Origin of the sequence: Pedobacter sp. HDW13, assembly GCF_011303555.1 — a bacterium.
In the GTDB taxonomy this organism is placed as follows: domain Bacteria; phylum Bacteroidota; class Bacteroidia; order Sphingobacteriales; family Sphingobacteriaceae; genus Pedobacter.
In genome coordinates, this window is record NZ_CP049868.1 from 4439416 (window position 1) to 4497086 (window position 57671).

The 57671-nt window shown below is 38.1% G+C and carries 57 protein-coding genes, 3 tRNA genes and 3 pseudogenes (2 of these 63 only partly in view); 38 read left to right on the forward strand and 25 right to left on the reverse strand.

Features of this window, described 5'->3' with window-relative positions; all coding sequences use genetic code 11:
• The 13 genes from G7074_RS18865 to G7074_RS18925 all read left to right on the forward strand — a co-directional run.
• A protein-coding gene (locus tag G7074_RS18865) for an ABC transporter permease (protein WP_124559592.1) crosses the window boundary here: on the forward strand, positions 1-895 show its end. The gene continues 1496 nt to the left of window position 1, outside the view; only the last 895 of its 2391 coding nucleotides appear in the window; the start codon falls outside the window, past its left edge; its stop codon occupies positions 893-895.
• A gap of 69 nt (positions 896-964) precedes the next feature.
• Positions 965-3361 (forward strand): ABC transporter permease, encoded by a 2397-nt coding sequence (locus G7074_RS18870; protein ID WP_124559593.1) that lies wholly within the window; start codon positions 965-967, stop codon positions 3359-3361.
• A gap of 73 nt (positions 3362-3434) precedes the next feature.
• Positions 3435-5855: an FtsX-like permease family protein gene (locus G7074_RS18875; protein ID WP_166210548.1), complete on the forward strand. Its 2421-nt coding sequence runs from the start codon at positions 3435-3437 to the stop codon at positions 5853-5855.
• Positions 5856-5930: 75 nt separating this feature from the next.
• Positions 5931-6614, forward strand: a complete 684-nt coding sequence (locus G7074_RS18880; RefSeq protein WP_124559595.1) for an ABC transporter ATP-binding protein — start codon at positions 5931-5933, stop codon at positions 6612-6614.
• A 53-nt stretch (positions 6615-6667) separates the two neighbouring features.
• Positions 6668-7465, forward strand: coding sequence for a helical backbone metal receptor (locus G7074_RS18885; RefSeq protein ID WP_124559596.1), 798 nt, complete (start codon positions 6668-6670; stop codon positions 7463-7465).
• Between the two features lie 57 nt (positions 7466-7522).
• Positions 7523-7825: a hypothetical protein gene (locus tag G7074_RS18890; protein ID WP_124559597.1), complete on the forward strand. Its 303-nt coding sequence runs from the start codon at positions 7523-7525 to the stop codon at positions 7823-7825.
• Between the two features lie 275 nt (positions 7826-8100).
• Positions 8101-8182: transfer RNA gene (locus G7074_RS18895), tRNA-Leu, on the forward strand.
• A gap of 561 nt (positions 8183-8743) precedes the next feature.
• A tRNA-Leu gene (locus G7074_RS18900) sits at positions 8744-8825 on the forward strand.
• 168 nt (positions 8826-8993) lie between these two features.
• Positions 8994-10343, forward strand: coding sequence for a trigger factor (gene tig / locus G7074_RS18905; RefSeq protein ID WP_124559598.1), 1350 nt, complete (start codon positions 8994-8996; stop codon positions 10341-10343).
• A 53-nt stretch (positions 10344-10396) separates the two neighbouring features.
• A complete protein-coding gene (locus G7074_RS18910) occupies positions 10397-10756 on the forward strand; it encodes a four helix bundle protein (RefSeq protein ID WP_124559599.1) in 360 nt (119 codons plus the stop codon).
• A gap of 54 nt (positions 10757-10810) precedes the next feature.
• Complete coding sequence (gene clpP / locus G7074_RS18915) at positions 10811-11518, forward strand: ATP-dependent Clp endopeptidase proteolytic subunit ClpP (protein WP_124559600.1); 708 nt, start codon at positions 10811-10813, stop codon at positions 11516-11518.
• Positions 11472-12740 carry an ATP-dependent Clp protease ATP-binding subunit ClpX gene (gene clpX / locus G7074_RS18920; RefSeq protein WP_370526539.1) on the forward strand — a complete coding sequence of 423 codons (1269 nt, stop codon included), beginning with the start codon at positions 11472-11474 and terminating at the stop codon, positions 12738-12740. The genes clpP and clpX overlap by 47 nt, the downstream gene beginning before the upstream one ends.
• An 81-nt stretch (positions 12741-12821) precedes the next feature.
• A complete protein-coding gene (locus tag G7074_RS18925) occupies positions 12822-13685 on the forward strand; it encodes an AMP nucleosidase (RefSeq protein ID WP_124559602.1) in 864 nt (287 codons plus the stop codon).
• Between the two features lie 89 nt (positions 13686-13774).
• Here the strand turns inward: G7074_RS18925 and G7074_RS18930 are convergent, their stop codons facing one another.
• From G7074_RS18930 to G7074_RS18975, 10 genes are all read right to left on the reverse strand, one after another.
• Positions 13775-14434, reverse strand: coding sequence for an ATP-binding cassette domain-containing protein (locus tag G7074_RS18930; protein ID WP_124559603.1), 660 nt, complete (start codon positions 14432-14434; stop codon positions 13775-13777).
• A 402-nt stretch (positions 14435-14836) separates the two neighbouring features.
• Positions 14837-15697 carry an RNA polymerase sigma factor RpoD/SigA gene (locus tag G7074_RS18935; RefSeq protein WP_010601359.1) on the reverse strand — a complete coding sequence of 287 codons (861 nt, stop codon included), beginning with the start codon at positions 15695-15697 and terminating at the stop codon, positions 14837-14839.
• Positions 15698-16424: 727 nt separating this feature from the next.
• A complete protein-coding gene (gene sucC, locus G7074_RS18940) occupies positions 16425-17624 on the reverse strand; it encodes an ADP-forming succinate--CoA ligase subunit beta (RefSeq protein WP_124559604.1) in 1200 nt (399 codons plus the stop codon).
• A gap of 261 nt (positions 17625-17885) precedes the next feature.
• Positions 17886-18197 (reverse strand): hypothetical protein, encoded by a 312-nt coding sequence (locus G7074_RS18945; protein WP_124559605.1) that lies wholly within the window; start codon positions 18195-18197, stop codon positions 17886-17888.
• 141 nt (positions 18198-18338) lie between these two features.
• A complete protein-coding gene (locus G7074_RS18950; protein ID WP_166210551.1) occupies positions 18339-18890 on the reverse strand; it encodes a hypothetical protein in 552 nt (183 codons plus the stop codon).
• Between the two features lie 9 nt (positions 18891-18899).
• Positions 18900-19499 (reverse strand): hypothetical protein, encoded by a 600-nt coding sequence (locus tag G7074_RS18955; protein WP_166210554.1) that lies wholly within the window; start codon positions 19497-19499, stop codon positions 18900-18902.
• A gap of 15 nt (positions 19500-19514) precedes the next feature.
• A complete protein-coding gene (locus G7074_RS18960) occupies positions 19515-21083 on the reverse strand; it encodes a DUF4173 domain-containing protein (RefSeq protein WP_124559608.1) in 1569 nt (522 codons plus the stop codon).
• A gap of 12 nt (positions 21084-21095) precedes the next feature.
• Entirely contained in the window at positions 21096-21401 is a 306-nt protein-coding gene (locus G7074_RS18965) for a hypothetical protein (protein ID WP_124559609.1), read from the reverse strand.
• Between the two features lie 55 nt (positions 21402-21456).
• Positions 21457-21753, reverse strand: a complete 297-nt coding sequence (locus G7074_RS18970) for a transcriptional regulator (protein ID WP_124559610.1) — start codon at positions 21751-21753, stop codon at positions 21457-21459.
• A 1-nt stretch (position 21754) separates the two neighbouring features.
• Positions 21755-22390, reverse strand: a complete 636-nt coding sequence (locus G7074_RS18975) for a hypothetical protein (RefSeq protein WP_124559611.1) — start codon at positions 22388-22390, stop codon at positions 21755-21757.
• A gap of 168 nt (positions 22391-22558) precedes the next feature.
• On the opposite strand from G7074_RS18975, the pseudogene G7074_RS18980 reads away from it, so the two are divergent.
• The 9 genes and pseudogenes from G7074_RS18980 (at position 22559) to G7074_RS19010 (ending at position 29125) form a co-directional block, all read left to right on the forward strand.
• Positions 22559-23208: pseudogene (locus tag G7074_RS18980) on the forward strand (ABC transporter ATP-binding protein).
• A gap of 122 nt (positions 23209-23330) precedes the next feature.
• Entirely contained in the window at positions 23331-23810 is a 480-nt protein-coding gene (locus tag G7074_RS18985; protein ID WP_124559613.1) for a hypothetical protein, read from the forward strand.
• A gap of 1 nt (position 23811) precedes the next feature.
• Positions 23812-24420: an HAD family hydrolase gene (locus tag G7074_RS18990; protein WP_124559614.1), complete on the forward strand. Its 609-nt coding sequence runs from the start codon at positions 23812-23814 to the stop codon at positions 24418-24420.
• Between the two features lie 2 nt (positions 24421-24422).
• The gene (locus G7074_RS18995) at positions 24423-25922 is read left to right on the forward strand and encodes a S41 family peptidase (RefSeq protein WP_166210557.1); all 1500 of its coding nucleotides are present in this window, start codon (positions 24423-24425) and stop codon (positions 25920-25922) included.
• Positions 25923-26070: 148 nt separating this feature from the next.
• On the forward strand, positions 26071-26337 hold the full coding sequence (locus G7074_RS19000; RefSeq protein ID WP_124559616.1) for a hypothetical protein: 267 nt from the start codon (positions 26071-26073) through the stop codon (positions 26335-26337).
• A gap of 51 nt (positions 26338-26388) precedes the next feature.
• Complete coding sequence (locus G7074_RS27995; RefSeq protein WP_317125526.1) at positions 26389-26658, forward strand: helix-hairpin-helix domain-containing protein; 270 nt, start codon at positions 26389-26391, stop codon at positions 26656-26658.
• Positions 26571-27302, forward strand: coding sequence for a DNA-processing protein DprA (gene dprA, locus G7074_RS19005; RefSeq protein ID WP_370526653.1), 732 nt, complete (start codon positions 26571-26573; stop codon positions 27300-27302). Before G7074_RS27995 ends, dprA begins: the two co-directional genes overlap by 88 nt.
• 69 nt (positions 27303-27371) lie before the next feature.
• Entirely contained in the window at positions 27372-27482 is a 111-nt protein-coding gene (locus tag G7074_RS28000; RefSeq protein WP_317125529.1) for a hypothetical protein, read from the forward strand.
• A gap of 282 nt (positions 27483-27764) precedes the next feature.
• Positions 27765-29125 (forward strand): annotated as a pseudogene (locus G7074_RS19010) (pyridoxal-phosphate dependent enzyme).
• A gap of 249 nt (positions 29126-29374) precedes the next feature.
• Here the strand turns inward: G7074_RS19010 and murA are convergent.
• From murA to G7074_RS19040, 6 genes are all read right to left on the reverse strand, one after another.
• Complete coding sequence (murA, locus tag G7074_RS19015; protein WP_124559745.1) at positions 29375-30700, reverse strand: UDP-N-acetylglucosamine 1-carboxyvinyltransferase; 1326 nt, start codon at positions 30698-30700, stop codon at positions 29375-29377.
• A gap of 91 nt (positions 30701-30791) precedes the next feature.
• The gene (locus tag G7074_RS19020; RefSeq protein ID WP_124559618.1) at positions 30792-31478 is read right to left on the reverse strand and encodes a DUF4290 domain-containing protein; all 687 of its coding nucleotides are present in this window, start codon (positions 31476-31478) and stop codon (positions 30792-30794) included.
• Positions 31479-31702: 224 nt separating this feature from the next.
• Positions 31703-32200 carry a histidine phosphatase family protein gene (locus G7074_RS19025; RefSeq protein WP_166210560.1) on the reverse strand — a complete coding sequence of 166 codons (498 nt, stop codon included), beginning with the start codon at positions 32198-32200 and terminating at the stop codon, positions 31703-31705.
• Positions 32193-33224, reverse strand: coding sequence for a glycosyltransferase family 9 protein (locus G7074_RS19030; RefSeq protein ID WP_124559620.1), 1032 nt, complete (start codon positions 33222-33224; stop codon positions 32193-32195). Before G7074_RS19030 ends, G7074_RS19025 begins: the two co-directional genes overlap by 8 nt.
• A gap of 113 nt (positions 33225-33337) precedes the next feature.
• Positions 33338-33940, reverse strand: coding sequence for a DUF4254 domain-containing protein (locus G7074_RS19035; RefSeq protein WP_124559621.1), 603 nt, complete (start codon positions 33938-33940; stop codon positions 33338-33340).
• 108 nt (positions 33941-34048) lie between these two features.
• Entirely contained in the window at positions 34049-35725 is a 1677-nt protein-coding gene (locus tag G7074_RS19040) for a DNA polymerase/3'-5' exonuclease PolX (protein WP_166210563.1), read from the reverse strand.
• A 91-nt stretch (positions 35726-35816) separates the two neighbouring features.
• Here G7074_RS19040 and G7074_RS19045 point away from each other — a divergent pair, with 91 nt between their 5' ends.
• Positions 35817-36446: a hypothetical protein gene (locus G7074_RS19045; RefSeq protein ID WP_166210566.1), complete on the forward strand. Its 630-nt coding sequence runs from the start codon at positions 35817-35819 to the stop codon at positions 36444-36446.
• A 156-nt stretch (positions 36447-36602) separates the two neighbouring features.
• Here G7074_RS19045 and sppA read toward each other — a convergent pair whose 3' ends face one another.
• Positions 36603-38369: a signal peptide peptidase SppA gene (gene sppA, locus G7074_RS19050; protein WP_124559624.1), complete on the reverse strand. Its 1767-nt coding sequence runs from the start codon at positions 38367-38369 to the stop codon at positions 36603-36605.
• Positions 38370-38409: 40 nt separating this feature from the next.
• Between sppA and folK the strand changes: the two genes are divergently transcribed.
• Both folK and G7074_RS19060 read left to right on the forward strand, forming a co-directional pair.
• Positions 38410-38916 (forward strand): 2-amino-4-hydroxy-6-hydroxymethyldihydropteridine diphosphokinase, encoded by a 507-nt coding sequence (folK, locus tag G7074_RS19055; protein ID WP_124559625.1) that lies wholly within the window; start codon positions 38410-38412, stop codon positions 38914-38916.
• Positions 38917-38972: 56 nt separating this feature from the next.
• Positions 38973-39263, forward strand: a complete 291-nt coding sequence (locus tag G7074_RS19060; protein ID WP_124559626.1) for an Hpt domain-containing protein — start codon at positions 38973-38975, stop codon at positions 39261-39263.
• A 46-nt stretch (positions 39264-39309) separates the two neighbouring features.
• On the opposite strand, the gene pssA is transcribed toward G7074_RS19060, so the two are convergent.
• Together pssA and rho are read right to left on the reverse strand one after the other, a co-directional pair.
• Complete coding sequence (gene pssA, locus G7074_RS19065) at positions 39310-40002, reverse strand: CDP-diacylglycerol--serine O-phosphatidyltransferase (protein ID WP_124559627.1); 693 nt, start codon at positions 40000-40002, stop codon at positions 39310-39312.
• A gap of 83 nt (positions 40003-40085) precedes the next feature.
• On the reverse strand, positions 40086-41816 hold the full coding sequence (gene rho, locus G7074_RS19070) for a transcription termination factor Rho (protein ID WP_124559628.1): 1731 nt from the start codon (positions 41814-41816) through the stop codon (positions 40086-40088).
• Between the two features lie 424 nt (positions 41817-42240).
• Here rho and pyrF point away from each other — a divergent pair, with 424 nt between their 5' ends.
• The 5 genes and pseudogenes from pyrF (at position 42241) to G7074_RS19090 (ending at position 45160) form a co-directional block, all read left to right on the forward strand.
• Positions 42241-43071 (forward strand): orotidine-5'-phosphate decarboxylase, encoded by an 831-nt coding sequence (gene pyrF, locus G7074_RS19075; RefSeq protein WP_166210569.1) that lies wholly within the window; start codon positions 42241-42243, stop codon positions 43069-43071.
• Between the two features lie 207 nt (positions 43072-43278).
• Positions 43279-44285: pseudogene (locus G7074_RS19080) on the forward strand (DUF2851 family protein).
• A gap of 112 nt (positions 44286-44397) precedes the next feature.
• A complete protein-coding gene (locus G7074_RS27300) occupies positions 44398-44562 on the forward strand; it encodes a hypothetical protein (protein WP_233603855.1) in 165 nt (54 codons plus the stop codon).
• A 32-nt stretch (positions 44563-44594) separates the two neighbouring features.
• A complete protein-coding gene (locus G7074_RS19085; RefSeq protein ID WP_124559630.1) occupies positions 44595-44810 on the forward strand; it encodes a hypothetical protein in 216 nt (71 codons plus the stop codon).
• A 131-nt stretch (positions 44811-44941) separates the two neighbouring features.
• Positions 44942-45160: a PspC family transcriptional regulator gene (locus G7074_RS19090; protein ID WP_124559631.1), complete on the forward strand. Its 219-nt coding sequence runs from the start codon at positions 44942-44944 to the stop codon at positions 45158-45160.
• 99 nt (positions 45161-45259) lie between these two features.
• Here the strand turns inward: G7074_RS19090 and G7074_RS19095 are convergent, their stop codons facing one another.
• Positions 45260-45916: an ankyrin repeat domain-containing protein gene (locus G7074_RS19095; protein WP_166210572.1), complete on the reverse strand. Its 657-nt coding sequence runs from the start codon at positions 45914-45916 to the stop codon at positions 45260-45262.
• A 465-nt stretch (positions 45917-46381) separates the two neighbouring features.
• On the opposite strand from G7074_RS19095, the gene G7074_RS19100 reads away from it, so the two are divergent.
• The 6 genes from G7074_RS19100 to G7074_RS19125 all read left to right on the forward strand — a co-directional run bounded on the left by G7074_RS19100 (position 46382) and on the right by G7074_RS19125 (position 52252).
• Complete coding sequence (locus G7074_RS19100; protein ID WP_166210575.1) at positions 46382-48982, forward strand: DNA translocase FtsK; 2601 nt, start codon at positions 46382-46384, stop codon at positions 48980-48982.
• A gap of 63 nt (positions 48983-49045) precedes the next feature.
• Complete coding sequence (locus G7074_RS19105; RefSeq protein ID WP_166210578.1) at positions 49046-49696, forward strand: outer membrane lipoprotein carrier protein LolA; 651 nt, start codon at positions 49046-49048, stop codon at positions 49694-49696.
• A gap of 305 nt (positions 49697-50001) precedes the next feature.
• A complete protein-coding gene (locus G7074_RS19110; protein ID WP_166210581.1) occupies positions 50002-50274 on the forward strand; it encodes a hypothetical protein in 273 nt (90 codons plus the stop codon).
• Positions 50275-50397: 123 nt separating this feature from the next.
• Positions 50398-51309 (forward strand): alkaline phosphatase family protein, encoded by a 912-nt coding sequence (locus G7074_RS19115; RefSeq protein WP_166210584.1) that lies wholly within the window; start codon positions 50398-50400, stop codon positions 51307-51309.
• 49 nt (positions 51310-51358) lie between these two features.
• Positions 51359-52123, forward strand: a complete 765-nt coding sequence (locus G7074_RS19120; RefSeq protein ID WP_166210587.1) for an MBL fold metallo-hydrolase — start codon at positions 51359-51361, stop codon at positions 52121-52123.
• A gap of 45 nt (positions 52124-52168) precedes the next feature.
• A tRNA-Leu gene (locus tag G7074_RS19125) sits at positions 52169-52252 on the forward strand.
• Between the two features lie 212 nt (positions 52253-52464).
• Here the strand turns inward: G7074_RS19125 and G7074_RS19130 are convergent.
• Positions 52465-52833, reverse strand: coding sequence for a hypothetical protein (locus G7074_RS19130; protein ID WP_166210590.1), 369 nt, complete (start codon positions 52831-52833; stop codon positions 52465-52467).
• A 626-nt stretch (positions 52834-53459) separates the two neighbouring features.
• On the opposite strand from G7074_RS19130, the gene G7074_RS19135 reads away from it, so the two are divergent.
• Together G7074_RS19135 and G7074_RS19140 are read left to right on the forward strand one after the other, a co-directional pair.
• The gene (locus G7074_RS19135) at positions 53460-53909 is read left to right on the forward strand and encodes a hypothetical protein (protein ID WP_166210592.1); all 450 of its coding nucleotides are present in this window, start codon (positions 53460-53462) and stop codon (positions 53907-53909) included.
• A 32-nt stretch (positions 53910-53941) separates the two neighbouring features.
• The gene (locus G7074_RS19140; protein ID WP_166210595.1) at positions 53942-54640 is read left to right on the forward strand and encodes a hypothetical protein; all 699 of its coding nucleotides are present in this window, start codon (positions 53942-53944) and stop codon (positions 54638-54640) included.
• 349 nt (positions 54641-54989) lie between these two features.
• On the opposite strand, the gene G7074_RS19145 is transcribed toward G7074_RS19140, so the two are convergent.
• The 4 genes from G7074_RS19145 to G7074_RS19160 all read right to left on the reverse strand — a co-directional run.
• A complete protein-coding gene (locus G7074_RS19145; protein WP_166210598.1) occupies positions 54990-55283 on the reverse strand; it encodes a hypothetical protein in 294 nt (97 codons plus the stop codon).
• Between the two features lie 557 nt (positions 55284-55840).
• Positions 55841-56713 carry a helix-turn-helix domain-containing protein gene (locus G7074_RS19150; RefSeq protein WP_166210601.1) on the reverse strand — a complete coding sequence of 291 codons (873 nt, stop codon included), beginning with the start codon at positions 56711-56713 and terminating at the stop codon, positions 55841-55843.
• Positions 56714-56962: 249 nt separating this feature from the next.
• Positions 56963-57316, reverse strand: coding sequence for a hypothetical protein (locus G7074_RS19155; RefSeq protein WP_166210604.1), 354 nt, complete (start codon positions 57314-57316; stop codon positions 56963-56965).
• A gap of 72 nt (positions 57317-57388) precedes the next feature.
• A protein-coding gene (locus tag G7074_RS19160) for an AraC family transcriptional regulator (RefSeq protein WP_166210607.1) crosses the window boundary here: on the reverse strand, positions 57389-57671 show its 3' portion. Its footprint extends 575 nt past the window's final position; 283 of the gene's 858 nt are visible here — the last part of the coding sequence; its start codon lies beyond the right edge, outside the window — the gene reads right to left on this strand; it ends in the stop codon at positions 57389-57391.

The following is a 57671-nucleotide window of genomic DNA, read 5'->3' on the forward strand; positions in this document are numbered from 1 at the left end:
TTTTTGCCGTACAGCCCCTTCATCTCAAAATAACAACGGAAATACCTTTTCTTACAATGGAGGTAAAGATGTAGACTTTCAGATAAATACAAAAAATGCCGATGAGGACTACTTAAAAACCTTCGATTTAAAACTTGTTGCCGGTAGAAATCTGGTTAAATCAGATACCGTAAATGAGTATTTGGTAAACGAAACCTTATTAAAAAAACTGAATATAAGAAACCCTAACGAAGCCATCGGGAAAGTAATTTCGATGGGTGGAATGAAAGCTCCGGTTGTGGGTGTGATACAGGATTTTAAAAATAAAAGTTTGCACGAGGCGATCGATCCGATTTTGATAGGCGCACTTAAACCCAGGTTTTTTTATGCTGCCATCAAATTAAATTCAAAAGAAATGATGGGTACAATGAAAACGGTAGAGAAAATATGGCAGAATACCTTTCCCGAATCGGTTTATAACGAATCATTTTTAGATGATGAAATTAATAATTATTACCAGGGAGAAAAGATAATGGGAACCTTGTTTGAAGTTTTTGCAGGCGTAATCATTTTTATCTCTTTTATCGGTTTGTTCGGACTAATTTCATTCGTTGCCACCCAGCGCACAAAAGAGGTAGCCATCAGAAAAGTTTTAGGTGCATCTACAATTGAGCTGGTTAAAATGCTAAATGGTTCGTTCCTGATGATGGTTTTTATTGCCAATGTAGTGGCCTGGCCATTGGCTTATTTATTTGTGTCGAAATGGTTAGCTGGTTTTGCCTACCGGATTAATATCAGTATCTGGCCGTTTGCACTGGCAATGGTTATATCCATGGTAATTACATTAATTACGGTAAGTCTCCGCTCTTATAAAGCTGCAGTTGCCAATACCATTGATGCACTTAAATACGAATAAAGCAATTGGCAGTTTTCAGTTGGCAATTAACAATTAGCCAGTTTAACAATTTATACAGTTAACCCTAATATGTTCAAACTCAATCTCAAAATCGCTTTGCGGAACCTTTGGAAAAACAAGGGCTATGCGCTAATCAATATTCTTGGTTTATCGATCGGGATGGCCAGCTGTATCCTCATTTTTATTTTTATTCGTTTTCAGTTAAGTTTTGATGAGGGGTATAGAAATTCAGATCGTATTTATCGGGTAGTTACCGATTGGAAGTACAATGCTTTCGACGATTTCTCTGCAGGTGTACCCTTACCTTTTACTGCGGCGGCCCGAAATGAAATTGCCGGCATAGAAAAAATAGGCGGCATAGCGCAAATAGATGAAGTTATTCATGTTAAGGACCTTACCGGTAGAGAAATTATTAAAAGTCGTGAGGTGATACATTTTGCCGAACCCGACTTTTTTGCTGTGTTCAATATAAACTGGAAATATAATAAAGCAGCCGAAACGTTAAAAGCCCCTAACAGTGTGGCCTTATCAGAAGCCACAGCCCTTAAATATTTTGGCAGTATAGAAAATGCAATTGGCAAAAGTATTACCCTGGGTACCAAAACACAATTAAAGGTTACAGGAGTATTTCAGGATATGCCTCAAAATAGCAGCTTCCCTTTAAAAATAGTAATCAGTTACCAGAACTTATTTAGTTATTATGGCAACAAGGATTGTTGGGATTGTATAAACTCCAGTTTAAGTAGTTACGTGTTACTTAAAGCAGGGCTTAAAAGCTCAGATCTGGATGGAGCAATGGCAAAATTCAATAAAAAATATTATACAGATAAAAAGATTGAAGGCAATCAGGTAAACAGGCTTCAGGCGTTAAAAGAGATCCATTTTGATGGACGTTACGATAATTTTATAAATACAACAATTGCCAAACAGCAAATTTATGGCCTGGCCATTATTGGTTTGTTTTTAATTTGTACCGCTTGTATCAACTTTATTAATTTAAATACGGCACAGGCAGTTAACCGATCTAAAGAAGTTGGGGTACGTAAAGTAATGGGAGGTAAACGCAAGCAACTTGTTGTACAATTTTTAACAGAAACGGTTGCCTTGGTTTTTATTGCCCTGCTGGTTGCCTGTATGATTAGCGAACTGGCTATACCAGCCATGCAGAATCTCTTCAAAAATCAGATTGTATTCAGTTTGTTTGGCCATCCGGTTATTTTTGTATTCATGACTTTGCTGGTTGTATTTGTTAGCTTGCTGGCAGGTTTCTATCCAGCTTTGGTGATGTCGGGTTTTAATCCGGCATTGGCGATAAAAAATAAAGTTACGCTCAATAACAACGGTTTAAGTTTGCGTAAAATCCTGGTGGTGGTACAGTTTGCAATTACCGTTATACTCATTATCGGTACCATTGTCATAGTAAATCAAATGGATTATCTGCAGCAAAAGCCATTGGGTTTCAATTCTGCGGCGGTAGTGATGGTGGGCATGCCAGGGGATAAGGTAAGTAAAGATAGGCGTGAGGTTTTTAAAGAAAGGGCTCTGAAAATACCCGGAGTGCAGTTGTTAAGTTATTGCCAGTCACCACCCTTATCTCAGGATGTAAATTCGACCAACTTTACTTTTAATGGAGCGATGAATAAAGATTTCGAAGTGAGAACCTGTAAGGCCGACGAAAACTTTTTTAAGCTTTTTGATTTAAAACTTGTTGCCGGTAAAGTTTTTATGCGGAGCGATACCGCCAATGGTTATGTGGTTAACGAAACTTTCCTTAAAAAAGTGGGGATTAGCAGTGCGGAAAATGCCCTCGGTAAAATGATTAATGCCTCAGGAGTTAACATTCCTATTGTGGGTGTTGTAAAAGATTTTAATGATAAATCGTTAAAAGAAAGCATTTCAGGTCTGGCCATTTCGGCTGATAAGAACCAATACTGGCAGGCCGCAATAAAGTTAGATGGAAGGCACCTGCTAACTACCATGAAGCAAATAGAAGCCTTATGGAATAATACTTTTCCAAATAGCATTTACCATTCAGGTTTTGTTGATGATCGGATAAAAAGTTATTATGAAAGCGAGCATGTAATGGGCGTACTGTTCAAAATATTTGCAGGTGTAATCATTTTCATTTCTTTTATCGGGCTGTTCGGCTTAATTTCTTTTGTGGCTATGCAAAGAACCAGAGAAGTTGCCATCCGTAAAGTTTTAGGTGCTTCTACCTTACAGCTGGTTAAAATGTTAAATGGGTCCTTTTTATTGATGGTGTTTATTGCAAACGTTGTAGCTTGGCCAATGGCTTATTTATTTGTGTCGAAATGGCTTTCTGGCTTTGCATATCGGATTGATTTAAGTATTTGGCCCTTTGTACTGGCCATGGTTGTATCCATGCTCATCACTTTAATTACCGTAAGCTTCCGCTCTTATAAAGCGGCCAATGCCAATACAATTGATGCACTTAAATACGAATAAAGCTAGAAGGTAAAGGTCCAAAGCAAAAAGCCAGCGTCTCAATACTTCGTACTTGATACTAGAGATAAAAAAAATGTTCAAACTCAACTTAAAAATCGCATTGCGCAACCTGTTTAAAAACAAGGTGTACGCAGCCATTAACATCGGCGGACTGGCCCTTGGGTTAACTGCGTTCTTATTAATGCTGCTATATATTAACCACGAAGAAAGTTACGATACCTGGTCGGCAGATTTAAAGAATGTTTACCAGATCAGAGAGAAACACAGCTTTTTTACGCCCGATAATCAGGATTACTGGCAGGAAATCAGTAATTCGAGAGTTGCGGCTTTAATAAAACAAAATGTACCGCAGTTTACTACAGTTACCAAAGTAGATCAGGAATGGGGGAATGGTTTTTCAGTTAAAATAGATCATGCCGATCCCATCCTAATAAAGGGGATTAAAGACGCCGATTCTGCCTTTTTTAATGTTTTTCCTTATCATTTTGTTCAGGGTAACGAAAAAACCGCTTTAAAAGAACCCAATACTGTAGTTTTAAAACAGGGTTTGGCCATTAAGCTCTATGGAACTGACCGGGTGCTGGGTAAAGTGTTTAAACTGGTTAGATGGCGGAATGATGAAGGTACACCATTGAAAATAACAGGGGTAATTGCAGATACGAATATGCCAGAAAGTGTAAGCTTTAATGCAATAAGCCATACCGGAGATCAGGACCACGATCCCGATCAGGTAGGTAGCTCACACTACAATCAGGTATATGCAAAATCAGCCAATTATATCGATACCTTATCGGCCAATAAAAGTTTGCAAAAAGTATATGTAGATTTTAAAAAGAAATCATTGGCTGCTGAGAAACGGAATTTTAATGACATTTATAAAAACGGAAGAACACCGGGGCTTAAGGCCATTCCATTAAAAGATGTTCATGCCAATCCACCTTTTGCAATTAACTGGTTAAATAAATTAAAACCTGTAATAGGGATTACTATTTTCTTACTGCTTGTATCCATTATCAATTTCGTTAACCTGGCTACAGCACAATCTGTTCAGAGAGCAAAAGAAGTTGGTGTAAAGAAAGTGCTTGGTGCCTACAAAAAACAATTGATCGTTCAGTTTTTAATCGAATCGGCTTTACAAAGTGTGGTTTCACTTTTTTTAAGTGTTATTTTAATCGAAGTGTTGTTACCGGCATTTAACCACCAGTTTAATGTTGAGTTAACTTTCTGGCACAATCAGCATTTTTTAAGTATTGCATGGCAGCTCATTGTAGTTTTTATTGTCGTAACACTCCTGGCTGGCTTCTATCCGGCGTGGATATTATCCGGTTATCACCCAGTTTCAGTACTTAAAGGCAATTATGAAAATAGCCTGAAAGGAATTGTGCTGCGTAATATTCTGGTAGTTTTTCAGTTCGGAATCTCTGTAACCTTTATTATTGCCATTGGAGTAATGCAAATGCAAACCAGGTACATCAGCAATAAAGATCTGGGATTTGAACGCGATAAATTGATTAATCTTCAAACAGGCTACGATCAGGATTTTGCCAATAAAATAAGGCGTATTCCGGGTGTTCAATACGTTTCTACTACCACCCAGGTAATGGGAAATGCTTTTAACAACAAAAGTGAAATTGTATATAAAGGCCGTGAAATTAATCTGAATGGTGTTACCGTTACCATGGATGCCCTGCAAACACTGGGTGTAAAGTTAATATCCGGACGGTTGTTTGCTAAAGAGTATAAACAAGATACCATTAATTCGGTTGTACTTAACGAAGCTGCAGCTAACCTGCTGGGTAAAAATATGGTTGGCCAAACCTACGGCAAGGTCGATTATGAAGGTAAAACCATTACCTTTCAAATTGTTGGTGTGATTAAAAATTACCACAATGAGGGTTTTGATAAAGCCGTATTACCTACTGTTTATAAAGTAACCAGCTTAGGGGGCACTTCTAATACCAATAACCTGCTGGTTAGGTTCGATACCAAAAACTATAAAGGAATTATCAATAAAATAGAAGCGGAGTGGAAAAAACTTTACCCCGATTTTCCTTTGCAATATCAATCTATGGATGAGGCCTTTTCTGAAATTCTGGAAGAGAATAAGCGGTTTATGAACATGATCGTGCTGTTTAGCGTCGTATCAGTTTCTTTATCGTTACTGGGCTTGTTTGCCTTATCTACCTTTGTTGCAAAACGCCGAACCAAAGAAATTGCTGTTAGGAAAGTTTTGGGCGCATCAAACATCCAGATTGTAAACCTTTTAAATAAATCCTTTCTGATTTTAGTAATAGTAGCTAATTTAATCAGCTGGCCCATAGCCTATATTTTAGTCAAAAAATGGCTTGAAGGTTTTGCCTACCGGATAGATATGCCGGTTTATCCATTTATGTTAGCCACTGTTATTTCAATTATTATAGCCGTTTTAACTGTAAGTATACAGGCAAGAAAGGCCGCTACCGGCGATCCGGTAAATGCACTTAAATATGAATAAGACCTGCGTATAGCGATTGGCGATAAGCGATAAGTTCGCCAAACGCCAAACGCTCTGCGCCCAACGCTAAAAAATATGATACAACTTACCAATATCGAAAAGTATTACGCCAACAAAGGCGTTAAAAATTATGTGTTACGTTTGGTAACCACAACCATTAATCAGGGCGAATTTGTTTCCATTATGGGCCCCTCAGGTGCCGGGAAATCTACCTTGCTCAACATCATCGGCATGTTAGAAGAACCAACCTATGGCACCTATAACTTTTTTGGCGAAGATGTAACCAGTTTAAACGAACGTAAACGCATCGAACTTTACCGCAACCACATCGGCTTTGTATTTCAGGCATACCATTTAATCGATGAAATGACGGTTTACGAAAACATCGAAGCCCCGCTTTTATATAAGAAAGTAGGAAGTGCCGAGCGTGCCAGCAGGATAGCCGATCTGCTTGATCGTTTTAATATTGTGGCTAAAAAGGATTTATTCCCTAACCAGTTATCGGGTGGTCAGCAGCAATTGGTAGGTATTGCCCGGGCATTAGCAGCACAGCCTTCACTTATTCTGGCCGATGAGCCTACGGGAAATCTGCAGTCGGCACAGGCCGAAGAAATTATGAGCTTGTTTAAAAAACTCAATGAAGAAGAGGGGATCACCATTATCCAGGTAACACACTCAGAAAAGAACGCGCAATACGGAAACCGGATATTGCATATTGCCGATGGGGTGGTAAAGGAAGACGTAGCCGTAATTGCTTAATATAATTTCGATCCAATTAATCCTTTTTATCTGTGGTTAACTACCTTTGCGTTATGCAAAAAACGTTTACCGACCAGATGGGGCGGGAAATTACCTTTAATTTTCCGCCGAAACGGATTGTCTCTGTTGTTCCCTCTCAAACCGAACTGTTATTTGAACTGGGGCTGGATACCGAAGTTATCGGTTTAACTAAATTTTGTATTCATCCGATAGAAAAGTTTGCTACGCGCACTAAGGTTGGCGGAACTAAAAAACTAAATATCGATTTAATTAAAGATTTAAAGCCCGATTTAATTATTGGCAATAAAGAAGAAAATACGCAGAGCGATATTAAAGAACTTGCAGGTTATTTTCCGGTGTGGATGAGCGATATTTTTACCCTCGATGATGCTATGAAAACCATTGGCCAGATCGGTGAGCTGGTAGATCGTGAGCCAGAAGCGGGTTATTTAAACCATTTAATTGCTGCCGGTTTTAACGATTTGAAAACACTTGCCTTACAACAGGGTATAGATAAGAAAGTGGCTTACCTCATATGGCGGAAACCTTTTATGGCTGCAGGCAAAAATACTTTTATCGATGATATTTTGTTAAGCAACGGTATGATGAATGTAATCAAGCAGGAACGCTACCCGGAACTAACACTCGAGGAACTGAAAACTTCAAATTGCGAACTGATTCTGCTTTCTTCAGAGCCTTATCCTTTTGCCGAAAAGCACATCGAAGAAATACAAGCTGCGGTACCAAATGCCAGAATTATGCTGGTAGATGGCGAAATGTTTAGCTGGTATGGCAGCAGGCTGGTTAAAGCTGTGCAATACTTTTTTGAGTTTCAAAAGGAATTATATTAAAGGCCTTGCTTTAATTTTCTTAAATTGTAGCATATTTAAATATACATCTTAACTATCATGAAAAAAATATTAATCCTATCCCTGTTTGTTGCAACACTTTCCGGCTGTACAACAATGAATAATGGCAAAAGTGCTGGTACTATAACTGTAAGTGGTAAAATAGAAAAATTGGGCATGTCAACCTTCCAGTACGGTACCCATTTACTAAAAGCTGAAAATAAAACCTATGCATTAAAAAGTGCCAGCATTAACTTCGATAATTACGTGAATAAAGATGTTACTGTAAAAGGGAAAAAAGTAGCTGGTTATCCGGTTGATGGTGGACCGGAGCTGATTGATGTAACCCTCATTAAATTCTAGGATAGAAAATAAGGGATGACCCTGGTTTAATCCAGTAAAGCCTGAATTTGATGCGTGATATGACTCTCATTATGCAAAATGTGAAAATATTTTTTTAGCCAGTTGTGCATCGGAAGTAATTAAGAAGGATGCTATCTGTCAGCAACACAGTGGTTTCTTTTTTAGGATGGAATTTAGTGAACGAAACCTGTGCTTAATTTATGTTTTCGTGTGGCATAATACAGTTTGATTATTCAATCTAATTTCTATCTTTGCAATCCTTAAAACATCCTAATGCGGAAGTGGCGTAATTGGTAGCCGCACCAGACTTAGGATCTGGCGCTTCACGGCGTGGGGGTTCGAGTCCCTTCTTCCGCACAACAATTTAAAAACCGTTTTGGTAACCCTGAACGGTTTTTTTATGGCATACACCCAGGTGTATCGGTTGATGTCTTCGCTACCGTACAGATGTGAAACGCTGGTCGGTGAGGACACCGACCAGTAGATCTTTATTTCGGTCGATGGAGACACCAACCGATAGCATAAATGCTATATTTTCTTTTAACCATTTAAAACTTTTGTGACAATATTTTTTGTGTCTGAAAAAAATGTCACAAAAAAAACGGGCACAACTTTGTGGCGGTTTTTTTCTTTATGTAAAAGTTGCCACAATAATTACAGATCAACACCAATATTGCCGGATGGAGTGCAGTAGATATTACTTTGTTGTATAAAAGCAGGAGGAACATCGAAGTGTTTTTCAATTTCCGTAGGCAGGAATAGAGGCAAAGTGCATTCAGAGCGCTTCCTGCGAAAAATTTTCTCCTTAAAAATTAGTGAGTTAGCATTTTTTTGAAAGAATAATCTATAAAATATTACCGATGCCTTTTGATTATTCAATCTTGTTTCTATCTTTGCAGTCCTTACAACATCCTAACTGCGGAAGTGGCGTAATTGGTAGCCGCACCAGACTTAGGATCTGGCGCTTCACGGCGTGGGGGTTCGAGTCCCTTCTTCCGCACAACAAGATAAAGGCCGTTTCGATTTAACATCGGAACGGTTTTGTTTTTTTAAAACATTGATTAATAAAAATTGATGTGCTGTTTAAATCGCGGAGCGATATATGAAATTTGTCTCAAATCTCATGTCTCAAATCTCAGGTCTAATTGCATATCTCAATCGCTAAAAAATGAATATTACACAGGAAAAAACCGGCAACTTAAATGCTGTTGTAAAAATCAAAATCGCACCAGCTGATTATTCTGGCAAAGTAGAAAAAGCCATTAAAGATCAAGCTAAAAAAGCACAATTACCTGGTTTCCGTAAAGGGATGGTTCCTGCTGCCCACATTAAAAAAATGTACGGTAAAAGCATTTTGGTAGAAGAGGTTAACAATTTGTTAAACGACACTTTATCGAACTACATCGCTGAGCAGAAATTAGAAATTTTAGGTCAGCCATTACCACAAATGGATGATGAGCGCGAATTTAAATGGGATAACACCGACGAATTCGAATTTGATTACGAGTTGGGTTTAGCACCTGCTTTTGATGTAAATGTTACATCTAAAGATAAATACACCGAATATGTGGTTAAAGCTGATAAAGAAACTTTAGAAAGCCGTATCAAAAATATCCGTCGTAGCTATGGTAAAATGACTAATCCTGAAGTTTCAGCTGAAGGTGATGTACTTTACGCTGAGTTAACTCAGCTAGGTGCTGATGGTGCTGTTTTCGAAGGTGGTATTTCAAGCACTGCAACACTTCGTTTAGACTTGGTTAAAGACAAGAAAATCCTTAAAACATTAGTAGGTTTAAAGAAAGAAGACGAAGTTACTGTTGATTTAGTAAAAGCGTTTGACGATGCTGCAGTTGTAGCTAAAGCTTTAAACATTTCTGAAGAAGATGCAGCTGATTTAAAATCTAGCTTCAAACTTTCAATTAAAAACGTAAACCGTTTAGAAGAGTCAGACTTAAACCAGGAGTTTTTCGATAAATTATTTGGTGAAGGTACTGTAACCGACGAAGCTGGTTTCAGAACTAAAATTACTGAAGAAGTAGAAAGCATGTTTAAACAAGATGCTGAGCGTAAATTATCAAACGATATTTACGAAGATCTTTTAAAGAAACACACTTTTGAATTGCCGGATGAGTTTTTACGTCGTTGGTTAAAAGCAACAAACGAAAAATTAACCGACGAAGAATTAGCTGAAGGTTATGATGATTTCGCTAAAAACCTGAAATGGACTTTAATCGAAAACAAAATCATTAAAGATAACAGCATCGAAATTAAATATGAAGATGTTGTTCAGGCAGCTAAAGCTAAATTAGACGCACAGTTCAAGATGTATAGCCCAAGCCCGCTTCCTGAAGATCAATTAGCACAATACGCTGTTCAGTTCTTACAGGAAAAAGAAAATGCAAACCGTGTTTTCGAAGAGGTTAAAGCTTTAAAAACTTTCGAACAAATTAAAACCATCGTTACTTTAGAGCAAAAAGACATTGATTACGATAAGTTTATAGCTTTAGACAAAGCGTAAGGGGCTTAGCGTTTGGCGCTTTGAAATTGACAGTCCTATTTCTATATTTAGTTATGGCTCAATTCAAATTTCAATCGCTGGAAGTTTGGCAGTTATCAATAGCAATAACTGATAAATTACTTGATGTAGCTGACCGATTGTCAGTTGATAAAAAATACAGATTTGCAGAGCAGCTCAATGGGGCTGCTCTTACCATATCTAACAATATTGCCGAAGGTTCAGGCACTGTTTCAAATAAGGAATTTGCTCATTATCTGAATATTGCACATCGTTCTACGTTCGAGAATGCAAATATTTTAGTAGTTTTAGAACGGAGAAAATATATTTCTGACATAGAGTTGAAGGATTATCTGGAAGAATTAGATAAATTGGCACGGAAATTAACCAACTTCAGAAAATATTTATTAAAGTAACCCGCGTATTTGGATAGCCTAAACGCTTATCGCAAAACGCCAAACTCTATAATCATGAACATAGACTCACAAGAATTCAGGAAATTTGCCGTTAAACATCAGGGAATTGGCGGTTTACACGTAGATAAATTTATTGCACAGGCTAATCTGAACCCTCAGAATATGACGCCATATATCATCGAAGAACGTCAGTTAAACGTTGCTCAGATGGATGTATTTTCGAGGTTAATGATGGACCGTATTATCTTTTTAGGTGATGCGATTTATGATCAGAATGCAAACATCATCCAGGCTCAGTTGTTGTTCTTACAATCGGCTGATGCAGAGCGTGATATTCAGATCTATATTAACTCTCCGGGTGGCTCAGTATATGCTGGTTTAGGTATTTATGATACCATGCAGTACATTCAGCCAGATGTAGCTACAATTTGTACTGGTATGGCAGCATCAATGGGCGCTGTTTTATTGGTAGCAGGAGCTAAAGGTAAACGCGCTGCTTTACCACACTCAAGAGTAATGATTCACCAGCCATCAGGAGGTGCACAAGGTGTGGCATCTGATATGGAGATCAACCTGAGGGAAATGTTGAAATTGAAAAAAGAATTATACGATATTATTTCAGAGCACTCTGGCCAAACTTATGATTGGGTAGAGAAAGCTTCAGACCGCGATTACTGGATGACTGCCGACGAGGCAAAAGGATTTGGTATGGTTGATGAAGTGTTATCGAGAAACGCAAAAAAAGATGGCGAAACAAAATAAAGAATCCCGCTGCTCATTCTGCCATTCTGGCAAGCATGAAACTTTAATGTTAATTGAAGGTATGGATGCATTTATCTGCGATAAGTGTGTTACCCAGGCCAATCAATTGCTTGCGCAGGAATTAGGAAGCAAAGGGACGAAAAATATTCAAGAGGCAATAAATTTATTAAAGCCTCTTGAAATTAAACAACACCTCGATCAGTATGTAATTGGCCAGGATGATGCAAAAAAAGTATTATCAGTTGCGGTTTACAACCACTACAAACGTTTAAACCAAAAGGTAGATAAAGATGAGATTGAGATCGAGAAATCGAATATCATGTTGGTTGGCGAAACCGGAACGGGTAAAACCTTACTGGCTAAGACCATTGCTAAAATTTTGCATGTGCCTTTCTGTATTTGCGATGCAACAGTTTTAACAGAAGCCGGTTATGTAGGAGAGGATGTGGAGAGTATTTTAACGCGTTTGCTGCAAGCTGCAGACTATGATGTAACTGCTGCCGAACGTGGTATTGTGTATATTGATGAGGTAGATAAAGTTGCGCGTAAAAGTGATAACCCATCTATCACACGTGATGTATCAGGTGAAGGCGTTCAGCAAGCATTGTTAAAGATATTAGAGGGTACAGTGGTAAACGTTCCACCTCAGGGCGGACGTAAGCACCCGGACCAGAAAATGATTCCGGTAAATACCAATAATATCCTCTTTATTTGCGGTGGTGCATTTGATGGTATTGAACGTAAAATTGCCAACCGTTTAAGAACACAGGCTGTAGGTTATAAAGTAAAGAAAGATGAAACAGTTTTAGATCTTAAAAATCTTTATAAGTATATTACACCTCAAGATTTGAAATCTTTTGGATTAATTCCAGAGCTGATTGGCCGTATTCCGGTGCTTTCACACTTAAATCCATTGGATAAAGAATCGTTGAGAAATATCTTAACGGCACCAAAAAATTCATTAATTAAGCAATATGTTAAGCTTTTTGCTTACGAAGATGTTAAATTAGTGTTTGATGATGAAGTTCTGGATTTTATTGTGGATAAGGCAATGGAATATAAGTTGGGCGCACGTGGTTTGAGGTCAATCTGCGAAGCGATTATGCTTGATGCCATGTTCGATACGCCAACCCAGACGGATGTCAAGGAATTGCATATCAATCTCGATTACGCGATAGAAAAATTTGAAAAGGCCGACTTTAAAAAGTTGCAGGCTGCTTAAAAAAATCAATCCTTCCCGTAATCGGGAGGGATTTTTTGTAAATACGCTTAGCGCATGGCGCGTGGCGCTAAACTTATTATTATGAACGAAGAAAAAGACGTAAAGAAAGATGAAGCCGCAGTAGAGAAAGCAAAAAAAGTAAAAGAAGTAGAAACTCCGGTTAAAGCCGGATTAAAATCTAAAGATGAGATTGTAAAGAACTGGCTGCCACGTTATACGGGCAGGCCTTTAGATCAGTTTGGCGATTATATTCTGCTTACCAATTTCAGTAAATATGTAACCATGTTTTCTGAGTGGAATGATAATGCACCGATTATGGGCTTAGATAAACCCATGCAGAGTGTTACGGCTAACGGGATAACCATAATTAACTTCGGTATGGGTAGTCCGCTGGCAGCAACCATGATGGATTTGTTGACGGCCATTAAGCCAAAAGCAGTTTTGTTTTTAGGTAAATGCGGTGGTTTAAAGAAGAAAAACCAGTTGGGCGATCTGATCCTGCCAATTGCGGCGATTAGGGGAGAAGGTACATCTAACGATTATCTGCCTGCTGAGGTGCCTGCATTACCGGCTTTCGCCTTGCAGAAAGCGATATCGACCACAATACGTGATTATGGACGCGATTACTGGACCGGAACCTGTTATACCACCAACCGCAGGGTTTGGGAGCACGACAAGGAATTTAAGAAGTATTTAAAAACATTACGGGCAATGGCAGTAGATATGGAAACAGCAACCATTTTTACGACAGCATTTGCCAATAAAATACCTGCTGGCGCATTGTTATTGGTTTCTGATCAGCCGATGATACCAGAGGGTGTTAAAACCGCTGAAAGCGATAGCAGCGTTACCGAGAAATATGTAGAAACGCATCTGCACATTGGTATCGATTCGTTAAAACAGTTAATAAATAACGGTTTAACCGTGAAACACTTGTTGTTTTAATATAAAGTTAGCAAGCCACAAAGACTCAAAGCACACCAGGAATTCATTTATTCTTTGTGTTCTTCGTGTCTTCGTGGTGTATCATTGCGTTATGCTGTGAACCCTGGTAAATAACCATACAATATCAAGTCATCTTCGCTATTGATATTGTAATTGCACCGGTTGTGTAATAAAACAATCCTGTCCGAAACATCGAGGATCGATTTGTATAAATGATCCGTTATAATAAAGCCTTTGTGCGTTTTGACGTGGTTGATGTGGTGTTTTAATTCTTCTACCCACAATGGCGATAATTGTGAAAAAGGTTCATCGAGCAATATATAGTCTGCATCACTGTAAATCATTAGCAAGCATTCTAAAAATCTGCATTCCCCACTGGATAAATTATAGAATTTCGAATTCAGATGATTAGCTATCAATTCAATTTTGTGTAATTCTGCCTGGTAAGTTTTGCAAAATATATTAATTGCTTTCGAAACGCTAATTGATGTAGGTATGAAGCTGTTCTGCGGTAGGTAAGATATATTTTTAGAATGGTAACCTTTGCTATATATCTTGTTGTTTATGTTAAGGTATTTGAAGTTTGCGTTTATACTTCCAAAAATAATCTTTAACAATGTTGATTTACCGGATCCATTCCTTCCTAATAAGCCTACTACCTCCCCAATCTCACAGTTTAAATAAACACTGCTTAATATTTCCCTATCTGCAAAAGATTGGTTAACGCTATCAATAAAAAGTCTTTGCATAGAAATGATATTATTAAGATTCCGATAAAAACAATTAAATCATACAAGACTAAGTTTGCCATTATTTGTCTAAAACCTACGCCCTGATTTTTGAAAAAGTATGCAGTAGATTTATAAAACAATAAATAAATTGCGACAGAAAACAGCCAGCCTGTAAGTTTGAAGAACATAGCTAAAGAGTAAATAGCTGATTCTTTAAAACCACCTAAAATAAAAAATACTGATATCAATAGACTTACCAGTATGTTCCATGCAAAAATAAGTTTATAAACTTGAATGGATTTTTTGAGTAGGCTAACTGACATGATTTAAAGATAGAAAATCATAACGGTAAAGTTAGTTGTGTTGCAAAAAAAAAAGACCCGCAAATTTTGCAGGTCTTTTTTTATGAAGATATTTTACTTATCCTAAGTAAGATTTTAAAATCTTACTTCTTGAGGTATGACGTAAGCGTTGTAACGCTTTATCTTTAATCTGACGAACACGCTCGCGTGTTAAATTAAATTTCTCACCAATCTCTTCTAACGAAAGTGGGTGGTTAGAACCTAAACCGAAGAATAAAACGATAATTTCTCTTTCTCTTTCTGTTAAGGTAGAAAGTGAACGTTTAATTTCCTCTGATAAAGATTCGTTAATTAATGAGCTATCTGTGTTTGGTTCGTGGTTTTCCAATACATCCAATAATGTATTTTCTTCACCCTGAACAAAAGGAGCATCCATTGATACGTGACGACCAGAATTACTTAAAGTGTCCGAAATTTTATCCACAGTTGTTTCCAAAATATCAGCCAGTTCTTCTGGTGATGGCTCGCGCTCGTATTCTTGCTCTAATTTAGAGAAAGCTTTACTGATTTTACTTAGCGAACCTACCTGGTTTAAAGGTAAACGTACAATACGGCTTTGCTCGGCAATAGCCTGTAAAATCGATTGACGAATCCACCAAACGGCGTAAGAGATGAATTTGAAACCTTTGGTCTCATCAAAACGTTTTGCCGCTTTAATTAAGCCCAGGTTACCTTCATTAATTAAATCTCCTAAAGTTAAACCCTGATTTTGGTATTGTTTTGCAACAGATACAACGAAACGTAAGTTGGTTTTAGTTAATCGCTCTAATGCAGCCTGATCGCCCTCACGAATCTTCCTTGCTAAAATTACTTCCTCTTCTGCTGTTATTAAATCTACTTTACCAATTTCGTGCAGGTATTTATCTAACGATTGGCTTTCACGATTGGTAATGGATTGCGTTATCTTGAGTTGTCTCATTTATACGTTTTGTGTGCTCTTTAATTATTGAGTGTGCAAAGTTACGAAATTGTATAGCATTCCGAAAGGATAATATGCTGAAAATGTTATCGTTTGCACAAGATTTTTACAGTTTTACTTATAGCAAAAATCATTCCAAATAAAATTGTGTCATTAAAAATTGTTAGGTGTTAATAATGATTAATATTCGGTTATTTTTTATTGTTTTGCAATATTTATATTTCGATTTATAATAATTTTAGGTTTATATCTGTGTGATAAATAATTAAATTATTATGACGTTTTTTAGTTTCCCGGTTTTTATATCAAGAAATACAAGCTTGTATTTTCCGGCAACTAAAGGTAACCGGATTTTCTGTCAGTAAGACGATACTTTTAATATTTATTCGAAATAGAATAACGATGGTAATGCCTTTAAGGGGATGCTTTTTTGCCCATGAACCAGCAGCTTAAGTTCAATAAACCTGATAGAACGGAAAGCCCGGAGCGAAGTATGAGTGAGGACTTAGAGGGATAGCAGGGCAGGAGGCCGCCATAAGAACAGAAACCGATCATTTTCAGAAAACGAAACACGTCTAAATAGATCTCTCCGTTCCGCTATGCTACAGTCGAGATGACGATATTTATTATAGGTTTTGGGAAAATAAGAGAATAAAAAAACCTTCCAGTTTTCACTGAAAGGTTTTTTATGTGCTTTTAGCCTTAGTCTTTCAACTTTAAGCTTAAATTATGCTTGCTCTGCCAACACTTTAGTTACTAAATCAGCAGCTTCTTTTAAAGCAATTGCCGAGTAAACCTGAAGACCAGACTCGTCGATTAATTTTTTAGCCTCTTCTGCATTTGTACCTTGTAAACGACAGATAATTGGCACAGGGATATTACCGATTTCTTTATATGCATCGATAACACCTTGAGCAACACGGTCGCAACGTACAATACCACCAAAAATATTGATTAGGATAGCTTTAACGTTAGGATCTTTCAAAATGATGTTGAAAGCCGCTTTAACGGTTTGTGCATTTGCAGTTCCACCTACGTCAAGGAAGTTAGCAGGCTCACCACCAGCTAATTTAATGATATCCATGGTAGCCATAGCCAAACCAGCACCATTAACCATACAACCTACGTTACCATCAAGGTTAACGAAGTTTAGGTTACTTGCACTTGCTTCAACTTCCATTGGATCTTCTTCCGTAACATCGCGCATTGCTGCGTAATCAGGGTGACGGAATAAGCCGTTCTCATCCAGATTTACTTTAGCATCAACTGCAATTACTTTATCATCAGAAGTTTTTAATACCGGGTTGATTTCGAACATTGAAGAATCGGTAGCTTCGTAAGCTTTGTATAAAGCAGAAACGAATTTTACCATTTCTTTGAAAGCGTTACCGCTAACACCTAAGTTAAAGGCAATTTTACGTGCCTGGAAACCTTGTAAACCAACTTTAGGATCGATTTCTTCTTTGAAGATTAAGTGTGGTGTGTGCTCAGCAACTTCTTCAATATCCATACCACCTTCGGTACTGTACATGATGATATTGCGACCTTTAGCACGGTCTAACAATACTGAAATGTAGAATTCTTTTGTTTCAGAAGCACCTGGATAATAAACATCCTGAGCAACCAAAACCTTGTTCACTAATTTACCTTCTGGTCCGGTTTGAGGAGTTACCAATTGCATGCCGATGATATCGGTAGCACGTTGTTTTACTTCTTCAAGGTTTTTGGCCAACTTGACACCACCACCTTTACCGCGACCACCAGCGTGGATTTGCGCTTTAATTACAACCCAATCAGAATTATAATCAGTTTTCAGTTGCTTAGCAGCCTCAACAGCTTGCTCAGGAGTGTCGGCAACTATTCCTTCTTGAACGTTAACACCGAAACTTTTTAATATTTGTTTACCCTGGTATTCGTGAATATTCATCTGTTTATATTTTTGTCTTTATCTGTCAGATGGAGCCTTTTACCATTAAAATAATTAATTTAACAGTATTTGGTTCATTTGCTACAAAATTTGCCCAAAGCTACAATTTCAAAGCCTTTAAACAAATAGAATTTACCGATTTTTTCGGAAAATGAACGTTTTATGTTAATCTGAAATTTTAAGCATCTTTTTGTTGCTCCCCTTATAAAAACAGGAGCAACTTTATTGCAGGTTAGTACAAAATGAAAGGCAAAAAAAGGTTTAGCTGCCGGCAAAGGGTGTTCCGAAGATACCCACTGCCAATTCGGCCCAGATGAGGAATAAGGCGAGTAAAATGACGATTAAAATTACTGTTCTTAATGTGCCGGTTTTTAAGTTTCTGATTACAAGCTCTATGGCCAGGCCCGTGCTTAACAAGAGAATACCAGCTACCATGAAATCGGTTAAATCCCATTTTACTTCGTTAGTAAATTGCATGGCTATAAGCGGAATACTTAAAATTAAAGCCACAACACCAAGGATAATAGCAATCCTTGTTGCTGGCGAACTTAATGTTGACTGTAGATTTTTCATGATTTTAAATTTAATATAGTGTTTAATTGTTTAACTGTAGTAAAATCTTTGCTTCCCGATGCAAGGTGCATCGGGATAAACTAAATCCAACAAAAGTTAGCAAAGGCGAGAGGTTAATTGTACAGGATTTTTAAAATTTGCTTAAATGCTTACGTAATAAATAATGATGTCTTTTTGGTTGTTTACGAACCCGATGAAATGGTGTTGCCAGCCTTCGTTTTGATTTTTGTGTCCCTTCCAGATAATCTCCTTGATGTTTTTATTTGAATCTAAGAGCTCATTAAGTGTTTCGGTATGGACGAGATCGGCTTGTTCAAAATCTTTACTTTGATCAATTTCCTTGTAAAGATTGCAATAGTCTGTTTCTGAAAGTCTTATTAGTGAAACAGAATTATAACTGCCTTGAAAATCAGGATAACTTGCCGATTTGTCAATAATTTCAGCTGATTTTGGCGCCAATTTTCCTGCAACATTTTTGTATTCTTCGAAATAAAATGACTCGTTGGGATAAAATGCAATGTAGACTGAATAAAAAATCCACAGTTCCAGTATACTTAACAATGAAATTAAGACATACCTTAATTTCCGGTTTGATTTCTTTTGGCTAATAAAAGCAATGAATACTAACGGAAGTATAGCAACTATTGCGGCGATTACCAGAACAGTTAAAAATTTAATCAGAAAAAAATCCATAAGTAGTTGTTAAGGTTTCTCAAAACATTGCTGTCCAACTGCGCCTCCACCAAACTCCAGGGCAACTTTATTATTATATAAAATGTATGCACAACCATCGTTGTATACTTTTTTTAAGCTATCGGTTAGTGGTTTGTCAAATAGATTATAGAAATACATGCCCATGCCGCTTCTCTGATAACCGATTGTGAAAGGCTCCCCGGTTTCTATTGAAATACAGTTGGCGAGGTCTAACTTTTCTTTCAATGTGGTCAAAGTTTGTTTTGTCCAGCCCAATACATTCAAAAGTGAATCTGTTTTTTTATCATTTGTGCTGAGACTCCAGTTTCTGGAGTCGCTGTTTTTATCAGAAAGGTGGAAAATAAATAATGACTGATCGTTTTCAAATTCTATTGTAACCTTCTTTCCTGTAGGTATTATAGATTTTGCATATCCTTGCGCTTCATAAATTTCTTTACTTTTGATTTTATAATTTTCTATTAAATCCTTCTTACTATATGTTCGATCGAACATCGAGAAGAAAGTTAAATACCCCCAAATCAAGTAACCTATAAAGAAAATTGCTCCTGAGCCCACCACTATCAAACATAATTTTAAAATTCTGTTCATTCTGTTATTGACTTTTTAGTGTTCATTAACCCCAAAATATTTCGCTGTATTCCAATCCTGCAAATTCCAGGATAGCCAGCTTACCGTTTGATAGCGTTCTTTAAAATAACCAATGCGCTCGTCCAGTAGTTCGCCATAAAACTGTGTGGTTTTTGGTTTGGCAATTTCTTTTCGGTAAAGGTCTTTTGCTGGAATGTAATGCAGTTTTGAACGATTTTGATCCAATAAAGGCAACGTTTTATCAGATAACGATAGCAGGTAATCGGCATCTACTGCAACCTCATCGCTATGCGCCAGGTTATATTTGGCAATAAAAACATCCCAGTTTACGAGACTGAAAGCAAGCAGAAGTACAAACCAGATATTTCCGTTTACTTTAAACAGGTAAAACAAGGTTCGCTCTTTCGCAACTTTGAGGTAAACGGTGGCCAGGCCAATGATACAAAGGATAGCGAAAACCAAAACACCGATTCTCTTGTGGGTGAGACCATAAAATTCGATATAATAGCCATCACGAATGAACACGGAAATGATGAGGATAAAATTCTGCACCATCCAGGCAATAGCCAAGCTTTTTAGGGTTTTGCTTTTATGGTAAAAATTAAGGTTGCCGCGGAAGAAATATAAAATTACTGCCATGGCCAATATGATACTGAAAATTAAGGCGTTTGTGCCGTCGTGCAAGTCGGCTGAGAAATTACCTGCTGGTTTATAACCGAACCAGAGCGTAGAAATATCGATCAAGTTAACACATAAGAGCAGGAGGTTTAACGAAATAAAGGATATGAGCCCGATGATATATTCGGTTTTCAGGGCCATTTTTTTAGTGATAATCTGGCTGGTAAAAGTGTGGGCAACTTCGTACCAGATGCTTCTTGGTTTTTTGTTCCGTCTTATCCTTAATAATTTTTCGTTACAGCTGGCTTCAAGTTTTTCAATGCTTTTGTTGTAAAAAGTGATAATTAATCCGGCAGTTAAAAATACTCCGAAGCAGAAATGCATAAAACGTGGAAGACTTAAATCCCGGAAGATAAAACCGAAAATGTTATTGAAGAAATTATAAATCCCGGTGAAAGTTGTTTCCAAATAGTGCCCGAAAATTTGGTTGGCGCCACTGTATATCGCAGTGAATATGAAAATGATAAATAGCGGAAGTATGATGTACTTAATGGGCTTAAATACGGGTTTCAAATCAAATTTGCCAATCTTAAGTTCAGAGAGCCTTTTAATTAAAGTTGCCGGTACAGTAATGATCTGAAGCGCAGTAGCCAATGCCGCAATGTAAATGGTACGTACTGCCTGATAATGGGCAAAGCCCACAAAGAACAAGAGGCTTATACAATAACTTACGCTGGTTAGTACCGAATTGTTTACTACGACAAGCACTGCCGCCAGCAAGTGAGCCAAAGCATAAATTTTGAATTTGTTGCTTTTGGCTACCTCGCTGTTGAAGAGGGTAACTGCTATAATAAAAATACTATAAATCAGTTGGTTCAAAGCCAGCCACTCTTCCCAGAAGATGTAGCTAAAAAGCAATCCGCCGAGCAGGGTAGAAAGCAGTAAAAAGTTGGATTTCGTTTTCATTATGTTTAAGGTTTAAAAATTGAAATAGCTTATTAAAAAAATATAGATGATAACTAAGGGAATGTTTAACAACATGCAAATGATAGTAACCACTGAACTTCTCCAGGAAGATTGGTTGCAGATAAGTTCTATTAAGACTACTATCAGTACCAATGTATTTACGACAGCTGCGCTGAGAATATAAATGACTCCTACTACAGCTAAAAAGTCAGCATGAGATATTAGATAGGTTATTAAAATCAGTGTGCCGATAAGCGCAGAATAATAAGCCATTCGTTTGCCTACATAATTCATTTGAGGTTCTATTGTTTCTTCCATTTTTATGTTTTTAAAAGTGCTTTGAATTTCAAAGTAATTAATTAAAAAAAATTGCTTACAGCTTTTTTATCATTTTTTCGAGGGCATCTAAGTGCGCTTTAAAAGCTTGCTTGCCCAATTCGGTAATAGAGTAGGTGGTACTGGTTTTGCGACCAATAAAACCTTTGTGTACTTTAATAAACTCTGCTTGCTCCAAAGTGCTGAGGTGCGAAGCCAGGTTACCGTCAGTAAGTTCAAGCATCTGTTTTAAATCGTTAAAGCCGATCTCATCGTTCACGATCAGTACAGACATTACGCCCAGCCTGATCCTGCTATCGAAAATCTTGTTTAAATCTGCTATCGGGTTCTTCATCTTATTGGCCTCTTTCGTATTTAAAATACATTACCAATCCGTAAATAATGTGTAAAACGCCAAAACCAAATGCCCAGAAAAAGAGTCCGTAGCCAATATAAAACATGCATACTAAGCCCAAAATAACTTCGCAGTAACCCAGGTAACGGATATCGCTGTAGGTGTACTTACTGGCATTGATTAGCGATAATCCGTAAAAAATTAAACAGGTTGGCGCAATAATGCTATAGGTATTTGGATGGTTGAGGAGTAGGGCAATAATGAATAGACCACCTGCAGCCAGGGGTGTAAACAAATTAATCAGTAAAGATTTCGAAGTTTTATCCCAGATGGGCAAGTTGTTTTTCTGGCTTTTGCGGTAAGTAAATAAAATACCACCGGCCAAAGCAATCACCAAAACAAATACACCAAGCTTAATGAGGTTAAATTCGAGGTCCATTTCTCCGCTTACACCATAGCCATAACCTCGTTTATTTACAAATTTGTCAATCTCATCATGCGCAAAATAAGCACCAATTAATGCAATAACGCCGGCAAAAACGCCAGATAAACCACTCAATGAAATAAACCTCGACGATCTATCCATCATTTGCCTGATATCTTTTAATGCATTTAGCTGTTCTTCTGAGTTGCTCATTTTAAAAGTGCTTTGTTTTTCAAAGTTAAATAAGAAAATGATAATTGCAAATTTTATTTTTTTGGATGGATAGTATCAGGATGAGATAAGTTAGCCCGAGTGAGTCTTTTCGCTTTGGTCTTTGGTCTTTCAGCTTTAGCCTTTAAGCTTTTTTACTAAATTTGACACATGCTAAAAGCCACTGGAATAAAAAAGTCGTACGGAAATCTGCAGATCCTGAAGGGAGTTAATTTTGAAGTGCAAAAAGGAGAGATTGTGAGTATAATAGGGCCATCTGGTGCCGGAAAAAGTACTTTACTACATATTTTAGGAACTTTAGATAAACCTGATTCGGGCGCTGTTGAATTAAAAGGATCGGTAATCAGCGGTTTAAGTGGCGATTTATTAAGTACTTTCCGCAATAAAAACATTGGCTTTGTATTTCAGTTTCACCATTTGTTACCCGAATTCAGTGCGCTTGAAAACGTGTGTATTCCAGCTTTCATTGCCAAAACAAATAAAAAACAGGCCGAAAATAGAGCGCTGGAATTGCTTGAGCTTTTTGGACTGAAGGATAGGGCACATCACAAGCCCAATCAATTATCGGGGGCGAGCAGCAACGTGTAGCCATCGCAAGGGCACTGATTAATAACCCATCAATTGTATTGGCCGATGAACCTTCGGGTAATCTTGATTCTGAAAATGCTGCAGCCCTACACCAGTTGTTTGTTAGTTTGCGCGATAACTTTCAACAAACCTTTGTAATTGTTACGCATAATGAACATCTAGCAAAAACAAGCGACAGGGTGGTGATGATGAAAGACGGGCTAATCGTATAACCAGGATTAAAGAATTGCAAGATTTTGGGAGAAATACAAAAAACATTCTTTTATTCAAAAAATCAATCACTATCTAATTCTCTCACTCAAAATTTAATCATTAACCAATTCATTATTCAACATTGAAAATACTCATTACCGGAGGAAACAACGCAAAAGCCTTGAAGCTGATGAAGGCATTTCCGAATCATTTTGTTTTGCTTGCCGATTATGGCGAGGTGGCAGCCATTGCTACCGAAAAGTATGCTTTCACCTCTTTAGGCGTACTTAATCAAGACAGTATTGCGCACATTTTATTGAATTTTTGCATTACTGAGGGTATCGATTGCATTATTCCACTGCACCGTTACGAGGTTGAACCATTGGCTAAATCGGCTGTGCTTTTTGGCGAATATGGCATTCAGGTTTTATTGCCCGATGCTGATTCTATAGCAGCATATTTGGGACCCGAGCAAACTACATTTCAAAGTTTCGCTGTTTTTGTAGGTGGCGAATGTGTTTTTGCAAGTGGTAAGGAAATTTTTGTCAGGACTGAAGAAAAATTAAATGGCGTATTTGGTTATCAGGTAGCAGACGATGAATTAAAACTTTTTACAATATAATATGGATGTTAATCAACATATAAAAGATAAGCAGCTGGTTATTTTCGAACTCGATAATGTACTTTTTCCCGAAAAGGATTATCTGTTACAGGTTTATTACCTGTTTGCACAGTTTATTGAATATAGCGAGCAAAAGGGGGCAGGACCAATTATTGAGTTTATGCGAGCTGAATACGAAAGAGCAGGTACTACACAACTTTTCGAAAACACAGCCAAACAATTTGGCATAGACAGCAAGTACAAGTACAATTTTGATTTGTTACATCAAAATGCGCGCCTGCCTTTAAAGCTCTTGCTTTATAAAAATATGCTGTCGTTTATGCAGGAACTGGTTGTAGACCGTAAAAAAATATGTATTGTAACAGCAGGAAATGCCGAACAGCAGCTCAACAAAATAAAGCAAACCGAGTGGAATGGTTTGGAACAATACCTAACCGTTTATTTTAGTGATGAACTAAACCAGTCAAAAGCAGAAATTTTCCAGAAGATACTAAACGACAATAATTTATCGCCAAATGAAGCGTTAGTTGTTGGTGCAAATAATTTTGATGAAGAACAATCTAAATTAGTTAATTTGCCGTATATTGTGTCACTAGAAATTTACAAATAAATATGTTTAGAAAATCTTTCTCACAAAATGTATTTTTGGGCGCTTTGATTGTAGCGGTTGGCTGCACTGTTTCTTGTAAAAAAAGCAAAACAGAGCCCGATGCTGTTGTTGAATCTAACTTGTTGCAAACACCAACAAAAGATAGGTCGTTACTAACTAAAGATTCGATTTTTTTATATGCCAAGCAAACCTATTTTTGGAATGTGGGCATGCCCAATTACGATACTTTTAACCCGAGGCAATACAGCTCAAATAATGCCATAATAGCTGCATTTAAAGCGCTGCCAAGTACGGGTGGGAAAGATAAATATTCTTTTATTGATGATGGATCTGTAGCAAGCCAACTAAGCGGTGCTGGCGAAGATTATGGTTTTTCTGCTAATTTTGATGCCTCCGATCTGTTAAGGGTAACCTATGTTTATCCAGGCTCTCCGGCAGATCAGCAAGGGTTAAAGCGGGGTTACCAGCTTACGAAAGTTAACGGCGGTGGCACTTCACGATCGAGCAGTACCGATATTTCCAATTTAAATGCTTCAATATTTGGCGATAATCCGTCAATTTCATTAAGCTTTTTAAAACCAGGCGGAACTTCACAAGATGTTGTGATTAACCGCGGCAGCTACAATATCAATCCTGTTTTGTTTAGCAATACCTACACGGTTGGGGCAAAAAAGATTGGTTACATTGTATTTAATAGTTTTACTACCAATGCATCAACAGCTTTGGATGCTGCTTTTACAAAATTTACAACCGATGGGGTTACTGAGCTGGTGGTAGATTTAAGGTACAATGGCGGTGGTTCTGTAGCTACTTCCGAATTGTTTACTAATTTAATTGCACCTCCTGCCCAAAATGGTAAAATTATGTACACTACATACTGGACCAAAACCATGCAGGATGGCAACGCAACGATTTTGCAGAACCAGAAATTTTATGCCAAAGGCAACGATGGTGTAACCAGGCTGTATTCTTATTTCGATTATTCTTATAAGCCAACAATGGCGGCCGGTAATCAGGAGACTTTTGCCAAACGTGGTGCTTTAAACGGTTTAACCAGGGTTTATTTTTTGGTTACCAGAAGCACAGCCTCAGCCAGTGAGCTATTAATTAACAATTTAAAGCCGGTGTTGGATGTGAAATTGATTGGCAAAACAACATACGGCAAGCCAGTAGGTTTCTTCTCTATCCGGATTGATAAAAATGATTTGTACATCCCGCAGTTTCAAACCAAGAACCAGTTGGATCAAGGTGAATATTTTGCAGGTATGACTGTTGATAAAGATGTTGCAGATGATTTAACAAAAGATTTTGGAGACCCTTCAGAAAAAATGCTGGCACAGGCTTTATACTATTCTGCAAACAATAATTTTTCTGCTTTAGCTAAAGATAATACACTTAGCAGTACTTCTGGTGCGGTTAGACAACAAATTGATGCAGCCAACGAAAAGCTCGATCATGGGTTTAAAGGAATGGTAGAAACCAGAAAGCTGAGGTTTAAGTAATTAACTATATTTTTTGAAAGGCTGAACTGGTAAAATCCGGTTTCAGCTTTTTTTTAATTTAAATTATTACACAAAAGGAGTAAATTTTGGTTGTTTTTTTTTGAAAAAATCGATAAGCTTGTTTAACATTAATCGTTAAAGAGATACCATGTCAGTAGAAATTGTAGAAAAGGAACATATCGGCTATTTAAATATCATCAACGCAAAAGAAGATCACACCAGTGAATTAAAAACTAAGCTTGGTGAAGCACAACGGCTTGGAAACGAATTTAAATCGAAAGCTGTAATTACATTTAATACCACCATTGGTCCGAAGAGGGTAGATACTACAGTTTGGTCGGTTACAGATAACTATATTCAGCTTAAAAACAATATTCATATTCCGCTAAAAAGCTTAATTGATATTGATTTTTAAGGCTGCTATAAGGAAAATAAATCATCCCGCATTTATTTAACCTTATACATAATGAGTACACTTCATCAAATTGCCTTAACTTTTATTAAATCTATCGGGCCGGTTACGGCTAAAAATTTTTTGGGCTATTGTGGTAGTGCCGAAGCGGTATTTTCGGGATCTAAAAAACAATTGCTGCAAATTCCAGGTGTTGGTGCCAAAACAGTCGATGCTATTTTAGCTACTGATGCATTATCACGCGCCGAACAGGAGCTTGCCTTCGTACAAAAGCACGGTATAGAAGTACTTTTTTTTCGGAAGCGAATTACCCGAAACGTTTAAAGAATTGTTTCGATGCGCCCATATTACTGTATTTTAAAGGTAATGCCAATTTAAACCAGCAAAGGATTATCAGTATTGTAGGCACCAGAAATGCCACAGATTACGGTCGCAACCTCTGCAGGCAGTTATGTGAAGTGCTGGCACCTTATAATGTTTTGGTGGTGAGCGGCCTGGCTTATGGTATTGATGTGGCTGTACACAAAGAATGCATCGCCAATCAAACCACAACTGTTGGTGTGTTGGGCCATGGTTTAGACCGGCTTTACCCGCAGGTACATAAAGCCGTTTCGCAAAAGATGGTATTAAATGGAGGCCTGCTTTCCGAATTCCCTATTTTAACCAACCCCGACAGGCAAAATTTCCCACAGCGTAACCGCATTATTGCCGGCATTGCCGATGTTACAGTGGTAATAGAAGCATCAATTAAAGGAGGTGCACTAATCACTGCCGAGATTGCCAATTCTTACAATAAAGATGTGTATGCTTTCCCTGGTCGTACCAACGATGTGTACTCTGAAGGATGTAATTTCCTGATTAAAACCAACCGTGCAGGGTTAATTAACCACCCTAAAGACCTGATGTATTATTTGGGTTGGGGTAATGAGGTGCCCGAAAAGAAAACGCATGTGCAAGCCACTTTGTAGTTAGGCTTTACCACCAACGAACAAAAAGTAGTAGATGCTTTGCAAAAAGGGCAGCTCTCTATTGATGAGTTGTCCCTTGCAACCAATATTCAGCAAAGCAAATTGGCCATTGTTATTCTTACACTCGAAATGCAGGGGAATATTGTTTCTTTGCCGGGTAAAATTTATAAACTGCTTTAAATTTTCCGAAAAGGAGGTTCCTATTCTATGGTTTGGTGCTCTGTTATTCCATCTATATTATCAGATTTATTAGCGCTGATCATTGCCAAAAATCTCAAATAAAGCAGGTAAGCAGATCTGCTTTAAACAGACAATATTGTGTTTTGCCCAATAATCAATCTATAATGCCTATCATAATTATAGATTATGGAATTAAATTTTTTAAAAATTGAATTTTTAAAATTATGTTTCAAATATGTATTAGTCTGTAAAATACTTAATGCCTTTGCTTAATTTTGTAGCATGTGGTACAATAATATTTTAGAAACAATTGGCAATACGCCATTGGTAAAATTAAATACAATTACTAAGAATGTTCCGGGTACAATTCTGGCCAAAATAGAAACTACCAATCCAGGTAACTCCATTAAAGACCGTATGGCGGTTAAAATGATTGAGGAGGCTGAAAAAAGTGGTAAGCTAAAACCAGGGGCACCATTATCGAAGGAACTTCAGGAAATACAGGGATGGGCCTGGCTATGGCAGCCATTATTAAAGGTTACAAATGTATTTTTACCACAACTGATAAACAATCGAAAGAAAAGGTTGACGCTTTACGTGCTTTTGGAGCTGATGTAATTGTGTGCCCTACCAACGTAGAACCAGAAGATCCACGCTCTTACTATTCAGTTTCTTCGCGCTTGGAGCGCGAGGTTCCTAATTCATGGAAACCAAACCAGTACGATAATTTAGCCAACTCGCAGGCACATTATGAACAAACTGGTCCCGAAATATGGGAGCAGACTGAGGGTAAAATTACTCACCTGGTGGTTGGTGTTGGTACTGGTGGTACCATTTCCGGAACAGGGAAATATTTAAAAGAGAAAAATCCTGATATTCAGGTTTGGGGAATCGATACGTATGGTTCGGTTTTCAAAAAATATAAAGAAACCGGCATTTTTGATAAAGATGAAATCTATCCTTATATCACTGAGGGTATTGGCGAAGATTTTCTTCCGGCAAACGTTAATTTTGATGTAATCGATCTGTTTGAAAAGGTTACCGATAAAGATGCGGCATTAATGACCCGTGATATTGCCCGTAAAGAGGGGATTTTTGTGGGTAACTCTGCTGGTGCTGCCATTGGTGGCTTAATCCAGTTAAAAGATAAATTAAAGCCCGAAGATGTGGTGGTGGTAATTTTCCACGATCATGGAAGCCGCTACATGGGTAAAATGTATAACGAAGACTGGTTGCGCGAGCGCGGGTTTTTACAAGATGAAAAACTTACGGCTAAATCGATTCTGGCCAAGAAAGAAAGCACAGAAATTGTAACCTTAGATGCTCAAAAATCGGTGTTAGAGGCAATCAATACCATTAAATCGATGAACATTTCACAAATTCCGGTTACCCAACAGGGAATGATTGTGGGTAAAATTGCTGAAAGCGATATTTTATCTGCCCTGCTTGAAAATCCGGGATTAAAATCTGCTCCTATTGCTGAAATTATGACTGCTACTTTTCCTTTTGTTGATCTGAATACTTCGATCGATAAAATTTCGTCGTTAATTAATAAAGAAAATTCTGCAGTATTGGTTGAGGATGAATCTGGTAAAATTGAGATTATCACGCAATATGATATTATAAATGCCATTTCTGGATAGAACGGTTTCTGTCTGTGGAGACACAGACCGATAAATTGATCGTCATTGCGAGGTACGAAGCAATCCTAATGCATTAGCTTTCGAATACCGTTCGTTGTAAGATTGCCTGCCTGCAGCAGGCAGGCTTCGTGCGTCGCAATGACGAAAATCAACAAAAAACGCCCAGCTAATTTTTACCTGGGCGTTTTTATTAGCACTATTATCGGCTTTGGGTTTTACCTTTTACCCTCTACCTTTAAACCTTCAACCTTAATGGCTAGGTGCATCTGCATTTACACGCTTAATCTGCGCGCCTAAGGCACGTAAACGGGTATCGATATCCTGATAACCGCGTTCAATTTGCTCGATGTTATAAATAGTTGATTTTCCTTCTGCAGATAAAGCTGCAATTAATAAGGAAACTCCTGCTCTGATATCAGGAGAAGTCATGCTGATACCGCGAAGTTTGTATTTCTTATCAATACCGTTAACCGTTGCACGGTGCGGATCGCAAAGGATGATTTGTGCGCCCATATCAATCAGTTTATCAACAAAGAATAAACGGCTTTCGAACATTTTCTGGTGAATTAGCACGTTTCCTTTAGCTTGTGTGGCTACAACCAAAACGATACTCAATAAATCAGGGGTAAAACCTGGCCAGGGTGAATCGGCAATGGTTAAAATAGAACCATCGATAAAGGTGTCAATTTCGTAGTGCTTTTGCGAAGGAACATAAATATCATCGCCACGACGCTCTAATTTAATACCCAGTTTTTTGAAAACTTCAGGAATTACACCAAGCTCATCGTAACATACATTTTTAATGGTGATTTCTGATTCAGTCATTGCCGCCATACCGATAAACGAACCAATTTCGATCATATCAGGTAGCATTCTGTGCTCAGTTCCGCCTAATACTTCAACACCTTCAATGGTAAGCAGGTTAGAGCCAATGCCCGAAATTTTTGCGCCCATGCGGTTAAGCATTTTGCAAAGTTGCTGCAAATAAGGTTCGCAGGCTGCATTGTAAATGGTGGTAGTACCTTTAGCTAAAACAGCTGCCATTACAATGTTTGCTGTTCCGGTTACTGATGCTTCATCTAACAGTATGTAGGCACCTTGTAAGTTGGTGGCATCAACATTAAAGAAAGATTTTTTGCTGTCGTAAACAAATTTGGCACCTAATTTTTCAAAACCGATAAAGTGTGTATCCAACCTTCTGCGACCAATTTTATCGCCACCTGGTTTCGGGATTGCTGCTTTACCAAAACGGGCCAATAGCGGGCCAACAATCATAATCGAACCACGTAAACCACCACCTTTAGCTTTAAAAGTTTCCGATTCGAAAAAGTTTAAATCTATGTTTTTGGCCTCAAAAGTATAGGTATCCTTATCAATACGCTCTACTGTAACACCTAAATCGCCCAGTAGCTCAATCAGTTTGTTTACATCTTTAATGTCGGGTATATTGCTAATGGTTACCTTTTTTTCGGTAAGTAACACCGCCGATAAAATCTGTAAAGCCTCGTTCTTGGCTCCCTGGGGGGTAATTTCGCCTTTTAATTTAATTCCGCCTGTTATTTCAAATGCGTTCATATATGTTTCTTCTTTAACTAAATTCATGTGTCATACCGAATAAATTCAATAGCTGATTTGGAGATACTGAAACCAGCAAGACAATGTGCTTTTAATATTTAGGTTTGTTGTTATTTCGTTGACGGTTGTTGTTATTGTTGTTTTGGCGATTTTTGCCATTGTTATTATTGTTGTTGCTTCTGCCGCGGTTATTGTTGTTGTTATTATTTTGTCGCGGATTTTGAGCCCTGAACTCTACTTTGGCCAGATTTACGCCTTCTTCAAGCTCAAGCAAACCACCAGAAAGGTATCTTAGGTCTTTAATAATGGTATCGTCGCTTACATTATCCTTGTTCCAGGTAACGTAAGCCATTTTCATAAAATTGGCAATGCTCTGAACCATGGCTTTTTTAATCTCAGGGTTATCCTCTCGCATGGCTTTTTCAATTAAATTTTCAACGGTTTTACCATAATGTTTGTAGGTAATGCGTTGTTGCGGGTAGGCCAGGGGCTCTGGTTTAATATAGGCATTCTCGATCAAAGGCTTTGGATAAGGACTATCTACATCAATTTGATAACCAGAAATAATGTGCAGGTGATCCCAAAGTTTATGCTTAAAATCGGCAACATCACGTAAATGCGGTTGCAAGAATCCCATCAGGTCGATAACCGCCTGGGCATATTTATTACGTTCTTCAATGGTTGGTAATTCGCAGATATACTTTACCATATTTTGTACGTTACGGCCATATTCCGATAAAATTAAATGGCTACGTGTAGTATTATAATCAAAACTCATGTATAGATAAATTAATGGATAAATATTCCGGCGATACGAATTATGAAATAACCAGAAGAGTTTAGGTTATGAATTCACCGAAATGTCTATTGCCGGACTTTCGTTTTTATATACTCAAAGGTAATAAAATTATTTTAATATGCTCAATTGTGTCGACTGAAGTCAAGAGTTATAAATCAAAATAATTTTCCGTGTTAATCTGTGAATCCGTGGCTAAGTATTGCCTAAATTTCATCGGTATTTTTAGGGTAATCGAAAAAGATTAATTCCCCCGTTCCGCGGCTTACCAGTTCCCACGAATCAAAGGGGAAAGTAATAAATACCAGACCTGCTGTTGGAATATTGTAGATATCGGCATTGCAGAGTTCGTTCGCAAAATCGGTAAAGCCCGGATTATGCCCAAACATCAGCACTTTATCGGCTGCATCATCCAATGCATTAACCACTTTAAGCAAGGCAGTTGTATTGGCTTCATAAATAGCTGCTTCGAATTGGATTTGGTCAAAACCATAAGCTTCGGCGAAGTATTTGGCGGTTGATTTTGCCCTTTTTGCAGGACTGCTCACCAATAAATCGGGTCTAAAACCTTTGTTTACCAGGCGTTCGGCCATTTCTGGCGCATTTTCTTTTCCACGTTTGTTTAAAGGCCGGTCGAAATCTTTTAAGTCTAAATTTCCCCAATCCGATTTTCCATGACGGACCAATAGTAATTGCTTAGCCATTGAGTTTCTCCTTAATTTTATTTACAATTGTTTCAGGTTCGATTAAATCTATACAGTTTTCAACACCGCAAAGGCAGGGTTTGTTTCCGTAAATGGAATTTGGTCTGGCCGGGTGATCGATCTGAATACAATCGCTTTCCGATTGCCCATAGCCAAGGAAGCCAGCATAAGGATGCGTTGGTCCCCAAATAGAAACAACGGGCACACCAACCAATGAAGCCATGTGCATACCAGACGAATCCATGCTTACCATTAAATCGAGGTTCGAAATAATGGCCAGTTCTTCGGTAAGGTTGTAGTTGCCAATTAAATTATGGGTATTGGCGTGTTTTTTTGCCCATTCTCCGGCAACTGCCTGCTCGGTTTTACCCCCGCCAAAAATAAAAAGCTGATAACCCAGATTGCTCAGAGAGGCTACTAATTTTTCCATTTTAGCCAAATCGTAAACTTTATAAATATGCTGTGCAAAAGGAGAGATGCCGATTTTTTTTGTACCATGATCGGCAAATAATTCTTTTGCTTTTTCGGGTAAGTCTTGTACTGATCTGTTAATCTGATGACTGAGCTTAAGTTCAAAACCCAACTCCCGAAAAACATCGGCATAACGCTCTACTGTTTTTCTTAATGGCTTAAAAATTTTGTTTGTAGTGCGGGTTAATGCTTTTTTCTCATCTCTTCCTTTGTCAATGCGCTTAATTGTAGTGCCGGCTAAACGAAAGAAGGTGGAAATTACCCGGCTTCTTAAATTATCGTGTAAATCGGCTATTGCAGCAGGTTTATAGCTGCGAAGTTCCTGAAAAAGCTTGTAAAGGCCGCCAATTCCTTTGTGAATGGTTTTGGGTTCAATCGCATGAAAAATGAGATTAGGAATACCCGCAAAAAATGGCTTGAACGCTAGTCTGCTCACCATGATCAGCTCAGTGCCTGGATTTTGTGTTACAAATTCGTGTAACACCGAGGCCACCATGGCTACATCGCCCATAGCCGAAAAACGTAAAACGATAATTTTTTGGGTTGCGGCCATAGTTTTTATTCGTTGTCCGTCATTGCGAGGCACGAAGCAATCTTAATGCTATGGGTTTTGAATAGCAAATGTTGTAGGATTGCTTCGTGCCTCGCAATGACGATTCAGAGGAATTATGCTTTATTATACAACACCGGGTTTAAACTTGGGTCGTTGTACATTTTCATTTGCTTATAAACTTTCATGTATTTTTTACCAGCCTCAATATCAGCCAATAATTCATCTATACTGGTTGATAAATCTTCACGTTGCGATAACAAAACATTAAGCTTGGTTTGGCATTGGGCGCGGTGCTCGGCCGATGCGCTTTCACGTTCAGCTTCTTCCTGCATGTGATAAATTTTTAGTGCCAGAATAGAAAGCCTGTCAATTGCCCATGCTGGACTTTCTGTATTGATTTTTGCATCAGGCAGAGCCGAAACACCCTGATAAAGATTTAAGAAATAACCATCTATAAACTCTACCATATCAGTACGCACCTGGTTTTGCGCATCAATGCGTCTTTTCCAGCTTAAACCTTCTACAGGATCAATGTTTGGATTGCGCACTACATCTTCCATGTGCCATTGTGCGGTATCGATCCAGTTTTTAACGTAAAAAAGATGTTCTAAACTTTCGGCATCGTATGGGTTTTCAACCGGTTGGTCAATATTGTCAAACTTGTGGTAGTCTGTAATTACTTCATTAAATATGCGGTTGGCAATTTCACTTATCATGGGGCAAAGATATTAAAAGATTCCTTACGGGATGATTACACAGATTATAAGATTACACAGATTTTTCCTGACGGGTTGAAACAACATCAATCAGACCCTGTTTTTCCATTAACCATTCTTATTTTCAAAATACGCTGTAATCTCTTCCAAAGAAAAAGCATTTAAACATTTATCGGCACTTAAACCGCCTTTGCGTGCAACCAGAATACCATAGTGCATATCATGGAAACCTTCGGTGCGGTGTGCATCTGGATTTACCGATAATAAAACGCCTTTTTCGAGCGCATAACGGTGCCAGCGCCAGTCTAAATCTAAACGTAAAGGGTTAGCATTGATTTCGATAACCACTTTGTTGGCCGCACAGGCATCGATAATTTTTTTATAATCAATCGGATATCCGGCCCTGCTCAGTAGTAACCGGCCTGTTGGGTGACCTAAAATAGTGGTATAAGGGTTTTCGATTGCTTTTAACAAGCGGGCGGTTGCCTTGGCTTCGTCCATGCGTAAATTGCTGTGTACTGAGGCCACAACAAAATCGAAAGTTTTTAAAATTTCATCCGGATAATCTAAAGAACCATCGCTCAGGATATCGCTCTCAATACCTTTAAAAATTTTAAAGGGAGCCAGTTTTTTATTCAGTTCATCAATTTCCTGGTGCTGCGCAAAAACACGCTGTTCGTTTAAGCCCTTTGCATAAACGGCAGTTTTAGAGTGGTCACAAATACCCAGATACTGCAGGTTCAGGTTATCTTTACAATAAACCGCCATTTGCTCCAGTGTATGTACGCCATCGCTCCAGGTAGAGTGGTTGTGCAAGCTGCCTTTCAAATCTTTGTGCTGAATTAATGTTGGAAGCTGATTGGCTTTAGCCAGCTCAATTTCGTCGAAATCTTCGCGCAGTTCGGGTACAATAAAAGCTAAACCTGCCTTACTATAAATTTCTTCCTCATTGGCAAACGGCCCTTCGCCAGCTAATTTTAAAACTTTATCTACATGCTCGGTATTTCCGGTTAATTTAATCCATTGTAAATAGAAAACTGATTTTTCAACCACGTGGATTTTTATTCTGAAACCTGCCTCAGTAGTGCAAACGAAAGCATTTTCAGCTTCGGTTAGCGTGAGTGGTTCAAAAGCTGGCAGGTTGAGTTTAACTGCCTCCAGATCATGTGCACCAATTACAATTTCAAGTTCATCAATAATTTCGCAGGCGCGGCGGTACTGACCAGCAAAGCCTAGAAGCGAATCTTTATCTGTTTTCCCCAACCATTCTGATAGTTGCGTAAACAGGGTTTGGGCGAAACCCTCAACCTGGGCATATAAAAACCTTCCATTGGCTGCCAGTTTAAACTCGATGGCATTTTTAATTTCTTCCTGGGTTTTTAAACCAAAACCTTTAGCTTCAATTAAGCGGTTTTCGTTGCAGGCGTAATACAATTCACCAATGGTTTCAATACCCAGGTCGCGCCAAATGATGAGGATCTTTTTCGGACCAATGCCTTTAATCCCCAGCATTTCTACCACACCATCTGGTGTTTGCTGTACAATTTCATTCAGCTCCTGCAGTTCGCCGGTTTCGAGCAATTCGATTATTTTGGAAGCCAGTCCTTTACCAATCCCGTCAATTTTATCAATTTCTGCAATGGGCCTATCTTTTAAGGCAAAGGGTAGTTTATCTACCTTGAAGTAAGCATTTGCTATAGATTTGATCTTGAAAGGATTCTCTTCATGCAGTTCCATTAACTGCGACAAAAGGCGTAAAGTACGGGCGATGGTTTTATTTTCCATAAGCTGTAAAATTAGAAAATAATGCCTCAAATTACGATCAAGCCGCGCTAATTTTATAAACACAATTTAGCCCGGGTGTTGTTTAATAGGGATGAAATTGATAAAAATGGCCCTTTTGGCCCTAAGTATAAGTGTAGTAGGCTGCCAATCGTCCAACCGTAAACAGGCAGTTCAGAACGATTCGCTTACCCATGTTTCTACAGTGGTAGGGCAAATTACAGATGAACGGTTTTTGGTTGTGGCTGGCCGCTCGGTTGGCGAAATTGCCATTGGCGCCGATATGGAACAGGTTGGCCAAAAACTAGGTAAGGCCGATGCTGGTGATGCAGCCATGGGTAAAGCCTGGGGAATTTGGTACGGAAACGATTCGACCGGGAGGCAAAGAAATGAAATTGCCGTTTACTCATCTTACCGCGATACCAGCATGCGTGTAAAAGACGTGAAACAAATCAGAGTTACTTCTGATAAATTTAAAATCGTCGATAGTTTTTCGCTGGGTACCACACTAACTGCCTTTCAATCAAAATTTCCGGATTTAAAGCAGGTAAGCCGCTACGTGAATGCACAAAAAGATACCGTATTGGTTTACGATTCGAAAAAAAGAGGAATCAGTTTCGAGTTTTTAAAAGGCAAAAGTATAGCCTTAACTGTTCATCCAGAAAATGTTGCTGTTAATGCAACTTATCTTACTTTGCATCCCGAATGGAAAATAGTGGAATAAGGGTAGTATGTATAATGGAAGATGGAGGACAGTTGATGTGGAATGGGGGATAGTGGATAGATCATAGTTGATAACCATTTTGCCATGAGCTATCAACCATGTACCTTTTTTAAAACCTTAGCCCATCATCCGTTTTACATTCCCCATCTCACATCATTATTTTATCACTGCTTCAAATGGCATCCTGGCCTGGATACCAGAGCTTGCGATTACCTTTTTCATTTGCTGATAAAGGTAATAGTTTTCACCAAGTTCTTGTTTGGTATAGTAAGTTTTAACCTTATCGGTACCTTCATCCATTAACGATTTCCACGGATCGATAACCTCAGGGTATTCTACAACCTTATAATCTTTAAGCTTTGCTTTTTTGGCAGCAGCTTTAATGGCATCGTTAAAACTGCCAATTCTATCGGCCAAACCAATTTGAACGGCATCGGTTCCAATCCAAACATGACCACCGCCAATGCTATCGATATAAGCCTTACTTTTCTTACGGCCATCGGCAACCCGACTCACAAAACCGCTGTAAATCCTGTTCAGCTCATTTTGGATAATAAAGCGTTCTCCGGCGGTCATTGGTCTGTTAGTAGCCATAATATCGGCATATTTACCGGTTTTAACGCCATCAAAAGTAATTCCCAGCTTGTTAGTCATTAAGTTTTGGAAATTCGGAATAATGCCAAACACACCAATAGAACCAGTAATGGTATTGGGCTGTACAAAGATACTATCGGCAGCACAACCAATGTAATAACCACCTGATGCGGCTACATCGCCAAACGACGCAATAACTGGTTTTTCTTTTTTAGTGAGCACAATTTCTCTCCAAATCACATCAGAAGCTAATGCGCTACCTCCCGGTGAGTTTACACGTATTACAACAGCTTTAATGTCATCATCTAAGCGTGCTTTTCTAATGGCCCTCGAAATACGTTCAGATCCAATCTGGTTATCAGAACCCTCGCCGCCATTAATTTCGCCATTGGCATAAATTACAGCCACTTTATCTTTGCCTGTACCTGTATCGGTATTGTTTTTAGCATAATCGTTAATGGTAACCGTGCGGATGTTTTCGCCACGTGTACGTCCCGATAAGCCCTTTAATTCCTCTAAAATCTGATCTTTATATTTTAAAGCGTCGACCATTTTAAAATTAACAGCATCCTGAGGTTGTTGTACCTTATAATTATCGGCAATGCTATAAAGGCTATCTTTCGGGATGTTTCTGCTTTGCGCAATATCTGTTAAAAAAGTATTGTACAAGCCACCCACATAAGCAGTAACCTGCTTGCGGTTGTAGTCGCTCATTTTATCCAAAATAAACGGCTCTACCGCACTTTTATAATTTCCTACACGGATTACCTGCATTTCTACCCCAACTTTTTCTAGAGTTCCCTTAAAGAAAGTGAGTTCTGAGCTAAAGCCTTTAAATTCTAAAGCACCTTCGGGGTTTAAATATACCTTATCTGCCACCGAAGCAAGGTAATAAGCACCCTGTGTATATACTTCGCTGTAGGCAATAATCTTTTTATGCGATTTTTTGAAATCGATCAGTGCATTTCTTACCTCACGCAGGGTAGCAAAACCAGCATTCGGGCTGCTTACATTCAGGTAAATACATTTAATGTTATCGTCGGTTTTAGCCCTTTGTACCGATTTAAGGAAATCGTTTAAACCAATGCCGTCTTTTTCTTCGCCACCCACAATAGGCAAATTGCCGAAAGGATTTTTAGGAGTACGTTCAGTAATGGCCTGATCTAAATTTAAGAACAGTACCGAATTGTTGGATACAATAACGGTTTTATCGTTATCGATTGATGAAATTACGCCCACAACAATTACGAAGCAGATAATAAATATAATTACCATCGATAAGAAAAAGCCCAACATAGAGGCAAATAAATACTTAAAGAATTCTCTCATTTAAATGTTTTAGTTTTGTGCTGTAAAGATATAAAAATACATGATGCTTAATAAGGCTTTAGAGTGCAGCACGGCTTATTTGTTACTGGGTGGAAATTTGGGAAACCGGGAGGCAAATTTACAGCTTGCAGTTGCACTTTTGAACGAAAAGGTGGGAGAGGTTGTATCAGTTTCTGCTTTGTACGAAACGGCTGCCTGGGGCAAAACAGACCAACCTGCTTTTTTAAATCAGGCTGTGGCATTACGAACCAGTTTAACCGCTTTAGAGGTTTTAACACAGGCATTGGCCATTGAACAGGATTTAGGGCGAGTAAGAAAAGATAAATGGGGCGAACGCCTGATTGATATCGATTTGATCCTTTTCGGCGATGAAATTATCGATATTCCCGATAAACTCCAGGTACCACACCCGCATATGCAAAACCGGAGATTTGTAATGGAACCACTGGCCGAAATTGCGCCGGGAGTAATACATCCGGTACTCAGACAAACCATGTTAAGTATCAGTCAAAACATTCACGACCCACTGACCGTTAAAAAATTATAACTCAAATTGCTAAGCAGACATAGGAACGAGTTTTAGATTTTTCGTATGTAATAAATATGGTAGGCGATGACGCGGAAGTATTAATAGCCGTTTTTGAAACTTTTTTAACACAACTGCCAGTTTATCTTGAAGAATTGGATCAAGCTTTAGTGTATGAGGATTGGGATAAAGTGGCCCGATATGCACATAAAATTAAGCCTGTTTTTACTTATATAGGTTGCAACGATGTTAGAGATTTGGTGCAGGGTATAGAGCAAAAAGCTCAAAATAGAACCACGTTAGCCAGTATACAAACCGATATAACAACTTTAAAAGCGCGTAGTGCTACTATTAATAGGACTAATTGAAGCAGAAATAGATAGGCTGAGAAAGAAACTACGAGGGGGCAGCTGATTAATTTTTTTCCAACTTTGGTTTATCTTTAAAGTAAAGTAGCGATAGGACAATGTAAAGTACCAGTACAAATGGTATTGCTGCAAATTTTAAGAAAGCAATCAACACAGCCGATAGTATCAAAAAGATAAACTTGATTTTGTTTTTGGCCCAGCTCAGGTCACTGAATTTTAAAGAAAATATCCTGATTTCACTTACCAATAGAAAACTGGTTATGGCTGTAATGGCAATCAGCAGTATGCCCGAATAAATTACCTGCGGATAATCAGCCGCAATATAAGGTAACGAGCAAATAAACAAAGTGTTCATTGGGGTGTTTAAGCCAATAAAATCTTCTGTTTGGCGGGCATCGTTGTTAAACTTAGCCAATCGTAACGCCGAAAAAACAGTAATTATAAAGCCCAGATAGGGCAGATATTCCGAAGGGTAATCGCTTAATTTCAGTAGCTGAAACATAATTACGCCCGGTAAAAAGCCAAAACTAACCATATCTGCCAAAGAATCGAGGTCTTTGCCAATAGCCGATTTAACATTTAACAAGCGGGCAACCATACCATCAAAAAAGTCGAAAATCCCTGAAAAAATAACGAAGTAAGCTGCGGTTTGTAAATCGCCTTTAAATGCAAAAACGATTCCGATACAGCCCGAAAAAAGGTTAGCACAGGTAATCGCATTAGGGATATGCCTTTTCATAGGATGGAAGATGTAATATGTAAGATGGTAGATGGTAGATGGAAAGTTACCTTATCCATTTACCATCTTACACTTTACCTTTTTTAGCTGTTCATCGAAATTAAGAATTCTTCATTGCTTTTTGTTCCTTTTATTTGAGATTGAACAAATTCCATAGCTTCCTGGCTGTTCATATCGGCAAGGTGGTTGCGTAAAATCCAAACACGTTGCAGCGTATCCCTGTCGTGTAATAAATCGTCTCGACGTGTGCTCGAAGCAGTAATATCAATTGCAGGGAAAATACGTTTGTTAGATAATTTACGATCCAACTGAAGCTCCATATTACCTGTTCCTTTAAATTCTTCGAAAATTACTTCGTCCATTTTAGAACCTGTATCTGTTAATGCAGTAGCTAAAATGGTTAAAGAACCACCGTTTTCGATGTTACGTGCAGCACCGAAGAAACGTTTTGGTTTGTGTAAAGCATTTGCATCAACACCACCCGATAAAATTTTACCCGATGCCGGAGCAGTAGTATTGTAAGCCCTTGCCAAACGCGTAATCGAATCTAATAGAATTACCACGTCATGACCGCTTTCTACCAAGCGTTTAGATTTTTCCAGTACAATATTGGCAATTTTAACGTGGCGTTCTGCAGGCTCATCAAAAGTAGAAGCAATTACTTCTGCTCTTACACTACGAGCCATATCAGTTACCTCTTCCGGACGCTCATCAATTAAAAGAATAATTAAATAAACTTCAGGGTGGTTTTTGGCAATTGCATTTGCAACTTCTTTCAATAAATTGGTTTTACCCGTTTTAGGTTGTGCAACAATTAAACCACGCTGCCCTTTACCAATTGGGGTAAATAAATCCATAATACGGGTCGAATAGTTGTTCGTATCCGTAAACAGATTTAATCTTTCAGTTGGAAAAAGCGGAGTTAAGTAATCAAAAGGAACCCGGTCGCGCACATCAGCAGGGATTCTGCCATTAATGGTTTCTACACGCACCAATGGGAAATATTTTTCGCCTTCTTTTGGTGGGCGGATGCTACCTTTTACGGTATCGCCGGTTTTTAATCCAAAAAGTTTAATTTGCGATTGTGATACATAAATATCATCAGGAGAGGTAAGGTAGTTGTAATCTGCCGAACGTAAGAAACCGTAACCATCGGGCATAATTTCCAATACGCCTTCGTTTGTAATTACGTTATCGAAATCCAGGTTAGAATAGCTGTTTTCGTTTTTATGGTGGCTACCTCCGCCCGGTTGTTTCTGTGGGCGGTTTTCATCACGCTGTGGTTTTTCCTGTTTCTCCTGCTTTTCTTTTGGCTCTTGTTTTACCTTTGGTGCAACAGGCAGTACTTCTGCACTTTCTTCAATTAAAGCCGAAATGGGTTTTACACTTTCTTCTGCTTCAAAAATACGATCAGGCTGACGTTCTGGTTGGTGTTGTGGTTCATCAAAAAGGGTTACAGACTCTCTTTTTCTGCTTGCCGGAGCTATTGCAGGTTCATCTTTAGGCAACCTCGCTCTCTTTTTTACCGGTTTTTCGGGAGTAACTGCGGCTGCTTCGGCGGCTGCAGCTGCAATTTTTGGTGCTTTTTCTGCTTTGGCAGCTTTAGCTTTTGGTGCAGGGCTAGCCGCTACCGGTTCGCCTTCACTGTAAGGGTCGCCAGCTGATTTAGCGGCATTTATAATTTCTTGTTGGTGTAAAAGTACTTCAACAAGGTCTATTTTTCTAAGGGAGTCGGCACCTTCAATGCCATAGGTTTTTGCCAGCTCACGCAATTCTGTTGTGAGCTTATCATTTAATTCTGTTTTGCTGAACATTCTAAATATATATGTTTCAAGAAATTTTTCATTTGCTTATAACGCACATATGCCGTTATAAAATCTATGCAGGCCTAAAAATATTTCTGTTAAGGTAAGCCAAACTGTTTCATTGTATATAAATTCTTATGGCTATAAAACCGAATTGAGTTTATTTTAGAAAATACTCAAATTGTTTTATATTGTTTATAAGCTGAATAAAGAGCAAATTTTGCTTTTAAAAAATGGTAACAAAAAATAAATCTTGATAAATTTTTCTGGGATATTCAGATAAACGATTGAGAAATTATGTTGCAATTGTATGTATTTGAAACGTAATCTGCAAGCAAAAGTTTAAAATGTTTATAAAAATAATTCATGCTGGCATATTTTTGTTGTCCGGAAAACTTAAAAATCTTCATATTTGCAGCAAATAAGCCCATATATGACCAAGCAACAACTTTTCGAGCAAATTCAAAAAAAACGTTCATTTTTATGTGTAGGATTAGATTCAGCCCTTGATAAAATCCCTAAACACCTGTTGAAATATGAAAATCCGATTTTAGAATTCAATAAGCAGATTATAGATGCAACCCAGGATTTATGTGTGGCCTACAAACCCAATACCGCCTTTTATGAGTGTTATGGTAAAAAAGGATGGGAAACTTTGATCGAAACCTGGAAATATATCCCTAAAGATACTTTCTCTATTGCTGATGCCAAGCGTGGCGATATAGGAAACACCTCGGCCATGTATGCAGAAACATTTTTTAATGCCGCATCTTCCGAAATGAGTTTCGATTCGGTTACCGTTGCCCCTTACATGGGAAGTGATTCGGTAACTCCTTTTTTAACTTTCGAAAATAAATGGGTTATTCTTTTGGCCTTAACTTCAAACACTGGTCATGCCGATTTCCAATTGCAGGAAATTGGTGAAGACAGGCTTTTCGAAAAGGTACTTAAAACATCGCAACAATGGGCTACTGATGAGCAAATGATGTATGTTGTGGGCGCAACCCGCGGTGCAGCATTTGGCGATGTACGCAAACTGGCACCTAACCATTTTCTTTTGGTACCTGGCGTTGGTGCACAGGGAGGCGATTTAAATGAAGTATGCAAATATGGTTTAAATGCACATTGTGGCTTACTTATCAATTCATCGAGAGGAATTATTTATGCCAGCCAGGGCGAAGATTTTGCTGAAAGGGCAAGAGAAGAAGCCTTGAAACTGCAAAAAGAAATGGAGCAGATATTGATTGAGGCTGAATTGGTGTAATTTTATTATTCGGTCTCTAAAAATTTATGTTAACTATATTAGATTGCTTCGCCGATGAAAAATCGGCTCGCAATGACGAAGAACTTACGTCATTGCGAGGAGGAACGACGAAGCAATCTATTTAGAGGTAAGTACATACGGGTTTTCGGGCATTAAAAATTAAACTTATAAGTTAGTTTTAGCGAAATCAATTAATTATCTTCAATAATGAATTTTCCGGAAGATTTTCTTCATTACGTATGGCAGTTCAGATCGTTTGATAACAACGGGCTGCAAACCTGCGATGGCGAAAAACTGGAAATCATCAATCCCGGATTACTGAACAGAAATGCAGACCCCGATTTTTACCATGCCAAAATTAAGATTGGCAATACCTCTGGGCCGGAAGTGTCGAAATACACCTCAAATCGTCTGATTGGTTAAAACACAACCACCACAAAGATCATAGTTATGGAAATGTAATTCTCCATGTGGTTTATGAGCATGACATAGAGATTAAACGTATAGATGGTACTGTACTGCCAGTATTAGCACTGAAAAACCGGATTGCAGCCAGTTTAATCAGCAAATACGAAAACCTTTTTTTAACCCTAACCGATTTCCCTTGTGTTGCTCAGATTGAGTGTGTAGGCCGTTTAATTGTCGATTCATTTTTATCCAGAACACTGGTAGCGCGTTTTGAAGAGAAAACCAGCGCTATTAACGAAACATTGAGCGAATTGAATCGCGATTGGGATGAAACTTTTTATCGCTTTATGGCACGGAACTTTGGCTTTAAGGTAAATGCATTACCCTTTGAACTGGTTGCCAAGGCCGTTCCACAAAACATTTATGCCAAACACTAAGATAATCCCTTGCAAATTGAGGCTTTGGTTTTTGGTGCTGCCGAGTTTTTAAAAGATCAGTTTACCGGAGCCTATCCTTAAAAATTAAAAGCCGAATTTGAGTTTCTGGAAAAGAAATACAACATTAAGCCGCTCGAAATATCCATCTGGAAATTTATGTGCATGCGGCCACAGAATTTTCCAACCATCAGGCTGGCACAATTTGCCACATTAATTTTAAAATCCAATCACCTTTTTTCTAAAATTATCGAAATAAGAAAGGTTGTCGAATTACATACTTTATTCGAAGCATTGCCCGTAAACGATTACTGGAAATCGCACTATCATTTTAAAAAGGAAGCTGAGGGCGTAAAAACACAAATTAGGTAAAACATCTGTTGATAATATTTTGTTAAATACGGTAGCCTTGTTTTTATTTGCCTATGGAAAATACACCGATACCCCATTTTACCAGAGCAGGGCAATAAAATTATTAGAAAGTTTGTCCGCCGAAGAAAACGCTATAAAAAGTAAATTTTTGGCAGCAGGAGTTCAAATTGAAAGTGCATTTGCATCGCAAGGTATTTTACAATTGAAAAAACAATATTGCGACCAGAAAAAATGTTTAACTTGTGGTATTGGTATTAAGATTTTAAAACAGGCTTAAACAAAAAGATTTACCCTAACCGTTTTATAATTATGGAATTTCCGCACGAATTAAAAGAACTTTATCCTAATCAGATTATAGAAGTTAGGGGCAATGCTGATGCCTTAACGGTTATTCTGGATAAAGACGTTGACCTGCATAAATTTAAGGCCGAACTGGTTAAGAAATTTTCAGGACTGGAAGAACAGCAGATTCTTTTTATCAAACATGAAGATAAACAGGATTTCGAAAAGCTGATTTTAGAATAATTAGAAACCGATTTTACCTGTTTAACCAATTATTATTTATAAATTAGAATAAGAAAACCAATGTTATAGCGTTGGTTATTTATTATTTTATCTGTTGATATGATAATTAAAGCGTGTAAAATAAGCTTAAAATGTTTCAAAGAATTATAACCTATTTTGAGCAGCAGAGTTTTGGTGTTTCTACTTATCTGGCTAACAAGCTACACATGAGCACAGCAAAAGTCCGCCTGTTTTTTATTTACTCGTCTTTTTTGGCTGTAGGTTTTCCCATACTATTTTATTTTCTGGCAGCCGTGGTTTTGGACATCAGAACCTATATGAAGCGCATGAGGCTAAGGGTTTGGGAGTAGTTTTTAGTTGGCAGCTCTCAGTTCATAGTTTGCAGTTTCCAATACGCAGTTTGAAGTTCTAAGTTCGCTATTTTCTACTATAGGTAACTGAAAACTAATTTAATCGTCGTCTCTCAAAATTTCAGCAATTTCGTTAAAGCCTTTCTCTGCAGCTAAATCGGCAGGTAATTTTCCGCCTTCCATGCGCAACGAAACTTCGGCGCCATGCTCCAGCAATAAAATAATAAGCTCAATATTGCCCAGTTGCGCAGCAGTGTGTAAAGGTGCCAGGCCAGCTTTTTGGCAAACGTTAGGGTAAGCCCCGGTTTCTAAAAGCATTTTGGTAATGTTAAAATTGTTTGCCGCAACCGCCGAGTGGATGGGGAAAACATTGAATCCGTTTTTCGAAGCTAAATTTACATCAGCACCTTTTAATACCAAAAAGCGGGCTAAATCTTCATGCCCGAAATAGCAGGCCAGGCCCAGCGGTGTAAAGCCATCATCCGAGAACTCGTTAACACTCTCGGGTTTTTGAAAAATCAATAGGGTAGCGGCATCAAATTTACCAACTGCGCAGGCTTCGAACAGGGTAAGCTGATCAACAAATTCTGCAATTAAATCGGCAATCTCCTGCTTTTTATAATAGCAGGCCAATAATAATGGCGAAATGTGGTGCGATGTATCGGTAACGGCCAATCTGGGGTTTTGTACCAAAATTTCCTTTACAGCATTTAAGTTGCCGGCTTCAATTTGTTCTTCTAGCTGCGTTATACCCATAGTATTGTATAAAAAATCGACTTAAATTAACAAAAAATAAATAATTATCTAATTTTCTAAGAAACTGTTTAAAAATGAATAAAAAATTCAAAGGTCTATCAAGTGGGTGAGGGCACCTACCACTAAACGGGTGTCTTGGGCGGTGTCTACACCGTTCATTTGATATTTTGCAGAAATTAAAAAGTTCCTATGGTTTGTTGACAGCGATTTTAAATGTATTGCTTTAAAAGCTAAGCGCATAAAAAATCCCGTCTCACCTCTCCAGGTCAAACGGGATAAAACCTAAAACAAAATCCGTTTCATTTATGATAAAACGTAACAACTTGCGTGTTGTTAAAATAATAGACTATATTTTTTGTTTAAGGTTTAATATCCCAACGAATATTTTTATTTAATTTAATGGGGAATAGAAAACTCGTATCAGTTATTTTATATTTGTTGATCAAAAAATACTTAGGATAGAAAATGTCGGCAAGGGGTAATCAGTTTAAAACGAACACATTCAGAGATAAAGGTGCTGAAAATGCATCGGGCAGAGGGACATCAAACCGCCAGCCAAAAGAAAAAAGGGAGTTTCTGCCCCGTTTCGACCTGTCGGATGGACGTGCAGTAAAGATTTTGGGACTGTTCTTTGTAATCCTTTCCCTTTATTTTTTAATTGCCTTTACTTCTTATTTATTTACCTGGCAGGACGACCAGAGTTATGTAATAGATGCAAATGGCGGTTGGGGAAATTTATTTAAAACAGCCGAAGAACTAAAAAATGCAGGGGTAACCACTCCGGTAGTGCAAAACTGGCTGGGTAAATTTGGTGCTTTACTATCGCACCAGTTTATTTACGAGTGGTTCGGTATTGCCTCATTCTTATTTGTACTAGCCTTTTTTATTATTGGCTACCGCTTATTGTTTAAAGTTAAAATCCTTTCTATCTCAAAAACATTAGGCTACAGCTTTTTCTTTTTGTTATTTATTTCACTAACCTTAGGTTTTGCACACAGTTTCTGGTCAGAATCGCCTCATTACCTCGAGGGTGAATTTGGTTACTGGTGCAATAAATTATTGGCCGCGCAAATTGGTGCTGCCGGTGTTGCAGGTTTAATTGCCTTTGCCGGTTTAACCATTTTAATTATTGCCTATAACATCGATTTTAAATTCCCTGAGCGTAAAGAAAAGGAAGTATACCTCGATTCGGAAGTACCTGATTTTGTAAACGAAGTGAGGTCGCAGCATGCAGGCAGAGAAAATGTTTACGAAGAGCCTTCAGAACCCATTGAATTTCCGGTGCGCGAAAAGCCACTTGGCAATGAGCGTAAACCACAAAATGTAACCTTACAGCCTAGCCGTTTCGAAGAAAAAGAACCCGAAGAAGAAGTAACCCCTCCGGTAATTTTATCGCCTTTGGCTACCAACTTGCCATTAGCCAGTGCAGCAGCAGCAGCGGCCATGCCTTTGGTTGTTGAGCCTACTGTAGAAGAAGAAAAAGAACCTGCTTTTACCATCGAGAAAACAGAAGAAGAAATTAAATCGGATGATTTGGTAGAACAGTTTGGTAATTATGACGAGAAGCTCGATTTATCGGGCTACAAATACCCAACGGTTGATTTATTGGAAAACTACGGTACCAACAAAATTTCGGTAAATGCCGAAGAACTGGAAGCCAATAAAAATAAAATTGTAGAAACCCTTAACCATTACAATATCGAAATTGATAAAATTAAGGCTACAATTGGTCCAACCGTTACACTTTACGAAATTATCCCGGCGCCGGGTGTGCGGATTTCGAAAATCAAGAACCTGGAAGATGATATTGCCCTATCGCTGGCTGCTTTAGGTATCCGTATTATTGCACCAATGCCGGGTAAAGGTACAATTGGTATCGAAGTGCCAAACCAGCACCCTGAAATGGTGCCGATGCGCAGCATTTTAAATACGGAGAAATGGGTACAAAACACCATGGATTTACCAATTGCCTTAGGTAAAACCATCAGTAACGAAGTATTTATTGCCGATTTGGCTAAAATGCCACACTTACTGGTAGCAGGGGCAACAGGGCAGGGTAAATCAGTTGGTATTAACTCTATCCTGGTTTCGCTTTTATTTAAGAAACACCCGGCACAGTTAAAATTTGTACTTGTCGATCCGAAAAAGGTAGAGTTAACCCTTTTTAACCGTATTGAAAGGCACTTTTTAGCTAAACTACCGGGCGAGGCCGATGCCATTATTACCGATACAAAGAAAGTAGTAAATACTTTAAACTCGCTTTGTATTGAGATGGATCAGCGTTACGATTTGTTGAAAGATGCACAGGTAAGAAATTTAAAAGAGTATAACGATAAGTTTATCAAGCGCAAGCTGAATCCAAATAATGGTCACCGTTTCTTACCATTTATTGTTTTGGTAGTAGATGAGTTTGCCGATTTAATGATGACGGCCGGTAAAGAGGTAGAAGCGCCAATTGCACGTTTGGCTCAGCTGGCCCGTGCCATTGGTATTCACCTGGTATTGGCAACGCAGCGTCCATCAGTAAATATTATTACTGGTACCATTAAAGCCAACTTCCCGGCAAGGTTAGCCTTTAGGGTTTTATCAAAAATCGATTCGCGTACCATTCTCGATAGCGGTGGTGCCGATCAGCTGATTGGTCGTGGAGATATGCTTTTATCAACGGGTAGCGACTTAATCAGGCTACAGTGTGCTTTCGTTGATACACCAGAGGTTGATCGTATTTCGGAGTATATCGGTAACCAGCGTGGTTATTCAGATGCTTATCAGTTGCCAGAATATATAGATGAAGCAGGTGAGGGTGGCAAGGCCGATTTTGACCCGAATGAGCGCGATAAGTTTTTTGAAGATGCTGCGAGGCTGATTGTAATGCACCAGCAGGGTTCAACTTCATTAATTCAGCGTAAACTGAAATTAGGCTACAACCGTGCCGGCCGCATTATCGACCAGCTGGAGGCTGCCGGAATTGTTGGGCCGTTTGAAGGAAGTAAGGCCCGCGAAGTTTTATATCCCGACGAATATTCTTTGGAACAATTCTTGAATAGTATGGATAACAAAGATTAGATTAAACCAATACCAAAAAATCTACTCTAACGTTACAAAAGAAAGAAAATTAAAAAAGAAAAGATGAAGAAATTAATTTCAGCATTAATGGTTGTAGTTGCTTTTACAACATCAACTTATGCTCAAACTGATGCGAAAGCTAAAGAGATTTTAGCTGAGGTAAGCAAGAAATACAAATCGTACAATGTAGTTAAAACAGATTTTACTTTCACTTTGGATAATCCAAAAGCTAAAGTAAAAGAAACCCAGCAAGGTACCTTATATGTTAAAGCCAACTCTAACAAGTATAAAGTGGCTATGACCAACCAGGAGTTGTTTAGCGATGGCAAAAGCCAATGGACTTACCTTAAAAAAGATAAAGAAGTACAGGTAAGCAACGTAGATAACAGTGGCGATGCCATTAACCCTGCCAAAATTTTTACGGTTTACGAAAAAGGATTTAAATACGTGTACACTGGCGAAGAAAAAGCAGGGGCTAAAATTTACCAAATGATTGATTTAACGCCGGTTGATGCTAAAAAATCGATCTTTAAAGTGCGTTTAAGCATCGATAAAACCGCTAAGCAAATTGCTAATGTAGTATTGTTCGATAAAAACGGAAACAAATACACTTACAACGTGAGAACTTTTTCGCCAAATGTAAATGTACCAGAAACTACCTTCGCTTTCGATGCCAAAAAATATCCTGGTGTTGAAGTGGTAGACTTAAGATAATTGTTATCTCCGCAAATGCGGGATGAAACCTGGAGGTTCAGTTGGAAACAGCTGAACCTTTTTTATGCGTTATGCCAATCCGATTGCATTTTCATTCTGTGCGGAGTCGAAGGACCTTCACCATTCCATATCCTCCATCGTCATGCTGAATTTATTTCAGCATCTCTTATTTTTTATCATTAATCTTTTTATAGTTATGATTTAAATTTGTTAACCTTTATCGAACACCCTCCCACAATTAACCAGTTAAAATAATTAACCATTTATTCGCCGCAAACTATTTCTTATTGTTTACATTTGTTCTAATGTCATTGCCACTTACCAACCATACTTTAGAGAAATTAGAAACCTTACTTTTTGCAATGGGTTATAAAGTCCGTTACGAAAAAGGAAATTTCAGAACCGGATCTTGCCTGTTAGAACACAATAAAGTAATTGTGGTAAACAAGTTCTCCAATCTGGAAGGTAAAATTGCCGCCCTGGTAACGCTGGTAAAACAAATCACTGCCGATGAAAACCTGCTGGATGAAAAACAGCGTCAGTTTTACCTCTCTTTACAACAAACCGAATTATTTTAACGCATAGGCTGTTACGCAAGCTTCCAATGTAAAAATATTATTCGTTTGTTTAGTTTAACTAAATTTTGTTTACTTATTTTGTTTTGTAATCGTTAGTTTTGACATTCACCAGAACAAGAAAAAATGAATTTCTTTAAACACACATTTTTAGCCGTTTTATTAATTGCTGCAATGGGCAGGGCTACTGCACAGCAAGCGCAGCGGGTAGTTATTATTGGTTTTGATGGCTTTAGCGCCGAAGGTTATAAAGCTATTAAGCATCCCAATATCGATAAGCTTTTTGCCGATGGGGTTGTTTCGGTAACTACAAGACCGGTAATGCCATCAGTAACATTACCCAACTGGACCAGCCATTTAACCGGATCGGGGCCAGAAGAGCATGGTGTAACCAATAACAGCTGGATGGTGGCCAAGCATGAACTCCAGCCGATAGATAAAGATGCGGAAGGTTATTATCCTTCAATATTTAAGGTATTGAAAGAGCAGGTGCCCAATGTTAAAACGGCCTATTACTGGAACTGGCTGGAGCTGGTAAATTCGATGAATAAAAAATACCTGGACGAATCGGCTTTTGAAGAAAAAGATGCCTACACCCAAAATTATGAGAAGGCCGTTAATTTTATGGATGCGAACAGAAAGAACCCAACGCTGGTTTTCCTGTACAGCGTACACACCGATCATGCTGGCCATGGTTTTGGCTGGATGGGCCCCGAATATATTGCTGCGGTTGAAAAGGCCGATGTTGCAGTAGGCGAATTAATTAAGGCCTTGCAGGCGAAAGATCTGTTTAAGAATACCCACTTTCTACTCATTACCGATCATGGAGGTATAAATAAAGGTCATGGAGGTACAAGCATGCGCGAAATGCAGGTGCCATGGGCTGCAGTTGGACCTAAAATAAAGCAATTAGGTTTAACCGATTTTTACAACAGCAATAAAAATACTGCACTCGTTGTGGCCAGACTGTTTAATGTTAAAGAGGATAAACTGCCAAAATCGTGGACAGGTGTTGCACCAAAAGTGATATTTAAATAAAAAGCTTTAAATTGCAGCAAAATAGCCCGTTCACTTTTATAACTGCAATTTGAAGATCACATTTTTAGGCACAGGTACATCACAGGGCGTTCCCGTAATCGCTTGTAAATGCGACGTTTGTCGTTCAACAGATAAGCGGGATAACCGTTTAAGAACATCTATTTTAATTGAAACGGCCGATAAAACCATTGTGGTAGATAGTGGTCCTGATTTTCGTTACCAGCTTTTGCGCGAGAAAGTAGAAAACCTCGATGCCGTTTTATTTACGCACGAGCATAAAGACCACATTGCAGGTTTGGACGATATCAGGCCATTTAACTATTTATTACACAAGATAATTGATGTGTATGCTACCGAAAGGGTGCAAACAGCATTAAAAAGGGAGTTTTATTACATCTTTGCCGAAAAAAAATACCATGGCCTGCCGCAAATTAACCTGCATACGGTAACCAATGGCGAAGATTTTAAAATAGGGGAGACCACCATAACGCCTTTTGAGGTGATGCACCATTTGCTGCCCATTAATGGCTACCGCATTGGCGACTTTACTTACATTACCGATGCCAAAACGGTTTCGGATGAGAGCTTTGCAAAAATTAAAGGCACGAAAATATTGGTGATTAACGCTTTACAAAACGAGGCACATATTTCGCATTTTACGCTTGGTGAGGCGAGGGCATTTGCAGAGAAAGTTGGCGCAGAGATAACTTACCTTACCCACATTAGCCATAACCTGGGTAAACATGCCGATGTGGAGCAAAATCTGGCAGATTCGATCCGTTTGGCGTATGATGGGTTAAAAATAGAATTGTAAATCATTGTTTCGAAAACCCAAAATTAAATTATATTTGCAGCACAAACCCAGGTGGCGAAATTGGTAGACGCACCAGCTTGAGGGGCTGGCGCCTGTATAGGTGTGGGAGTTCGAATCTCCTCTTGGGTACTAATCAGATTCATTTCTGATTTTTTAAAGGGTTGCTCATTCAAAAGCAGCCCTTTTTTTGTTGCTTTTCAATAAGTTATCATGGAAGGTAGGAGCAATAAATTTTGTTCGAAATAAACCCATACCCCATACAAGATTATTTTTGAACATTCCCTGGATAAAAGTGTGTTTCTGCGTGATATTGCTCTTCTCGTAGATTAAAAGCAGGTTTTTTACATATTTCTCTGGCAGGTCGCCCATGGCAGGACACGCATCAGCGCAGCGTAAACGGGATTTCTGAGTATGTCATTGATCGCGTTACTTCCGGTGTGCTTAAGACCAGCCGCTTTTGCATTCTTGAAAATCAGGTACTGTGGGATACCCATCATATACTCCTGAAAGATGTGTTCCATAATTACAGATTCTCCCTGATGGATTTCAATAAGGTTCTTACGTGTTCCATCAATAATATTACGGTAGCCGAAAGGAGCACGCCCGAGGTAACGACCTTTCTCCTTTGCATTTCTAACGCCTTGTTTGGTACGTTTCCTGATGTTGAATAGCTCTTTGTTAGCAATCATGTAGTCCAGTGCTCTTTTCATGAACAGATCGGAGTCAGATGTATCTAGATCGACACGCTCGTTGGTGGACAATACCTTTACCCCATTTTTTTTTCCAGCTCTGCAATCTTCATCAGTGCCTCCGGCAGGTTACGACTGAAACGGTCGTGGTCTAATACAATCACAAACTGTATTTAGCCCTTGTACTTCTTCAGATAGGCCTTGGACGGTCAAAGGTATAGCTTCTGACCATCACCTGCAATCTAAAGAATAGCTTTTCCAAATATTAGGATGACAGCAAAGAATAGGGAATGGACAAAATCAATTTATTATACTGCTTTTAAAAAGTAAATGGACAGTACTCTAATGAAATATCGTAAATCTCTGTAAAACAATTATTTGTAATTACTCGTACTTCTCTTTGTAACTATTCATACTTGTTTTTTGAAACAAATCCGTACGAGTATTTTTATTCGGTCGTAGAGTGCATGTTTCCTCCCTATATTTATCACAGATTTTCGTCAGGCGGGAAGAAGTGCAAAATCAACGGTGGATTTTCAGTTGGACTTAAATTATAATATCGGCTTCTGTACTTCAATTTCCGGGCCATTGCAACATTAAAAATTGTTATACGAAAGCATATTCGAACTAAAATCAAAGACGAAAAAATGGTAAAAAAAATCCTCTTATTATCTTTTGCTTCAATGCTTACAGCAAATGTTGTATCAGCAAAGCTAAAAATTCCCTTTGGCAAGATTGACAAAATAGAAATTGTAGCAGATTTGCCTGACACAGAGAAGTATGCTGTAAGTAAAGGCCCCAAGGAATACCTTGATTTAGCAAGAATGCACCAGGAATATAATATTGCCTGGATAATTCCAGTTTGGATAACGCAAGAACCAAAATTGGTTTTGGCCAAAAAAGGAAGTGATGAGTATTTCGAACTAACCAATGAACAGCTTGATCAGGTTGTGATTGAAAACAAATTGAATAAAGAAAGTCTTCTGCAGCTGGGGCTTTATTCAAAATATGGAGGAAAACTTATAGTCCTGTTGATTATCGGACTGATCCTATATGGAGCTTTTTCTAAAACCAAGCAAAAAAAATACATCCAATAAATATTTAAACAAAAAAACTTAAACCAAAAAGAATGAACCCATTATTTTTAATTCCGGTCGTATTAATAATTGCAGGTATAGCCTTTATGATCATCATGAATAAAAAACACAAAACTGCAGAATCAGAAATCGACTTAGACTCCGAAAGAACTAAATATCACCAATACAAACAAGAACTTTTAGCTCAGGATTTTTCAAAATTAGCAGAGTGGTTGAAGGGTAAGCAAATTGATGCTTTTACTTCAGCATCTGTTCCCCAGTCGACAACCAGTAAAGTGCAGGAGCTTGTAACTGACGGAATAAAAAATGTAGCATTATCGGCAATTGGTTTAAAGCTTAAAAGAGTTGAAACAGAGTGTTTTTGGGCTTTAAGCGGAAGCGATTTGCATTTCTTCAGCACGGATACAGTTGGTGAGTTAGATGAGCACATTGTATTTGATAATTTTAGAATTGAAAAAGCTAGGCTTCAATATGGGGGTATCTTAAAATCGCAATTGGGTGTTTATTCAAGACTATCAGAAGAATATTTACCAAAAATACATGTTATCACTTTTGATATTGACGGAAGTTTGTTAGCTCTTGAAATCCACGATAGACTTAATTATATGGTTGACCCGCAAGATATGCTCAACCTAAAAAAGCAATTGAAAACAAGAGCAAAACATCAGGTAGTTGGCGAAAATTTTGTGAAAATTTTGCAAGATAAATTCCCTAGCCTAAAAGTGGCTTAATAATAAGATGGCATTTTTTTCGAAATTTTTAAGTTTGTTAAAAAGTATTCGTCTAAATGATAAAAACACCGTAGATGGTTATTTGTTAGATTATTTGCTCATAGGTTCAGTGTATGCCGAATAACAGTCTGCATACCTGAATTCTCATGAAACAGGTTAAAACAAGTCCGATATTACAAAGTTAGTTGGAACCCATTGGGAAATCTCGGGCCAAAATCAAGTAATAGAAGTACTCCAAAGTTTGCATCACTGCCTTGTGAAAGAAGATAAAAATGGATGAGGTTGATATATCCAGCCCCATTCTAAATTTACTTTCAAGTTAATTACAGTAAGAAATCAGGTACTAATCCTATAGGTCATTTGCTTTCGACTGAAGATACCCTAAATCGCCACAGTATTTTGCTACTTCCCCCTGAACATAAGCCGGGACATCATTAACAATCTCCCATAGAACAGTATATTTCGAATTATAACTTAAATAGATTACTAAATCATCATATTCTCTTTCCCGGGCAAAGACCTTACCCAGATTGTGCTGGAGATCGGAGGCTAGCCCATCCAATCTTTCATTCATCAGTTTGTCAATAGAAGTAAGAATCTCATCTGTTGAGTAAGTTATGGGCAGTACGGTAACATCTATCATTTGTAAACAGGAAACTATAATTTAGGTTTCGTTTTCTTGATATCTACCTTCTGACAAATCACCCTGCCTATGATTGTACAATCTTTCTCTTTTATGTTAGTTACTATTTCTGGCCTATTAACCGGATTTATCCGGCCTCTTTTGGGCTTATTTTCTTTTGCGGAGGACATCTCTTATGTAATCATAAAGATAAGTGTGAAATTATGTATCTAAATCGTAAGGGTTGTCAAATTCACTGCCGTGCGATACTTAAATCCACTTTTGCAACTGCTGAGTTTTTAAACGACGGATACCATAAAATTTAAACAATCAAAAATATTTAATCCATATCTTTTTTCTATTAGAGATTTCATGAAAAAAGTTGCAATAATCATTAGTTGCAATGAACTAATTCTTACTTTACAATTGTAACAATTGCGTAATCATGTAAAGATCATAAGTATCAATAGATAATTTAACACCAGACGGGTATTCAAGAGTTGCTTTTTTCCATTTGATGCCAAACTAGGGCGATCATCTACTGCATTCAAAGCTCACTAGAAGCGCCTGCCTGAACATCATCCTAGTGACGAATCTCCCTCAATCGCTGTCTCCCTAAATCGTTTAGGATTAAACCCAGTCTTTAGTCTCATAAAAGAAGAAAAATGCGCGATATCTCCAAAACCTAATTTATAGCCTATTTCTTTTATCGAAAGTGATGTGCCAAGTAACAAACGTTTTGCTTCCAAAAGCATGCGTTGGTCGATAAGTGCTTTAGAGTTGAGGCCATTGAATTGTCTACAGATCATATTTAGATAATTTGGGGTTATGGCAAGTTTATTTGCGTAAAAAGCTACTGACTTTTCACAGGCAAAATACTCGTCAATTAAGCGGCCATAGCGATGTAAAATAGGGTTGTACATATTATTTTTTTTACCGCGAAGAGCCTCTTTCATAAGATGATCAATAGTTGTTATTATCAAACGAGTTCTTAAAATGAGTAAATCCCATTGCACCTCGGGTTTTGACAGATCTTCTTCAATACTGGTCAGATCAGCTATTAATCTTTTGTAAGAATCTTGGATAATGTCAACCACGGGGTATTTGTTGATCTTTGAATTTATAAACCCAATCTCATACATGTACTTCTCTACAAAGTATCGGCTAACAATTAATTTATAACCATTTGTACAACTCGCACTATTCCAGGAATGTATCTGTCCAGGATAGGATATGTGAATTTGTAAGTTACACTCTTGGTATTTTACAAAATCTATTGAATGCCAGCCTTCTCCATCTTTGAAAAAAATAAATACATAAGCATCAGGAGATCTGAAATTGTTGATTTGGCTTGATCCTGCCATTCTAAAACAAGCTATATGTTCTGCCATATTAGCTTCAGCTTCCAAATTCTTTTCAATCGGTATTAGTTGGCTATTTTTATCTTCCATAGATAAAACTTAATTTATATTATCCCTGCTATAATAATATGCTCTTACAATTACTTTTTCTGTAAGCCCTCTGTTTTACAGACTATTCAAAAGTATAATTTTGTCCTCAAATTTCCTGCAATAGATCGAAGCTCAATCTGACGTCCATAGCTGTGAAATAGCCTAAAGCCAGTTACACGTTAAGAAAATCGGAGGGCGATATTAAAACTATGCAGATCGACGGTGAATCAATCCAAGTGTATGATCTGCTTAATGATTTTCGATGTGGAATTTGTTAAAATAGGCCAAAGATGCCCGACGCATCTCTTCTGGTAGATTATCCTGTTTGGTATTCAGTAGATTATGCTGGGCCTTGTTGTTTTTTTTAATGAAAATCCCTTTTTCACTATCGAATTTCAAATAGCCGAGATCAAAAAAGCGCTCTTCAATCTTGCCGGAAGAATCCATTGCATGGAAGGTGAGGGGGGTGATCTTTAGGGGGTTTTTATAGATCAATAACCATTGATATTTAGCGGCTTTGGAAACCTGTTCCGTGAATTTTGCTTCAAGGATACATATAGAAATGCCGTCTAGAAAATAAGTATATTCGTAAAATTCGTTCATAGGGTTTTATAGTATAGAGAGAGTGGTGTGTACATGTATCAAACGCTGTGGTCATTTGAGTGATACTCTAAGTTATTTCTGATTTCGGAATATTTTTGGGGACATACCTGTATGTTTCTTGAAGAAATTTGAAAAAGATGCTGTATCACAAAATTTTAAGTCAATAGCTATTTCTTTTATAGACTTTTTGTTTGAAACTAGATGGTTTTTGATAGTCTGGATAAAATCATCAGCTATAACAGAACTGGCAGTTCTGTTATAGTGCTTGCGACATAGGATATTAAGGTAGTTAGCACTTACAAATAGGCTATTGGCATAAAAACTGACTTTTCTTGTATCCATGCAATGTTGGCCA

Coding starts and splice junctions, on each gene's coding strand:
- G7074_RS18870 (WP_124559593.1), top strand. CDS start 965: ATGTTCAAACTCAATCTCAAAATCGCTTTGCGGAACCTTTGGAAAAAC.
- G7074_RS18875 (WP_166210548.1), top strand. CDS start 3,435: ATGTTCAAACTCAACTTAAAAATCGCATTGCGCAACCTGTTTAAAAAC.
- G7074_RS18880 (WP_124559595.1), top strand. CDS start 5,931: ATGATACAACTTACCAATATCGAAAAGTATTACGCCAACAAAGGCGTT.
- G7074_RS18885 (WP_124559596.1), top strand. CDS start 6,668: ATGCAAAAAACGTTTACCGACCAGATGGGGCGGGAAATTACCTTTAAT.
- G7074_RS18890 (WP_124559597.1), top strand. CDS start 7,523: ATGAAAAAAATATTAATCCTATCCCTGTTTGTTGCAACACTTTCCGGC.
- tig (WP_124559598.1), top strand. CDS start 8,994: ATGAATATTACACAGGAAAAAACCGGCAACTTAAATGCTGTTGTAAAA.
- G7074_RS18910 (WP_124559599.1), top strand. CDS start 10,397: ATGGCTCAATTCAAATTTCAATCGCTGGAAGTTTGGCAGTTATCAATA.
- clpP (WP_124559600.1), top strand. CDS start 10,811: ATGAACATAGACTCACAAGAATTCAGGAAATTTGCCGTTAAACATCAG.
- clpX (WP_370526539.1), top strand. CDS start 11,472: ATGAAGTGTTATCGAGAAACGCAAAAAAAGATGGCGAAACAAAATAAA.
- G7074_RS18925 (WP_124559602.1), top strand. CDS start 12,822: ATGAACGAAGAAAAAGACGTAAAGAAAGATGAAGCCGCAGTAGAGAAA.
- G7074_RS18930 (WP_124559603.1), bottom strand. CDS start 14,434: ATGCAAAGACTTTTTATTGATAGCGTTAACCAATCTTTTGCAGATAGG.
- G7074_RS18935 (WP_010601359.1), bottom strand. CDS start 15,697: ATGAGACAACTCAAGATAACGCAATCCATTACCAATCGTGAAAGCCAA.
- sucC (WP_124559604.1), bottom strand. CDS start 17,624: ATGAATATTCACGAATACCAGGGTAAACAAATATTAAAAAGTTTCGGT.
- G7074_RS18945 (WP_124559605.1), bottom strand. CDS start 18,197: ATGAAAAATCTACAGTCAACATTAAGTTCGCCAGCAACAAGGATTGCT.
- G7074_RS18950 (WP_166210551.1), bottom strand. CDS start 18,890: ATGGATTTTTTTCTGATTAAATTTTTAACTGTTCTGGTAATCGCCGCA.
- G7074_RS18955 (WP_166210554.1), bottom strand. CDS start 19,499: ATGAACAGAATTTTAAAATTATGTTTGATAGTGGTGGGCTCAGGAGCA.
- G7074_RS18960 (WP_124559608.1), bottom strand. CDS start 21,083: ATGAAAACGAAATCCAACTTTTTACTGCTTTCTACCCTGCTCGGCGGA.
- G7074_RS18965 (WP_124559609.1), bottom strand. CDS start 21,401: ATGGAAGAAACAATAGAACCTCAAATGAATTATGTAGGCAAACGAATG.
- G7074_RS18970 (WP_124559610.1), bottom strand. CDS start 21,753: ATGAAGAACCCGATAGCAGATTTAAACAAGATTTTCGATAGCAGGATC.
- G7074_RS18975 (WP_124559611.1), bottom strand. CDS start 22,390: ATGAGCAACTCAGAAGAACAGCTAAATGCATTAAAAGATATCAGGCAA.
- G7074_RS18990 (WP_124559614.1), top strand. CDS start 23,812: ATGGATGTTAATCAACATATAAAAGATAAGCAGCTGGTTATTTTCGAA.
- G7074_RS18995 (WP_166210557.1), top strand. CDS start 24,423: ATGTTTAGAAAATCTTTCTCACAAAATGTATTTTTGGGCGCTTTGATT.
- G7074_RS19000 (WP_124559616.1), top strand. CDS start 26,071: ATGTCAGTAGAAATTGTAGAAAAGGAACATATCGGCTATTTAAATATC.
- G7074_RS27995 (WP_317125526.1), top strand. CDS start 26,389: ATGAGTACACTTCATCAAATTGCCTTAACTTTTATTAAATCTATCGGG.
- murA (WP_124559745.1), bottom strand. CDS start 30,700: ATGAACGCATTTGAAATAACAGGCGGAATTAAATTAAAAGGCGAAATT.
- G7074_RS19020 (WP_124559618.1), bottom strand. CDS start 31,478: ATGAGTTTTGATTATAATACTACACGTAGCCATTTAATTTTATCGGAA.
- G7074_RS19025 (WP_166210560.1), bottom strand. CDS start 32,200: ATGGCTAAGCAATTACTATTGGTCCGTCATGGAAAATCGGATTGGGGA.
- G7074_RS19030 (WP_124559620.1), bottom strand. CDS start 33,224: ATGGCCGCAACCCAAAAAATTATCGTTTTACGTTTTTCGGCTATGGGC.
- G7074_RS19035 (WP_124559621.1), bottom strand. CDS start 33,940: ATGATAAGTGAAATTGCCAACCGCATATTTAATGAAGTAATTACAGAC.
- G7074_RS19040 (WP_166210563.1), bottom strand. CDS start 35,725: ATGGAAAATAAAACCATCGCCCGTACTTTACGCCTTTTGTCGCAGTTA.
- G7074_RS19045 (WP_166210566.1), top strand. CDS start 35,817: ATGAAATTGATAAAAATGGCCCTTTTGGCCCTAAGTATAAGTGTAGTA.
- sppA (WP_124559624.1), bottom strand. CDS start 38,369: ATGAGAGAATTCTTTAAGTATTTATTTGCCTCTATGTTGGGCTTTTTC.
- folK (WP_124559625.1), top strand. CDS start 38,410: ATGATGCTTAATAAGGCTTTAGAGTGCAGCACGGCTTATTTGTTACTG.
- G7074_RS19060 (WP_124559626.1), top strand. CDS start 38,973: ATGGTAGGCGATGACGCGGAAGTATTAATAGCCGTTTTTGAAACTTTT.
- pssA (WP_124559627.1), bottom strand. CDS start 40,002: ATGAAAAGGCATATCCCTAATGCGATTACCTGTGCTAACCTTTTTTCG.
- rho (WP_124559628.1), bottom strand. CDS start 41,816: ATGTTCAGCAAAACAGAATTAAATGATAAGCTCACAACAGAATTGCGT.
- pyrF (WP_166210569.1), top strand. CDS start 42,241: ATGACCAAGCAACAACTTTTCGAGCAAATTCAAAAAAAACGTTCATTT.
- G7074_RS19085 (WP_124559630.1), top strand. CDS start 44,595: ATGGAATTTCCGCACGAATTAAAAGAACTTTATCCTAATCAGATTATA.
- G7074_RS19090 (WP_124559631.1), top strand. CDS start 44,942: ATGTTTCAAAGAATTATAACCTATTTTGAGCAGCAGAGTTTTGGTGTT.
- G7074_RS19095 (WP_166210572.1), bottom strand. CDS start 45,916: ATGGGTATAACGCAGCTAGAAGAACAAATTGAAGCCGGCAACTTAAAT.
- G7074_RS19100 (WP_166210575.1), top strand. CDS start 46,382: ATGTCGGCAAGGGGTAATCAGTTTAAAACGAACACATTCAGAGATAAA.
- G7074_RS19105 (WP_166210578.1), top strand. CDS start 49,046: ATGAAGAAATTAATTTCAGCATTAATGGTTGTAGTTGCTTTTACAACA.
- G7074_RS19110 (WP_166210581.1), top strand. CDS start 50,002: ATGTCATTGCCACTTACCAACCATACTTTAGAGAAATTAGAAACCTTA.
- G7074_RS19115 (WP_166210584.1), top strand. CDS start 50,398: ATGAATTTCTTTAAACACACATTTTTAGCCGTTTTATTAATTGCTGCA.
- G7074_RS19130 (WP_166210590.1), bottom strand. CDS start 52,833: ATGAAAAGAGCACTGGACTACATGATTGCTAACAAAGAGCTATTCAAC.
- G7074_RS19135 (WP_166210592.1), top strand. CDS start 53,460: ATGGTAAAAAAAATCCTCTTATTATCTTTTGCTTCAATGCTTACAGCA.
- G7074_RS19140 (WP_166210595.1), top strand. CDS start 53,942: ATGAACCCATTATTTTTAATTCCGGTCGTATTAATAATTGCAGGTATA.
- G7074_RS19145 (WP_166210598.1), bottom strand. CDS start 55,283: ATGATAGATGTTACCGTACTGCCCATAACTTACTCAACAGATGAGATT.
- G7074_RS19150 (WP_166210601.1), bottom strand. CDS start 56,713: ATGGAAGATAAAAATAGCCAACTAATACCGATTGAAAAGAATTTGGAA.
- G7074_RS19155 (WP_166210604.1), bottom strand. CDS start 57,316: ATGAACGAATTTTACGAATATACTTATTTTCTAGACGGCATTTCTATA.